61 protein-coding genes and 1 riboswitch (2 of these 62 only partly in view) are annotated in these 56,527 nt (G+C 48.8%); of the genes, 48 read left to right on the forward strand and 13 right to left on the reverse strand.

From position 1 onward, the window contains the following. Nucleotides 1-333, reverse strand: the 5' end (the start) of a protein-coding gene (locus HPY27_RS15255) for a YpjP family protein (RefSeq protein ID WP_174225364.1). 546 nt of this gene lie to the left of the window's left edge; 333 of the gene's 879 nt are visible here — the first part of the coding sequence; the start codon lies at nt 331-333; its stop codon lies beyond the left edge, outside the window. Between the two features lie 190 nt (nt 334-523). Between HPY27_RS15255 and HPY27_RS15260 the strand changes: the two genes are divergently transcribed. The 12 genes from HPY27_RS15260 to HPY27_RS15315 all read left to right on the forward strand — a co-directional run bounded on the left by HPY27_RS15260 (nt 524) and on the right by HPY27_RS15315 (nt 10,861). Further along, nucleotides 524-1,093, forward strand: coding sequence for an FAD-dependent oxidoreductase (locus HPY27_RS15260; RefSeq protein ID WP_007722324.1), 570 nt, complete (start codon nt 524-526; stop codon nt 1,091-1,093). A gap of 228 nt (nt 1,094-1,321) precedes the next feature. After that, nucleotides 1,322-3,091 (forward strand): BlaR1 family beta-lactam sensor/signal transducer, encoded by a 1,770-nt coding sequence (locus HPY27_RS15265; RefSeq protein ID WP_174225365.1) that lies wholly within the window; start codon nt 1,322-1,324, stop codon nt 3,089-3,091. A gap of 42 nt (nt 3,092-3,133) precedes the next feature. Then, nucleotides 3,134-3,532 (forward strand): penicillinase repressor BlaI, encoded by a 399-nt coding sequence (gene blaI / locus HPY27_RS15270; RefSeq protein WP_017247434.1) that lies wholly within the window; start codon nt 3,134-3,136, stop codon nt 3,530-3,532. Nucleotides 3,533-3,772: 240 nt separating this feature from the next. After that, the gene (gene blaBBI / locus HPY27_RS15275; protein WP_174225366.1) at nt 3,773-4,687 is read left to right on the forward strand and encodes a BBI family class A beta-lactamase; all 915 of its coding nucleotides are present in this window, start codon (nt 3,773-3,775) and stop codon (nt 4,685-4,687) included. 27 nt (nt 4,688-4,714) lie between these two features. Then, nucleotides 4,715-5,398, forward strand: a complete 684-nt coding sequence (locus HPY27_RS15280; RefSeq protein WP_017247432.1) for an FHA domain-containing protein — start codon at nt 4,715-4,717, stop codon at nt 5,396-5,398. Between the two features lie 42 nt (nt 5,399-5,440). Continuing rightward, entirely contained in the window at nt 5,441-6,277 is an 837-nt protein-coding gene (gene bla, locus HPY27_RS15285; protein WP_174225367.1) for a subclass B1 metallo-beta-lactamase, read from the forward strand. A gap of 116 nt (nt 6,278-6,393) precedes the next feature. Continuing rightward, nucleotides 6,394-7,047, forward strand: coding sequence for a hypothetical protein (locus HPY27_RS15290; protein WP_174225368.1), 654 nt, complete (start codon nt 6,394-6,396; stop codon nt 7,045-7,047). 111 nt (nt 7,048-7,158) lie between these two features. After that, entirely contained in the window at nt 7,159-8,676 is a 1,518-nt protein-coding gene (locus HPY27_RS15295) for an MDR family MFS transporter (protein ID WP_173623190.1), read from the forward strand. A 12-nt stretch (nt 8,677-8,688) separates the two neighbouring features. Next, complete coding sequence (locus tag HPY27_RS15300) at nt 8,689-9,216, forward strand: PadR family transcriptional regulator (protein WP_173623189.1); 528 nt, start codon at nt 8,689-8,691, stop codon at nt 9,214-9,216. 96 nt (nt 9,217-9,312) lie between these two features. Then, nucleotides 9,313-9,603, forward strand: coding sequence for a DUF3817 domain-containing protein (locus tag HPY27_RS15305; protein ID WP_017247427.1), 291 nt, complete (start codon nt 9,313-9,315; stop codon nt 9,601-9,603). A gap of 96 nt (nt 9,604-9,699) precedes the next feature. After that, on the forward strand, nt 9,700-9,897 hold the full coding sequence (locus HPY27_RS15310) for a hypothetical protein (RefSeq protein ID WP_238144675.1): 198 nt from the start codon (nt 9,700-9,702) through the stop codon (nt 9,895-9,897). 37 nt (nt 9,898-9,934) lie between these two features. After that, nucleotides 9,935-10,861 carry an ADP-ribosylglycohydrolase family protein gene (locus tag HPY27_RS15315; RefSeq protein WP_017247425.1) on the forward strand — a complete coding sequence of 309 codons (927 nt, stop codon included), beginning with the start codon at nt 9,935-9,937 and terminating at the stop codon, nt 10,859-10,861. A 66-nt stretch (nt 10,862-10,927) separates the two neighbouring features. Here HPY27_RS15315 and HPY27_RS15320 read toward each other — a convergent pair whose 3' ends face one another. Further along, entirely contained in the window at nt 10,928-11,446 is a 519-nt protein-coding gene (locus HPY27_RS15320; RefSeq protein ID WP_017247424.1) for a DUF3231 family protein, read from the reverse strand. 122 nt (nt 11,447-11,568) lie between these two features. Further along, nucleotides 11,569-11,925 (reverse strand): DUF2512 family protein, encoded by a 357-nt coding sequence (locus HPY27_RS15325; RefSeq protein WP_173623187.1) that lies wholly within the window; start codon nt 11,923-11,925, stop codon nt 11,569-11,571. A gap of 285 nt (nt 11,926-12,210) precedes the next feature. On the opposite strand from HPY27_RS15325, the gene HPY27_RS15330 reads away from it, so the two are divergent. Then, nucleotides 12,211-12,729, forward strand: coding sequence for a DUF2179 domain-containing protein (locus tag HPY27_RS15330; protein ID WP_017247422.1), 519 nt, complete (start codon nt 12,211-12,213; stop codon nt 12,727-12,729). A 78-nt stretch (nt 12,730-12,807) separates the two neighbouring features. Here the strand turns inward: HPY27_RS15330 and HPY27_RS15335 are convergent, their stop codons facing one another. Together HPY27_RS15335 and HPY27_RS15340 are read right to left on the reverse strand one after the other, a co-directional pair. Next, complete coding sequence (locus HPY27_RS15335) at nt 12,808-13,794, reverse strand: hypothetical protein (protein ID WP_174225369.1); 987 nt, start codon at nt 13,792-13,794, stop codon at nt 12,808-12,810. Continuing rightward, nucleotides 13,784-14,362 (reverse strand): sigma-70 family RNA polymerase sigma factor, encoded by a 579-nt coding sequence (locus HPY27_RS15340; protein ID WP_173623185.1) that lies wholly within the window; start codon nt 14,360-14,362, stop codon nt 13,784-13,786. The genes HPY27_RS15335 and HPY27_RS15340 overlap by 11 nt, the downstream gene beginning before the upstream one ends. A gap of 187 nt (nt 14,363-14,549) precedes the next feature. Here HPY27_RS15340 and HPY27_RS15345 point away from each other — a divergent pair, with 187 nt between their 5' ends. From HPY27_RS15345 to HPY27_RS15370, 6 genes are all read left to right on the forward strand, one after another. Continuing rightward, nucleotides 14,550-15,278: an amino acid ABC transporter ATP-binding protein gene (locus tag HPY27_RS15345; protein WP_017247419.1), complete on the forward strand. Its 729-nt coding sequence runs from the start codon at nt 14,550-14,552 to the stop codon at nt 15,276-15,278. Nucleotides 15,279-15,311: 33 nt separating this feature from the next. Further along, nucleotides 15,312-16,154, forward strand: a complete 843-nt coding sequence (locus HPY27_RS15350) for a transporter substrate-binding domain-containing protein (protein ID WP_174225370.1) — start codon at nt 15,312-15,314, stop codon at nt 16,152-16,154. A gap of 96 nt (nt 16,155-16,250) precedes the next feature. Next, nucleotides 16,251-16,904: an amino acid ABC transporter permease gene (locus HPY27_RS15355; protein ID WP_017247417.1), complete on the forward strand. Its 654-nt coding sequence runs from the start codon at nt 16,251-16,253 to the stop codon at nt 16,902-16,904. 15 nt (nt 16,905-16,919) lie between these two features. Beyond that, the gene (locus tag HPY27_RS15360) at nt 16,920-17,570 is read left to right on the forward strand and encodes an amino acid ABC transporter permease (protein WP_017247416.1); all 651 of its coding nucleotides are present in this window, start codon (nt 16,920-16,922) and stop codon (nt 17,568-17,570) included. Nucleotides 17,571-17,646: 76 nt separating this feature from the next. Next, nucleotides 17,647-18,915, forward strand: a complete 1,269-nt coding sequence (locus HPY27_RS15365) for a sensor histidine kinase (RefSeq protein WP_174225371.1) — start codon at nt 17,647-17,649, stop codon at nt 18,913-18,915. Between the two features lie 3 nt (nt 18,916-18,918). Then, nucleotides 18,919-19,836, forward strand: coding sequence for a response regulator (locus tag HPY27_RS15370; RefSeq protein ID WP_069846339.1), 918 nt, complete (start codon nt 18,919-18,921; stop codon nt 19,834-19,836). Nucleotides 19,837-19,889: 53 nt separating this feature from the next. On the opposite strand, the gene HPY27_RS15375 is transcribed toward HPY27_RS15370, so the two are convergent. The 4 genes from HPY27_RS15375 to HPY27_RS15390 are packed head-to-tail and all read right to left on the reverse strand — an operon-like array spanning nt 19,890 to nt 23,314. Continuing rightward, the gene (locus tag HPY27_RS15375) at nt 19,890-20,615 is read right to left on the reverse strand and encodes an ABC transporter ATP-binding protein (protein ID WP_106836424.1); all 726 of its coding nucleotides are present in this window, start codon (nt 20,613-20,615) and stop codon (nt 19,890-19,892) included. Nucleotides 20,616-20,619: 4 nt separating this feature from the next. Continuing rightward, nucleotides 20,620-21,426 carry an ABC transporter permease gene (locus HPY27_RS15380; RefSeq protein WP_017247412.1) on the reverse strand — a complete coding sequence of 269 codons (807 nt, stop codon included), beginning with the start codon at nt 21,424-21,426 and terminating at the stop codon, nt 20,620-20,622. A gap of 17 nt (nt 21,427-21,443) precedes the next feature. Then, nucleotides 21,444-22,025: a nitrous oxide reductase accessory protein NosL gene (locus HPY27_RS15385; protein ID WP_017247411.1), complete on the reverse strand. Its 582-nt coding sequence runs from the start codon at nt 22,023-22,025 to the stop codon at nt 21,444-21,446. Continuing rightward, entirely contained in the window at nt 22,022-23,314 is a 1,293-nt protein-coding gene (locus tag HPY27_RS15390; protein ID WP_173623253.1) for a right-handed parallel beta-helix repeat-containing protein, read from the reverse strand. Before HPY27_RS15390 ends, HPY27_RS15385 begins: the two co-directional genes overlap by 4 nt. Before the next feature lie 370 nt (nt 23,315-23,684). Here HPY27_RS15390 and HPY27_RS15395 point away from each other — a divergent pair, with 370 nt between their 5' ends. Both HPY27_RS15395 and HPY27_RS15400 read left to right on the forward strand, forming a co-directional pair. Beyond that, the gene (locus tag HPY27_RS15395) at nt 23,685-23,996 is read left to right on the forward strand and encodes a hypothetical protein (protein WP_017247409.1); all 312 of its coding nucleotides are present in this window, start codon (nt 23,685-23,687) and stop codon (nt 23,994-23,996) included. Between the two features lie 73 nt (nt 23,997-24,069). Next, the gene (locus HPY27_RS15400) at nt 24,070-25,644 is read left to right on the forward strand and encodes an FMN-binding glutamate synthase family protein (RefSeq protein ID WP_017247408.1); all 1,575 of its coding nucleotides are present in this window, start codon (nt 24,070-24,072) and stop codon (nt 25,642-25,644) included. 180 nt (nt 25,645-25,824) lie between these two features. On the opposite strand, the gene HPY27_RS15405 is transcribed toward HPY27_RS15400, so the two are convergent. Together HPY27_RS15405 and HPY27_RS15410 are read right to left on the reverse strand one after the other, a co-directional pair. After that, nucleotides 25,825-26,355: a peroxiredoxin gene (locus HPY27_RS15405; RefSeq protein ID WP_017247407.1), complete on the reverse strand. Its 531-nt coding sequence runs from the start codon at nt 26,353-26,355 to the stop codon at nt 25,825-25,827. Between the two features lie 75 nt (nt 26,356-26,430). Further along, entirely contained in the window at nt 26,431-27,315 is an 885-nt protein-coding gene (locus tag HPY27_RS15410) for a hypothetical protein (protein ID WP_174225372.1), read from the reverse strand. A gap of 280 nt (nt 27,316-27,595) precedes the next feature. Between HPY27_RS15410 and HPY27_RS15415 the strand changes: the two genes are divergently transcribed. The 6 genes from HPY27_RS15415 (at nt 27,596) to HPY27_RS15440 (ending at nt 34,670) form a co-directional block, all read left to right on the forward strand. Next, complete coding sequence (locus HPY27_RS15415; RefSeq protein ID WP_174225373.1) at nt 27,596-29,686, forward strand: TerD family protein; 2,091 nt, start codon at nt 27,596-27,598, stop codon at nt 29,684-29,686. A 214-nt stretch (nt 29,687-29,900) separates the two neighbouring features. Next, nucleotides 29,901-30,749, forward strand: a complete 849-nt coding sequence (locus HPY27_RS15420; RefSeq protein ID WP_174225374.1) for a HesA/MoeB/ThiF family protein — start codon at nt 29,901-29,903, stop codon at nt 30,747-30,749. Between the two features lie 30 nt (nt 30,750-30,779). Further along, nucleotides 30,780-31,640 carry a HesA/MoeB/ThiF family protein gene (locus HPY27_RS15425; protein ID WP_173623181.1) on the forward strand — a complete coding sequence of 287 codons (861 nt, stop codon included), beginning with the start codon at nt 30,780-30,782 and terminating at the stop codon, nt 31,638-31,640. Nucleotides 31,641-31,648: 8 nt separating this feature from the next. Next, nucleotides 31,649-32,098 carry a DUF441 domain-containing protein gene (locus tag HPY27_RS15430; RefSeq protein ID WP_017247402.1) on the forward strand — a complete coding sequence of 150 codons (450 nt, stop codon included), beginning with the start codon at nt 31,649-31,651 and terminating at the stop codon, nt 32,096-32,098. 36 nt (nt 32,099-32,134) lie between these two features. After that, the gene (locus HPY27_RS15435) at nt 32,135-33,238 is read left to right on the forward strand and encodes an alpha/beta hydrolase (RefSeq protein WP_174225375.1); all 1,104 of its coding nucleotides are present in this window, start codon (nt 32,135-32,137) and stop codon (nt 33,236-33,238) included. A gap of 13 nt (nt 33,239-33,251) precedes the next feature. Beyond that, nucleotides 33,252-34,670, forward strand: a complete 1,419-nt coding sequence (locus tag HPY27_RS15440) for a LeuA family protein (RefSeq protein ID WP_174225376.1) — start codon at nt 33,252-33,254, stop codon at nt 34,668-34,670. A gap of 94 nt (nt 34,671-34,764) precedes the next feature. Here HPY27_RS15440 and HPY27_RS15445 read toward each other — a convergent pair whose 3' ends face one another. Further along, nucleotides 34,765-35,457: a M15 family metallopeptidase gene (locus HPY27_RS15445; RefSeq protein WP_173623178.1), complete on the reverse strand. Its 693-nt coding sequence runs from the start codon at nt 35,455-35,457 to the stop codon at nt 34,765-34,767. Between the two features lie 183 nt (nt 35,458-35,640). After that, a riboswitch (cobalamin riboswitch) is annotated at nt 35,641-35,856 on the forward strand. A gap of 164 nt (nt 35,857-36,020) precedes the next feature. Here HPY27_RS15445 and cobO point away from each other — a divergent pair. The 20 genes from cobO to HPY27_RS15545 are packed head-to-tail and all read left to right on the forward strand — an operon-like array spanning nt 36,021 to nt 55,082. Next, nucleotides 36,021-36,569, forward strand: coding sequence for a cob(I)yrinic acid a,c-diamide adenosyltransferase (cobO, locus tag HPY27_RS15450; RefSeq protein ID WP_017247397.1), 549 nt, complete (start codon nt 36,021-36,023; stop codon nt 36,567-36,569). Beyond that, nucleotides 36,566-37,681, forward strand: a complete 1,116-nt coding sequence (gene cobD, locus HPY27_RS15455) for a threonine-phosphate decarboxylase CobD (RefSeq protein WP_174225377.1) — start codon at nt 36,566-36,568, stop codon at nt 37,679-37,681. Before cobO ends, cobD begins: the two co-directional genes overlap by 4 nt. Further along, nucleotides 37,678-38,217: a bifunctional adenosylcobinamide kinase/adenosylcobinamide-phosphate guanylyltransferase gene (gene cobU / locus HPY27_RS15460; RefSeq protein ID WP_174225378.1), complete on the forward strand. Its 540-nt coding sequence runs from the start codon at nt 37,678-37,680 to the stop codon at nt 38,215-38,217. Before cobD ends, cobU begins: the two co-directional genes overlap by 4 nt. Then, a complete protein-coding gene (gene cobS, locus HPY27_RS15465; RefSeq protein ID WP_017247394.1) occupies nt 38,214-38,954 on the forward strand; it encodes an adenosylcobinamide-GDP ribazoletransferase in 741 nt (246 codons plus the stop codon). The genes cobU and cobS overlap by 4 nt, the downstream gene beginning before the upstream one ends. Further along, on the forward strand, nt 38,951-39,583 hold the full coding sequence (locus HPY27_RS15470) for a histidine phosphatase family protein (protein ID WP_174225379.1): 633 nt from the start codon (nt 38,951-38,953) through the stop codon (nt 39,581-39,583). The genes cobS and HPY27_RS15470 overlap by 4 nt, the downstream gene beginning before the upstream one ends. Next, nucleotides 39,580-40,530, forward strand: a complete 951-nt coding sequence (gene cbiB / locus HPY27_RS15475; protein ID WP_174225380.1) for an adenosylcobinamide-phosphate synthase CbiB — start codon at nt 39,580-39,582, stop codon at nt 40,528-40,530. The genes HPY27_RS15470 and cbiB overlap by 4 nt, the downstream gene beginning before the upstream one ends. Nucleotides 40,531-40,557: 27 nt before the next feature. Continuing rightward, on the forward strand, nt 40,558-42,318 hold the full coding sequence (gene cobJ / locus HPY27_RS15480; RefSeq protein WP_174225381.1) for a precorrin-3B C(17)-methyltransferase: 1,761 nt from the start codon (nt 40,558-40,560) through the stop codon (nt 42,316-42,318). A gap of 37 nt (nt 42,319-42,355) precedes the next feature. Beyond that, a complete protein-coding gene (locus HPY27_RS15485; RefSeq protein WP_173623173.1) occupies nt 42,356-43,309 on the forward strand; it encodes a sirohydrochlorin chelatase in 954 nt (317 codons plus the stop codon). 12 nt (nt 43,310-43,321) lie between these two features. Then, a complete protein-coding gene (gene cobK / locus HPY27_RS15490; protein WP_017247389.1) occupies nt 43,322-44,095 on the forward strand; it encodes a precorrin-6A reductase in 774 nt (257 codons plus the stop codon). A gap of 2 nt (nt 44,096-44,097) precedes the next feature. Then, on the forward strand, nt 44,098-44,748 hold the full coding sequence (locus HPY27_RS15495; protein ID WP_017247388.1) for a precorrin-8X methylmutase: 651 nt from the start codon (nt 44,098-44,100) through the stop codon (nt 44,746-44,748). A 4-nt stretch (nt 44,749-44,752) separates the two neighbouring features. Further along, the gene (locus HPY27_RS15500) at nt 44,753-45,889 is read left to right on the forward strand and encodes a cobalt-precorrin-5B (C(1))-methyltransferase (RefSeq protein ID WP_173623252.1); all 1,137 of its coding nucleotides are present in this window, start codon (nt 44,753-44,755) and stop codon (nt 45,887-45,889) included. Further along, nucleotides 45,852-47,081: a precorrin-6y C5,15-methyltransferase (decarboxylating) subunit CbiE gene (cbiE, locus tag HPY27_RS15505; protein ID WP_017247386.1), complete on the forward strand. Its 1,230-nt coding sequence runs from the start codon at nt 45,852-45,854 to the stop codon at nt 47,079-47,081. Before HPY27_RS15500 ends, cbiE begins: the two co-directional genes overlap by 38 nt. Then, a complete protein-coding gene (cobI, locus tag HPY27_RS15510; protein ID WP_017247385.1) occupies nt 47,078-47,788 on the forward strand; it encodes a precorrin-2 C(20)-methyltransferase in 711 nt (236 codons plus the stop codon). The genes cbiE and cobI overlap by 4 nt, the downstream gene beginning before the upstream one ends. Next, on the forward strand, nt 47,788-48,567 hold the full coding sequence (gene cobM / locus HPY27_RS15515) for a precorrin-4 C(11)-methyltransferase (RefSeq protein WP_069846293.1): 780 nt from the start codon (nt 47,788-47,790) through the stop codon (nt 48,565-48,567). The genes cobI and cobM overlap by 1 nt, the downstream gene beginning before the upstream one ends. Continuing rightward, the gene (locus tag HPY27_RS15520) at nt 48,567-49,712 is read left to right on the forward strand and encodes a cobalt-precorrin 5A hydrolase (RefSeq protein WP_174225382.1); all 1,146 of its coding nucleotides are present in this window, start codon (nt 48,567-48,569) and stop codon (nt 49,710-49,712) included. The genes cobM and HPY27_RS15520 overlap by 1 nt, the downstream gene beginning before the upstream one ends. Continuing rightward, on the forward strand, nt 49,709-51,085 hold the full coding sequence (locus HPY27_RS15525; protein WP_017247382.1) for a cobyrinic acid a,c-diamide synthase CobB: 1,377 nt from the start codon (nt 49,709-49,711) through the stop codon (nt 51,083-51,085). Before HPY27_RS15520 ends, HPY27_RS15525 begins: the two co-directional genes overlap by 4 nt. Further along, nucleotides 51,078-52,595 (forward strand): cobyric acid synthase, encoded by a 1,518-nt coding sequence (locus tag HPY27_RS15530; protein ID WP_017247381.1) that lies wholly within the window; start codon nt 51,078-51,080, stop codon nt 52,593-52,595. The genes HPY27_RS15525 and HPY27_RS15530 overlap by 8 nt, the downstream gene beginning before the upstream one ends. Then, nucleotides 52,595-53,635, forward strand: a complete 1,041-nt coding sequence (gene cobT, locus HPY27_RS15535; protein ID WP_174225383.1) for a nicotinate-nucleotide--dimethylbenzimidazole phosphoribosyltransferase — start codon at nt 52,595-52,597, stop codon at nt 53,633-53,635. The genes HPY27_RS15530 and cobT overlap by 1 nt, the downstream gene beginning before the upstream one ends. Further along, a complete protein-coding gene (cobA, locus tag HPY27_RS15540; RefSeq protein ID WP_174225384.1) occupies nt 53,632-54,417 on the forward strand; it encodes a uroporphyrinogen-III C-methyltransferase in 786 nt (261 codons plus the stop codon). Before cobT ends, cobA begins: the two co-directional genes overlap by 4 nt. Nucleotides 54,418-54,440: 23 nt before the next feature. Continuing rightward, nucleotides 54,441-55,082, forward strand: coding sequence for a precorrin-2 dehydrogenase/sirohydrochlorin ferrochelatase family protein (locus tag HPY27_RS15545; protein WP_174225385.1), 642 nt, complete (start codon nt 54,441-54,443; stop codon nt 55,080-55,082). A 41-nt stretch (nt 55,083-55,123) separates the two neighbouring features. Here the strand turns inward: HPY27_RS15545 and HPY27_RS15550 are convergent, their stop codons facing one another. Continuing rightward, on the reverse strand, nt 55,124-55,903 hold the full coding sequence (locus HPY27_RS15550; protein ID WP_017247377.1) for a GNAT family N-acetyltransferase: 780 nt from the start codon (nt 55,901-55,903) through the stop codon (nt 55,124-55,126). Between the two features lie 90 nt (nt 55,904-55,993). Here HPY27_RS15550 and HPY27_RS15555 point away from each other — a divergent pair, with 90 nt between their 5' ends. Next, on the forward strand, nt 55,994-56,527 hold the 5' portion of the coding sequence (locus tag HPY27_RS15555) for a hypothetical protein (RefSeq protein ID WP_017247376.1). 162 nt of this gene lie beyond the right edge of the window; the window shows 534 of its 696 coding nt (coding positions 1-534); its start codon is at nt 55,994-55,996; its stop codon lies beyond the right edge, outside the window.

Consider the following 56,527-nt stretch of genomic DNA (forward strand, 5'->3'; position numbering starts at 1 on the left):
ATTAGCGGAAAAATACTCCTCCAAATCTCTTTTCACATCATCTTCAAGTGAAGTATTTTCTAAAAATGCTTCTTGAAGATTCCTATCGGATTTCATACCTTTTAGAACAAGGTCCAGGTTGTCGAAAGTATCGGTAAGTGATTTTTCAAGATCATCTATGTCTACTGACATGACTTCACTTGAAAATTCGTATTGAAGCATTTCATTCACGGATGATTTGGATAATGCATCAGTCTCTGCAGCAAAACTAGATGTCAGAACAGTGCTGAATAGCATCATGGAGGCAAGAGAGGTTAAAAACAACTTTTTTCCTTTTTTAATAAAATCGATCATTTTAATCCTCCTATTTCAAATATTTACCAATTAATAAGAAAATATAAGTTTATGGTTATATCAATTGTTTTTTTAATAATTTGTTCGAAGCTAAAAATCACTGGATAAACTAGTTAAAAGATATTGCTACCTTTATCATACTTAGTATATAATTATGTTGTGAAAGTTATTTTGGAAGGGAGAGATTTCTTTGTTTGATATCGTAATTATTGGAGCAGGCCCGGCAGGAGGAAGTGCAGCGTTGTTTGCTGCAAAAGCAGGTAAGAAGACGTTACTGATTGATAATGACAAAAGCATGACCAAGCGCGCGTGGATGGAAAATCACTACGGCATCATGGAAATCTCAGGCCCAGACCTCATTGAGATCGGTAAAAAGCAAGCAGCGAAATTCGGTGCGGAGCTGGTAGCCGACCAAGTAAGCAACATTACCAAAACAGAGCAAGGCTTACTCGTAGAGACAGCGGAAAAAGGCAGCTTCGAGGCTAAGCATGTGATTCTTGCAACGGGAGCACTCGTGACTTTGGCAGAAGCGATTGGGGTAAAAACCAAAGAAGGTACAGAGCCACGGATTAAAACCGTTGTCGATGTCGATGCACAAGGGAAGACGAACATCGAAGGAATATGGGCAGCAGGTACGTGCGCGGGAGTAAGCGTACATACGATTATTACATCTGGTGATGGCGCCAAGGTTGCAATCAATGTCATCAGCGAACTGAATGGCGAGCGTTATGTCGATCACGATGTTTTGAAAACAAACTAAAGCAGGTTCGAAACACCTTCTTACCATTTGGAAGAAGGTGTTTTCTTTTTTCTTCCAATCGACGATAGCTTGTATCGTGATCTCGTTTTTGACATAATGAAGCTAATTGTGCTAATTGACGTGAAGAATCCTGTCAGGTTGAAGAGCGTTCCTGTTGCTCTGGAAAATTGATACGGATTCTATTTTTATCTAGATTGCCCTATGTAAGAAGGGAGGGAGACAGGTAGCATGTTCGTCAATCATGTGGTGATTAGCTTGATCGTTTCTTCCTGTACGATCGCACTTATTTTCTTGATTCGAAAAGTATTTCGCTCACAGATGTCGGCTAGATGGCAGTACAATTTGTGGTTTCTCTTGCTGGTCGCTTTGACGCCAGTTTTTATTCCGAATTACTTTTTTGATTTTGGAAATGTTTTTGTTTCAGGGATGAATCAGCGCAATGAAGCTGGCAGCTCGATGCTCGCTGCGAAAGCTCCTGTGTTTGAAAATGCGAATTGGGTACAGGATTTAACGTTGTCCGTAAATCGCTATACACCCGACTCCTTTCCTACGATTCTCGTCGGCATATGGGTAGTCGGCATGATCATTTGTGCTGCTATCACGTTATCAGCCTGGTTAAAAATCCAGCAGATCAAGCGGACAGCATCTGTGATCACCAATCAAGAAATCATCGAGTTGTTTGAACAATGCAAGAAGGATGTAAAAATAACGCGGAATATCGTGTTAGCAGAATCCAAGCACGTCAAATCTCCGATGACGTTTGGCGTTTTTACGACGTATGTTGTTCTTCCCAGTCATTTTGATGAATGGCTGTCGATCAATGAAATGAAGTATATCTTTTTGCATGAGCTCATGCACAAAAAAAACAATGATATCGTCATGAACTACGTGACTGTCGTGTATCAGCTTTTGTATTGGTTCCATCCATTGGTCTGGCTGGCTTTTCGGGAAATGAGAGTAGACCGTGAAATTGCTTGTGATGTAGCTGTATTGAACTTTTTAGACAAGCGAAATTATCCGGAATATGGTCATACCATCATTAAGTTTTTGGATAAAGAAAGTCGAGCCGGAAATGTCGTTTTGGCCAATCAGTTAAACGGTTCCAAGAAAGCAGTGAAAAAGCGCATCGAGAAAATCGCATCCCACAAGGCCGAATCAATGCTGTTACAGTTGAAAAGTACAGTCATTTTTTCCATGATGGTCATCTTGGTTGCCAGTCAGGTTCTTGTTGGTTCCGCTTTAGCAGACGATCGCAGTCGCTATCATTTTCAAGATGATCGAACGATTTACGAGGATTTAGACAACTATTTCCGTGGTTATGAAGGTAGTTTTGTCTTATATGATTGGAAAGCCGACCAGTATCGGATTTACAACAAGGCAGGAAGTACACAACGAATTTCACCGAACTCCACCTACAAGATTTTTCTCACCTTGTTTGGATTGGAGACCGATGTGATTTCGAGGGAAAGCTCCCTGTTAAAATGGGATGGAATCCGTTATCCGTATGAGCAGTGGAATCACGATCAAGATCTATTTACCGCGATGCGATACTCCACGAACTGGTACTTTAAAGAGTTGGATAAGAGCATTTCTCCGGATACATTGCAAGCTTTTCTGGAACAATTGAACTACGGAAATTACAATACATCTGGTGGAATCGGCGAATATTGGATAGAATCTTCCTTGAAGATTTCTCCGGTGGAGCAGGTACAAATATTAAAAGCGTTCTATACGAACCAGTTTGGTTTTCAAGAAAACAATATCCAGACGGTGAAAGATTCCATCCGGTTATCGGAAAAGGCGGGTTCGATTCTTTCCGGGAAAACAGGTACGGGCGCCGTCAATCAAAAAGATGTGAACGGTTGGTTTGTTGGATATGTAGAGAACGAGGAAGGCACCTACTTCTTTGCTACAAATATACAAAGCGAAGATGACGCGAATGGATCTGCAGCAGCAGAAATCACCTTGTCTATTTTGAAAGCGAAAGGTATTTTCTAGCCTTTGTTGTTTCAGTCATGAATATCGAAAGGGGGAGACTTCATGTCTACATCCATGCCAAGTATTTCAGAAGCGGAATGGCGAGTGATGAATGTGCTATGGGAAAGGTCACCGCTGACAGCCAACGAAATTATTTCCTCCTTGGAAGGTCAAACGGATTGGAACCCAAAAACAGTACGTACTCTTTTGAATCGTTTGGTTCAAAAAAATGCCGTTGGAGTCAATCAAAACCAAAGAGTCTATACGTTTTATCCGTTGTACTCACAAAATGAATGCCAGCACGCCGAGGCACAGTCCTTTCTGGAGCGGATTTACAGCGGAGCTCTAAAATCGATGTTAGTTCAGTTCATCCAGAAGGAATCCTTATCGGACGAGGAGATTCAGGAGCTGCGTTCCATATTGGATGCGAAACAAACATCGACTGATCCTCCTAAAAAATAAAGCACGCCCTTTCAAGCTGACTTGGAGAAACCATTTACGGTTATCCAGTTTTCTTGAAAGGGCGTCTTTTTTATTTTTTAGAAAGAATGGATGTAGCTCTGTTCCTTAGCAAGAAAAAGGAGATTGACACTAGTGGATTACGCGTGTAATATAATCGTGAAATCAGTTGATTACAAACGTAATACGGTATTGCGAGAGTAATCTATCGTTGTTATCTTCCTAGAAAGAGGTACGTCATCCATGAAAGTTCACCAATCTAAACGGATCGGATTCACAGTGAAAACGATTATTCTCACACTTCTTACGCTCACTGGTTGCTCTTCTCCAGAAGCACCTGTCGTTAAAACGGAAACGCCAGCATCTGCCATGGATCAAAAGTTCGCTGCGCTGGAAAACAAGTTTGATGTAAGACTCGGCGTATATGCGATCGACACCGAAACCGATGTGGTAGTTGCTTATCGCGAAGATGAACGATTCGCTTTTGCCTCTACGTACAAGGCTTTAGCCGCAGCTGCAGTCTTGCATCAGAAACCGTTGGAAGAGCTCGACAAAGTCATCACCTACACGAAGGACGATCTCGTTACTTATTCACCCATCACAGAAAAACACGTAGCGACCGGGATGACTCTTCGTGAAGTTGCAGACGCCGCGGTTCGCTATAGTGACAACACGGCGGGAAATCTGTTGTTCAAAGAATTGGGTGGACCGAAAGGCTTTGAATCAGCCCTTAGACAGATTGGCGATAGTGTAACGACGTCTGAGCGCTATGAGACAGAATTGAATGAGGCTAAACCAGAAGATATTCGCGATACAAGCACACCGAAAGCACTTGCAACGAGCCTGAGAGCCTATACGGTAGGGGATGTGCTGTCGTCGGACAAGCAGACGATTCTTATCGAGTGGCTGAAAGGCAACACAACGGGAGACAAGCTGATTCGGGCGGGCGTCCCTAAAGACTGGAAGGTCGGAGATAAGACGGGAGCCGCAAGCTACGGAACACGAAACGATATCGGTATCATATGGCCACCGAATAAAAAGCCCATTGTCATTGCAGTGCTGTCTAGCAGAGATAAGCAGGACGCCACTTATGATGATGCGCTCATTGCTGAAGCTACCAAGGTTGCTGTTGAAGCACTGACGGCTGTAAAACCGTAATAGATCAACAAGTGAGGTGATCACCAGATGATAGACAACGGTGCATACTTACTCGTAAAAAAAGGGGATCCCAACCTATTTACCACACGCAAATATCTCACCAAGGATCGCTGTACAATCGGGCGGAGGGGAACTGGTTTTCAACTGGACATTACATTTTCCAGTCCGTACATTTCGAGAATGCATGCAGCCTTTCAAAGGATCGGGAATGATTACAAGATTATCGATCTGGAAAGCAAGCATGGCACAGAGGTAAACGGGACGCCCCTTCATTATTCCTCTCACATTCTGCGCCACGGGGATCAAATAAGCTTGTCAAAAGGGGTAGCAGAGCTCGTCTTTTTACGAGAGGCCAATAGACTGGATGATACAGTGGAGCTCCCTTTCACGCAGTCAAAGAACACGTCGCTTTTGCCAGGATTGGAGTTTCATTTGGAGAGAAGAGAAGTTCGTCTCGATGGGACTAGACTGCATTTGACCGGAAAAGATATGGATTTGCTGAAGCTTCTCTACCAAAAGGCGAACAGCGCCGTTAGTTTTGAAGAAATCATGCTGACAGTATGGCCAGAGCGAATGCTGCATGAGGGCAATGTCCCGGATGTCGGACGAGTGGAAGTCAATGCGCTCGTCTATCGATTAAGGAAAAAGCTTCGGCGCTACGGGCAGCAAATCACGACGATTCCGCGATATGGATATCGCTTAGATGTTTGAAACAGGGAAAAGCAAAATCCATGCTTGAAAGGTGAGATTCATTTGAAGATTCATAAAGGATGGATAAGGAAAGCTGTATGTAGTTTGTTCCTGACAGTCGCCGTTGCTCTGACATCTTTTTCTCATCAAACGATTGCCCAATCTGTAACAGCATCTCCCACTCAGATTACCAATCCAGAGAAGAGCATTGTATTAACAAAATTGAATGACAAAGTATGGTTACATACAACCTATAATGAATGGAATGGCACAACCTATGACCACAATGGCTTAATCGTTTCTACGTCCAAAGGGATCGTCCTGATTGATACAGCATGGGGGGACACCCAAAAAACGGAAGAGCTATTACAGCTGATTAAGAAGCATTGGAAGAAAGACGTTGTGTTGGCACTGATTACACATGCACATGATGACAGCATTTCAGGTATCCGTGCGTTACTCCATCAAAAAATAGATGTACGCAGTACACGTTTGACGGCAAAATTAGCGAAAGAATATGGATATCCTTCGCCCAATCCGACACTCGATGAAAAGCCCGTAATAAAGGTAGGCGACACGATCTTAGAAGCCTATTATCCTGGGGAAGGGCATTCGAGTGATAACATTACCGTTTGGCTTCCCCAATCCAAAATATTATTTGGTGGATGCTTCGTCAAAGCATTAGATGCCAAGGATCTCGGAAATCTTTCAGATGCCAATGTAGAACAATGGGATGACTCCGTTCAGAAGGTAATCGAAAAATATCCACAGGTCGAAACCGTTGTACCTGGACATGGAAACACGGGAGGCAAAAATTTGCTTGATCACACCATTGAGCTAATCAAACAATATTCCCAGAAGCAAGCAGCTAAAACAAACTCCTTCTCAAGACCAACATGAGAAGGAGTTTATTTATGTAAGGTGTTTTCTTTTTTCTTCCAATCGTCTAAACTTTTGATATAGGCCAGAAGTCATTGCTCTATTACCACAATGATTCAGTCATAGGAGTCCTCATTATGAAAAAAATCGTAGGTATTGCCTTGATGGTCGCTTTACTAGGCTTCAACGCCTATTTGTGGCCGACCCTGATTCACGCGGTAAAAACAGATGGACGAACGGATGCGAAAACAGCATCTGTCTCGCAAAAAGCAGGTACGGCAAAGCCCGCTATGGATTTGGCGAATCAAGGTCCGCGCGCCGCAAACGTTTCTGCCTATCCGGTTGAAAAGCCTGTGGCTGTGTCAGCACCTGTACCAGCGTCAGCGCAGAAACAAAGCGAAGGAAAGCCAAAAACAAAAGCGGTAGCAGCTGCTAAAACGAACACACCGAAGAAGAAAACACAAAAGACGAAAACCGCAACAAAACCAGTCAAAAAACAGACGGCACGTCCTCCGGTAAATAAGGTGCCAACGTATCCGGCCTGGGATGATAACGGCCTCTATGTCGTAGACGATGGAGGACCAGGAAGCAATTGGGTGAGGCTGTCGGATGGTTCTTTGCTGCGTAAGAGCGACGGGACACGGACATTTAACCTGCCCTATGATAAGAATCCATTCACTGGAGAGATTAAGCCGACAGTGGAGCCCATGTCAGAAGCGGCGTATAAAATGTGGAAGGGCAATCAAGCCCAGCAGCCATCGCCATTTAGCCCGTCACCGTTCGGGCGATAATGAGTCGCGAAAAATTGCTCCGAGAAAAGGAGCAGTTTTTTTCGATAAGTAGTCAAATTTGAATATAATAATGTATAGTACTTTGATTTGACCACTCAGGAGGGTGAAGCAATGATTGCAAGAGAAAGTAAAGTGAATAGGGTGTTGGCGGGGCTTCTGCTTGGTCTCCTGATGGCTTCCATGGACAATACGATTGTCGCGACGGCGATGGCTACGATTGTCGGTGAGATGGGCGGCATGGATAAGTTTGTTTGGGTGACATCAGCGTACATGGTCGCTACGATGGCGGGGATGCCGATTTTCGGTAAACTCTCCGATATGTATGGGCGAAAACGTTTTTACGTATTTGGTCTCATTGTATTTTTGTTAGGGTCCATTTTATGCGGGACGGCAAACAGCATCGTTGAGTTGAGCATTTATCGGGCGATTCAAGGGATTGGCGGCGGAGCGCTGATGCCTATTGCCTTCACGATTATTTTTGACGTATTCCCGCCGGAGAAGCGTGGAAAGATGACGGGACTTTTCGGAGCTGTATTCGGTACGTCCAGCGTATTTGGACCTTTGCTGGGGGCGTATATTACCGAATATGTCAGCTGGCATTGGATCTTTTACATCAATGTACCGATTGGTGCTGTGTCCCTCTGGTTGATCTCCATGTATTACAAGGAGTCACTGGAATATCGCAAGCAGAGCATTGACTGGTGGGGAGCGATTACGCTGGTCGGAGCTGTAGTGAGTCTGATGTTTGCACTGGAGCTGGGCGGCAATCAATACGCGTGGGATTCGATGCAGATTATTGGATTGTTCTCTTCCTTTTTCTTGTTGTTTGTGATTTTTCTATTTGTCGAGAAGCGGGCGTCTGATCCGATTATTTCGTTCTCCATGTTCAAGAAGCGGTTATTTGCCACGACAAATGCGATTGCACTGTTGTATGGAGCTGCTTTCATTATCGCTACGGTGTACCTGCCGATTTTTATCCAAGGGGTATATGGCGGGTCAGCGACGAATGCCGGATTGCTATTGACACCGATGATGCTCGGTTCGGTTGCTGGAAGCCAGCTAGGCGGATTTTTGACGACGAAGACCAGCTTCCGCAATATTATGCTTCTGTCCGCAGTCTTTTTCATACCAGGTATTTTCCTTTTGAGTACACTGACGCCTGATATTCCTCGTTCAATCGTTACACTTTATATGGTGATTGCAGGGTTTGGTGTGGGCTTTTCTTTCTCCACCTTGGGAATTTCAGCGATTCATGGCTTTGATATGCGTCAAAGAGGATCGGCCAGTTCGACGAACTCTTTTTCCCGTTCATTGGGGATGACATTGGGGATCACGGTGTTTGGTATCTTGCAACGCAACTCGTTTGAAAACGGCATGTTCTCTGCCTTCGGGGGACAAGAGATGACGAATGCCATTACGGATCCGCGAGCGATTTTGACACCAGAAGCGCGCGAATCCATTCCGGGTCCTGTTTTGGATCAAATGATCGATATTCTCGCGTCATCGATTGCGAATACGTTTACGTGGGCGCTCGTTCCTGCTGTTCTTGCTCTCGTGTGCATTTTGCTAATGGGAAATGATCGGGCGCTGGCGAAATCGCCTTCCGCACCGAAACCGGAACGCGGGTAGAGGAGAATCGTCATGAGTCTAAAATTGCTTGTTCTGGGATTGCTGATGGAAGGGGAGAAGCATCCCTACGAGGTTCAGCAGCAGGTGAAGGCTAGGGGAATGGATTGTTACATGAAATACGCCAAAGGCTCCCTCTACTATGCCTTCGACCAACTGGAAAAGAGCGGGATGATCGAGGTCAAAGAAATCATTCGTGAGACTAACCGCCCAGATAAGACGATGTATGGGATCACGGAAAAAGGCGAAGAGCAATTTCAACAGCTTCTCTTGGAAGAATTGCAAAAACCGATGCAGCTGACCCATCCGATCTACGCGGCTCTTACTTTTGCTTCGTACGGTGATCCACAGAAAATGGATGAGGCCTTGGAAGTGAACATCCAGGAGGTAAGACGGTTAGCTGGATTATTGGAATCGATCCAGGAGGAAAAAAGAGAGAGGCTTAGCTGGGGAGCACGAACGATTCTGATCGGTGCCATTGAGCATTTGCACGCAGAGATGCGCTGGATGGAACGTATCCGGGAAGAAGCTTGGGGCCGTTGATTTTGAATATATTATGAACATTGGACTATTTTCATCATTATGATAGTTTTTCGTTTATAATAGTGTTAATTTCAATGGCAAGGATGGTACCCGCACATGATGAAATCTGCCCTCGGACGTTTCCGTCTCATCGGCCTGATCGAAGGTATCTCGTATTTGGTACTTCTCGGAATTGCTATGCCGCTTAAGTATTTTTGGGATTATCCAGCCGCAGTAAAAATTGCCGGCTCGCTTCATGGATTGTTTTTTGTCCTGTATATTTTGGCGTTGGCACATGTTACAATGACCAATAAGTGGTCCTTTTTGAAAGTGATCGGGGCATTTATTGCTTCATTACTGCCATTCGGCAACTTTGTTCTGGATGCACGCCTGAAAAAAGAGCAGTAAGTATACAAATTACACATTATGTAAGGCATTAGAAGGCGGGTCATTGTACCCGTCTTTCGTACATATTCAAAAGAGAAAAAAATGGAGGGGATCTGTGTGGAGACCAGAATTTTAGCAGGAATTCTTTTGTGGGACGAAGAGGAACAGTACGTTCTTGAAACCGTGATGGAGGACCGTTTCAAGCTGGTTCTGCCGCAGATTATCACGCTTGCAAGCACAGAAGAAAAGGTAGCGACGGATGAATTGAACGAACAATACTTCGGTCAAAATGTCATTGCCAGATGCTTTGTTTGATATGAACAGATAATTCAGAAAAAAGGTGTGGATAGGTGTGGAACTGCGTGACCGCTATGCTGGAAGTTTGCTAGGGTTGGCCGTTGGAGATGCACTCGGCACAACTTTAGAATTTCGTAAACCGGGTACCTTCGAGCCGCTTACAGAAATGATCGGGGGAGGACCATTCGATTTAAGGCCAGGAGAATGGACGGATGATACGTCGATGGCCCTGTGCCTGGCTGAGAGCTTGATTACGAAAAATGGCTTCGATCCGGTTGATCAGATGAACCGATACGTAGCTTGGTTTCGAGAGGGTTATATGAGCTGCAAGGATCATTGCTTCGATATCGGGAATATCACCAAAGAAGCACTGTGGCGTTTTGAGCAGACGAAAAATCCATACAGCGGATCGGATCACCCGATGTCGGCAGGGAATGGCTCCATTATGAGGCTAGCACCAGTCGCACTCTATTATGCCAATCAGCCGGAGCTCGCCATCGATTACTGCGCGCAAAGTTCTCGAACTACACACGCAACGGCAAAGGCAGTAGACGGCTGTCGTTTTTTCGGGGCATTGCTCCTGGGGGCTCTACAGGGTATTTCCAAAGAGGAGTTGCTTGCTGATTCGTTCTCTCCTGTAGGCGATCTATGGGAAAAGCAACCGCTTGATCCTGATATCGCCCGTGTCGCGAATGGCTCCTACAAAGAGAAAACTAGAAAAGAGATCAAAGGATCTGGATATGTCGTCGATTCGCTTGAAGCGGCGCTTTGGGCATTTCATTCCAGTCGTTCTTTTGAAGAAGGCCTTTTCCTAGCGGTAAACCTCGGTGATGATGCAGATACGACAGGAGCTGTCTACGGTCAATTGGCAGGTGCTTATTACGGAGTAGAAGGCTTGCCTCAACGGATGCTTGCGCTGTTGGCCAAGCGGGAGTTGATGGAGGAGTTCGCGCGGAAATTGTACGAGCACGCTAACCACTAACCGACAAAATGGAAAATAGGTGAAAAACGATAAGCACTACCAATCAGGCAGTGCTTATCCTCAAGTTTAGGCATGGACAAGTTCTGGCGCTTGCATATGAAGTGGAGGCGGAACCAACCAGCCTTTTTCTTTTAAAATCCGTAGCAATCTGAGACCAAATTGAGCTTTTGCAACATGGTACTGACCAAAGAGCATTCCGATATCTTCTCGAATGGATTGAGCCATTATTTGACTGCAAGTAAGCATGCCGGCTGCAATATCTCTTGAAACACCGGTAGCGATCTCAGGGTCATTAAGACGGGCACCGGCCGGAATGCTTTCCAGATTCGCTACCGGGCGATCGGGTGGTGTAGGAGGCAGTCCAATCCCATTTACTTTGAGCAATTCCTCCAGTTGTTCCACCTCTTGTTTCATGCCTCGCGTAATGTCTTCGAGGAAGCTTTTCAGATCATGATCACCAGTTTGGTTGAGTGCTGTTTGATAAGCAGCAATCAATCCCTTTGTTGTTGCAAGATACATCCATACTCCAAAAACCTCGCCATAATGCATAGGTTCATTTTGCGGATTGCCTGATAAAATCCCCATTAACGTCCTCCCAGTACTCAGTAGAGTTTTGATATCCATTCGGGTTCTCCTAACTTTGTGATGTAACCCAAAGATAAGATTTACAAGGGGGACAGGATATATTCCCAAAGGGAAGAGGAGAATTATTTTCCGGGTTCTTTCTTGATACGATTATGATCGTATATCCCCAGAAAGCGATGGTACACAAGTTCTGCTACACCTAAAAGGGTTACCGTAATGATTAACTCGCCAAAACTGAGTGGCCAATCCAGCCATCTGGCAACTGCCCATAAGTAAATAGCAGCGATCACTGCATCTGCAATCGTAGCCGTAACATTATTGGTAGCTCGTAATATCAATTGATCGCCAATCAGATATGCTATGACGGTCAAACCGAGTGCCGTTAAAATAGCGGATGTCCAGGATGCATTTGCAAACCACCATAAACAAGCGACAACAATAATGCCGTTAACAGCAGTCTTGATTAAAAATCGATTCATTTTTTTACTCTCCTCTACTACAGTCGGAAACAAAGTGATTTTCAGCCAGCTTTCCTATAGGAAAATAAGTGTTCTCCATGCTTACTGTTTTACAAAACAACAAGGTTTATGCGGATGCTGTTTGGCCTAATCAAACACCCTTATCATAGAAAGGATGTTTGAATTTATAGGAAAAAATTCTTTGAAAGCCGAATTTTACCGCTGTTATAAAAATACCTTCAATTATATGATTATCACGATTACAAAATCATCATAATACCCGGTCTGGGTGGGGGTAGGAGAGCAATGGGCTTGGCGTTTGTTTTGATCATCATCGGGATCAACATTTTGTACGTTTCGTTTTTTACGCTGCGACTACTGATGGTGATCAAGGGCTATCGGGTGTTGGCATCCCTATTAGCGATGGTGGAAGTTTTCGTGTATTTGAAAGGGTTGGAGATTGTTCTGGACAACCTGGACAATCCGATCAATCTCGCAGCCTACTGTATCGGTTGGGGAATGGGTGTATTCATCGGCAGCAAGATCGAGGAGTATTTGGCCTTGGGCTATGTCACGCTGCAAGTCGTTGTGGATTCCGTTGACTTGGAGGTTCCTGTGAAGCTGCGTGAACACGGCTTTGGCGTTACTTCCTGGATAGCAGAGGGACGCGACGGACATCGTCTCATGATGCAAGTGTTGACGAAGCGCAGCAACGAGAAAAAACTGTGGAATCTCATTCATGAGATTGCGCCAAAAGCATTCGTGATCTCTTTTGAGCCGAAACATTTGAAGGGCGGCTTCTGGGTGAACCGCCTACGGGGATAATCCCTTGTGACGAAAACAAAAAATCAGCCAGTCCTCTTTTGCAGATACAAAGCAAGAGAGGGCTGGCTTTTCGTATGGTTACTGCTGGCTTGCTTTAGCGGCCCGGAGCAGCATTTCTTTGGAAACTGTTGGCGAATCGGTAGCTACACGATACATAATCGGTTGCTCTCCATCTTGATCCAACCAAGCCAGCTCTTGATACTGACCGGATTCACTAAACAAGAACTGATCGTTTTTTGTGTAATGCGCTTTTTTTCCGCTAACAGTTACTGCGTCGTATTTCGTTGTTTCTGGCGTGCTCAATTGTACATCTAGCTGTTCCTTCGGGAATTTCTCAACCGTGACAAAGATGCGTTCTTTTTGCTTGTTCTCATACAGGCTCGTATACGCTTCGATAGGTGAAGTCGCTTGTGGAACGACTTTCCATACGACACTTTTACCTGTTTCCTTGCTTTCTTCTTGAAGTTCATGCAGCCACTGCTGTCCTTCTTGACCCATCATGACACCGTAGGGGGTGCCTTGTTTGCCCTCAAGGAATGAAAAGCTGTCAGGAAGCTGGTATGGCAAGGCATGTGAGAGAGAGGCTTCTTCACTGAGGACGGCAGTCCATGCTTTCCAATCTTTCACGATATCTGGCTTTTCTATGCCGATCGTGGGGTTTTGTTGAAAGAGAGGGTGCTTCTCTTTTTCCAGCGCTGCGAAATAGACGAGGGCGGTTTCGCCTGTTGCCAGTTTGTTCTCTACGTTTGCCAATCCCAGCCGTATTTCTTTAGGGGTTATTTGCGTCAATGTAAAATCCTTGTGAGCTTGAACTTCCATACGGACAGAGCCTTCATCAACTTTGTACAACAAGCTGTGTGTCGCATAACCAAAACCAGTGAGCAGGGCGAACGCTGCTGCAACATGTACCAGCTTTGGACGAAAGCGCATCCCTTTGTGCAAACGCCACTTGCCAGCCAACTCCATTTTGGCTACTCGTTCGATTTTGCTGTCCAATGCAGGATCAATGTGTAGCTTCCCTGCTGCGTATTCATACTCATTTCTCACCTTTTTTTCAATGAACATGAAAAGATGCCTCCTCACGATTGATTCGATGCTCAAAATGCTCTCTCAATTTTTTCATCGCCAAGTGGTGTCTCGATTTTACCGTTCCGAGCGGGATTTGTAGAATCGCTGCAATTTCCTCCAAGGAACAGTTTTGATAGTAACGCAGTACGACGATTTCCTTGAGCTTGAAGGATAATTTCTCTACGGCGGGAATGACCTCCAGCTCATCACTGATTGCCCCCAGCTTATCCTCCATACCTGCGACAGGTGCTTCGTAGCCTTTTTCCTTAACCCGCTCCAACAGGCGGAATCTTCGCCAAATGCTTCGATTCCAGTTGCGAACCTGCCGCACAATCAATCCGTTGAACCATGGGATAAAGGGTTGCTCCACATCGTACCTGTCGATGCTTCGAATCAACTCCACGTACACTTCACTCATCATGTCGTCTACATCTTGTTTGTGCGGCGCCAGAAAATAGATCAGGTTGTAGGCGTACGTGCGAGTTGCTCGATAGACTTCTTGAAAAGCTTCTTCCTCTCCTCGGCGCATCCGGATGAGCCAAGGCTTTACGTTTTCCTCTTTCATAGGCCGGCCTCCATTCAGGTGTTACATGATATATTGGCTCCCATTCAACTGGTAGGTTCACTTAATTTTTTTATTGCTCGTTATTAGAAAATTTTAAACAAAAAAACTTTTCTTTGTCTTTTTCAGTAGTTTTGAGTAGTTCGACATTAGTATACAAAATAAGACATAGAGCAAGGGGGATTTAAGGTTGATTAGTTTTCATCAAGTAAATAAACATTACGGAAGCTTTCACGTCCTCAAGAACATCAACCTGCACATCAACCAGGGAGAAGTCGTCGTGGTCATTGGCCCGTCAGGATCGGGTAAAAGCACGATGGTTCGTTGCATCAACAGATTGGAAACGGTTACAAGCGGAGAACTGGTGGTAGACGGGGTGAAAGTGAACGATAAAAACACCGATATCAACAAGCTGCGTCGGGACATCGGTATGGTGTTCCAGCACTTCAATCTATACCCGCACAAGACCGTACTGCAAAACATTACGCTGGCACCAACCAAGGTTCTGGGCGTATCGCAGAAAGAAGCCGAAGAAACGGCTCTCTACTATTTGGAAAAGGTAGGGATTCCGGAAAAGGCGGAAATGTTCCCAACGCAACTATCTGGCGGTCAACAGCAACGCGTGGCGATCGCACGCGGACTGGCTTTGCGACCAAAAATCATGTTGTTTGACGAACCGACCTCTGCGCTTGATCCCGAGACGATCGGCGAAGTGCTCGACGTCATGAAGAAGCTGGCAAAGGAAGGCATGACGATGGTGGTCGTGACGCATGAAATGGGCTTTGCCCGCGAGGTGGCAGATCGCATCGTGTTTATGGATCAGGGCACGATTCTCGAAGATTCTACACCAGAAGAGTTTTTCGCAAGTCCGCGTGAAGAGCGTGCGCGTTTGTTCTTGAGTCGGATTTTGAATCACTAAATATATAAAACGATAGAGAAAAGGGGTATTCAGATGAAAGCAAACAAGCTGTGGAAAAAAGTAGCAGGTATGGGTCTCGTTCTGATGTTGAGCGCAACTGCGTTGGCAGGCTGTGGTGGAGGTAGTAAAACAGAAGGCGGCGCACAAGGCACACCAGCCGCAGGAACATTGGCAAAAATCAAAGAAAGAGACAAATTAGTAGTCGGAGTTAAGTACGACCTGAACCTGTTTGGCTTGAAAGACCCGGCAACCGGAAATGTAGAAGGCTTCGATATCGATATTGCAAAAGCAATTGCGAAGAAAGTACTCGGGGACGAAAACAAAATCGAGTTGAAGGAAGTAACCTCCAAAACGCGTATCCCGATGCTGAAAAACGGAGAAATTGACGCGATCATCGCAACGATGACCATTACAGAAGACCGTAAAAAAGAAGTAGACTTCTCTGACGTGTACTTCCTGGCAGGTCAATCTTTCTTGGTGAAAAAGGACAGCTCCATCAACGGTCTGAAAGACATGCAAAAAGGCATGAAAATCGTGACCGCGAAAGGCTCTACTTCTGCGAAAAACATCAGAGCGAGTGCTCCTGATGTAGAAGTACTTGAATTTGAAAACTACGCGGAAGCCTTCACAGCACTCAAAGCTGGTCAAGGTGACGCGCTGACAACTGATAACGCTCTCCTGTACGGCATGGCGAAGCAAGATCCAAACTACCGTGTAACAGAAGAGACCTTCACGGAAGAGCCATACGGTATTGCAATCAGCAAAGGTGACGCTGAATTCGTGAAAACCGTGAACGATTTGCTAAAAGAAATGAAAGAAAACGGCGAATACGACAAGATTTATGAAAAATGGATCGGAACAAAACCTAAAAAATAATGCGGTTCGACTCCATAAAGAATGAGCGGTTTACTCTGCCGCTCATTCCCTTATATTCCTAACAGAATTTTGCACACAAGGGGGATCGCATAAGAGATGATCGATTTTTCTATCTTGTTTGATCACATGGATATGTATCTCGAAGGCTTTTGGAACACCTTGCAGGCGAGCCTGCTTGCTCTCGTCGGGAGCTTTGCACTGGGGACGCTCTTTGCGATCTTTCGGATTTCTCCGATTCGACCACTCAAGTGGATCGCTACCGTTTACGTCGAGTTTGTACGTAATATCCCGCTGATTCTCGTCGTTTTCCTCTTTTTTGTGGGCTTGCCGGCAATTGGTATCGTACTGGAGCCCTTTATTGCAGGTACGCTTGGCTTGACCGTGTATACGGCAGCATTTATCGCGGAGACGATCCGCGCAGGCATTTTGGCGATTCCAAAAGGACAGACAGAAGCCGCTCGCTCCTCGGGATTGACGTACGGACAAACGATGCGCTATATCATTTTGCCGCAAGCGATCAAGGTCGTGATCCCGCCTATGGGCAACCAGTTTATCAATCTCGTTAAAAACTCCTCGGTATTAGGTGTGATTGCAGGTCTTGACCTGATGTATTTTGGAGACCTGATCGCGGCTGATACGTTTGTTACCTTTGATGTGTACATTTTTGTAGCTGTTTTCTATTTGATTCTGACCCTTCCGTTGAGCGCGTTCGTCAGTTATTTGGAGCGACGCTTGGCTGGAAGCCGCTAAGAAGGAGGGGACATCATGGACTTTATCGGAGCCTATACGCCCAGTCATTTGACCTTCCTGCTCGAAGGCTTTTGGGTCACCTTGCAGGTCGCTTTCTTGTCTATTGTCTTCAGCTTTTCCATTGCGATTGTCGTAGGGGTTTTGCGTTACGCAAAAATTCCTGGAGTTTCACAAGTTCTCGGGACAATCGTAGAGCTGATTCGCAATTTGCCGCTCTTGTTGATTATTTTCTTTACGTATTTTGCTCTTCCGGAAGTGGGAATCAAGATGGACAAGTTTTGGGCCGCTGTTCTGGCGTTGGTTATTTTCGAAGCAGCAATGCTATCGGAAATCGTGCGAAGCGGTTTAAATTCGGTCGAAAAAGGACAAATTGAAGCTGCACGTTCTTCTGGTCTGAATTATGTCCAGACACTGTGGCATGTTGTTCTGCCACAGGCTCTCAGAAGAATGGTCCCTCCGATTGTGAGCCAATTTATTTCGCTCTTGAAGGATACGTCGCTGGCAGTCGTAATCGCTTTGCCAGAGCTGATGAACCATGCGCAAATCATCAACGGACGCAATGTCAATTACGTCATCCCGACCTTCCTGATGGTGGCAGTGATGTACTTTGTCGTCAACTACGCGTTGTCAGTCGTCTCCAAGCGACTGGAAAACAAGCACGCTTAATCGTTCTATCTTTGCAGATCTCCGATTCTTAGTAAAATAAGAATAGGAGATCTTTTTCCGTAGGAAAGGAGCAGCTATGCGAGAACGCCTTTTGATCCTGTTTATTATCATGCTGGCAACTGCTTTTTTTGGAGAGATGAAGGTAAACCCCGTAGGCGGGTCATTTCGTTTTTCCTTGGGCATCGCTGCTTTCTTTTTCGGGTTGCTGTGGTTTTCGTCTGTACCTGTATTGTTGACGGGATTTTTTACAGGGACGTTTATCTTCGGATTTCGCGTCGGAATGGATGTCTTTTTTGCATACCGTCCGTACATGGAGAGTGTGGCTGCCCATCTTCCCTCAGCCTTTTACTATTTCACTTTTACCGTCCTGTTTTATTTGCTCCGAGCACGTAGCTATCGTGAGTTCCCCCTGTGGCTGGGGTTGATAGGTGCATCCATTGATTTCGTCTCCAATGTGGTAGAGATCCAGGTGCGACAGTATTTCACTGATTTTCCGCCGATCACTTGGCAGAGCTTTTTGATGCTTCTCTTCTTTGGAGTCTTGCGCAGCTTTTTTGCTGTCGGCTTGTACAACAGTTTTTCGATCAGGCAGTTGCGGGCAGTGGGAGAGGTGCGTCAGCAAGAGTTGGAGCGTCTGCGGATGATTAATACGGAGCTGTATGAAGAAGCCTTTTACTTGCGCAAATCGATGACGCATTTGGAAGAAATCACGCGCGAGAGCTACCAGCTCTACAGACGTCTGCTCACCTCGGATCATGCGGAATCCCCGACAGCTTTGGCGATTGCGGAGAATGTGCATGAGGTGAAAAAAGATTCGCAGCGGATGCTGGCGGGCATTTCCAAGCTGATTAATCAGGAGGGGCTAGCACCACAGCTGCCGATCAAAGAGCTGTGTGAGTTGGTTGCCCGCGCGAATCAGAAATACGCAGAGATGTTGGGAAAAGATATACGAATTGAGTGGAGCTGTAACATTAACCTGTCGACCAGCCAAATCTATGCACTGCTCTCCGTGCTAAACAACCTGGTAGCCAATGCGGTAGAAGCGATTCCCACGTCGGGACGGATTGAGCTGAATGCGAAGCTGATTCATCGTCATCTGGTGTTAAGTGTACTTGACAGCGGTCCGGGAATTCCGCTAGAAGAGCAGGAATGGGTGTTTCAGCCAGGGTATACGACCAAATACGATGAACAGGGAAATGCATCTACCGGAATTGGTCTGACGCATGCCCGTGGAATTGTCCAAAGCCTACATGGAAGCTTGCGTATTTTACCGGATCAGAAGCAAATGACGCACTTAGAAGTACAAATTCCGACCGACCAATTACTCGGAAAGGAGGGAGTGTAAGCCATGATACGTTTCTTTTTAATTGAAGATGATGCTGTAGTGCGCCGCATGCTCGAACGGATTATTCAAGACAGCGGGTTGGGCGAAATTGTAGGGCAAGCCAGCGATGGTAGTCACGTATCGATTGATCAACTGTATGGAGTCGATGTCATTTTGATCGACTTGCTAATGCCGGGGCTCGATGGCATCCAAACGATCAAAAAGCTGCAGGCAGATGGCTTCGCGGGCCGCTTCATCATGGTGTCACAGGTGGAAAACAAAGAAATGATCGGGGAGGCTTATTTGCAGGGGATTGATACCTTTATTCAAAAACCGATCAACCGCTTGGAAGTCATGGCTGTGCTGAAGCGGGTATCGGATTACTTGTCGCTGGAAGCATCTCTGCAAACTATCCGCAAATCATTGCAAATCCTGGATGTCAAAGCAAAAGAACCGCATACCAGTGGCTTGAAAAGTCAGTCTTCCGATCAGGACAACCTGGCACAAAAAGCGAGAAAACTGCTGTTGCAGCTAGGGATCGCGAGTGAAGCCGGGGCTCCCGATCTACTATTGATCATGGAATGGCTCGTACAGGATGAGCGACAGGGAGACAAGCTGCACGAATTGCAGCTCAAGGAACTGTATACACAAATTCTACTGAAGGTGCATGCCAGTCTGGACGAGCATGGGATTACTAAAGAGGTGCGTGCTATGGAGCAACGGATTCGCCGGATGGTCCTGCAAGCCTTTACGCATCTTTCCTCATTAGGGTTGACCGACTATGCCAACCCGACCTTTGAACACTTTGCACCACGACTGTTTGACTTTCAAGAAATTCGCCAGCGGATGCAAGAGCTGGAGGCGGGCGAAAAAACGACGAAGTGCCGGATTAGCGTGAAAAAGTTTTTATCTGTTTTTTATATGGAAGCAAAGACGTTATAAATAAAAAACGCGGGAGCCGATCATAAGGATCAAATCTCTCGCGTTTTTCTTATTTATGCCTTTGCCTGATGAACAAGCTCGGAAAAGGCACCATACAAACCAATTGCTCCATACTGTTGTTGGTACTCCTCTATCGACCCATCACGCACGATTTTTCCGTTCATCAGAAAAATCGCCCGATCGGCTACCGCATCTGCCACCTGCAACTGGTGAGTCGTAAAGAGAACGGATTGACCCGCGAGCTTTACTTCCCGCACGAGATCGACGAAGGCATCCATCCAATACGGATCGAGTCCATTGGTCGGTTCATCGAGGACGACGAGTGCAGGCTTTGCCAATATCGCTTGGGCAAACAAGAGGCGCTGCTGCATACCTTTGGAGAACTGAGACACCCGTTTGTTTCTCACATCATGCAGTCCCACCATTTTCAGCAGTCGATCCGCTTCTTCTGGGGTGCGATTGCGCAGGGAAGCGTAAAATTCGAGCGTTTCTTTCGCGGTAAGTCCGGCAGAAAACGTAAAGTGATCCGGCATATAACCGATTTCTTGAAGATACTCCACGCGATTATCGTTCCAGTTCAACCCGTTTAGCTGAATGGTTCCCGAAGAAGGTGGGAGAATACCGACCAGCATCCGCAGGATCGTACTTTTCCCTGCACCGTTACCGCCGCATAAGGCGACGACCTGACCGGGTGCAATGTTCATACTGAATGGGTGAACGATTGTTTTCCCATTGATTTCCTTGGTAACCTGGTCGATGGTAAGTCCTGACATATTCATCTTATTACCTTCTTTCCCATACCCGGATGGCTATGAACAAGGTCGCACTGATCCAGAGTAGACTGAGTGCGACAAAGATGAGATCACCAAGCGGAGAATCAGCCCAGTACACCCATTTGTAGTATTCAGGTCCAAAGATCGAGCCACCGCCTAATCTGGCAACGGAAAAGATTCGTACAAACTCCGCTGGGTTGAGAAATGTTGCGAGCTGAAGCAGAGGCTTGATCCATGTATAAGGGACGAAGCTGAGCACAGAGATGAGTAGAGTAGGCCATGCCAGAATATAGAAGAACCAGATGCTGACCCCCATTGTCAAAGCCTGCCAACGGTTTTTACTGATGGCGCCAATCAGCATGGCAATTCCCAAAAATAACAGAATGAGACAGATGGAAAAGGCAAGCAAAAACAAGAGAGTCGAAAATGCAAAGCTTTTTCCTAACAGCATGCCAGCTACACCAGACAACCCATACCCGAAGCTGACGATCGCGACTAATACGAGTGCTTGTCCCAAGTATTTCCCCACCAAGAAGGAGAAGGTTGTCATAGCGTAGGTAGAGAGGAGCTGCCAGCTACCCTCTTCTTTTTCCGCCGTCAAAGAAAAAGAAGAGAGAAGCATCGTCATTAGTGGCAGCAAATACAAAATCAGATTCAGCATGGTACCTGTCGTATACGTATAACCCTTCATGTAGGACTGCGATTGGATGATCAAGAGTCCCAAACTAAACAGGGAGAACAGAGCCATAAACGAGTAGGACCATGGATTGCGAAAGCCTACCTTCACTTCTCGTTTGGCAATCAGATTGATGTGCAAAGACTCCACTCCCTCTGTTAGTTGTGTGTGGTTGGGGTAGTACTGTTGCTTCCGTGATCAGCTGGTTTGCTTTCGTGACCGCCATTGTGTTGACCTTCGGAAGACTGACCGTCTTTGTTCATGTGCTTGCTCATGCCGTTTTCCCAGCTATGATTTTTCAATTCCGCTGCACTCATGACAATGCCTTTCTTTTGCTCTTGAACAAAGCTGTCTGCAGCAGACTTTTCTTTGAAGGAATAGATGCCATACGTCATTGGCGTTTTGAAGTCTTTGTCGTAAGCGTAGGTAGCTTGCTCTGCTTTTGTCCATTCTGCTGTGTAGTAATCGCGGACAAATTGTACAGCTACGTTATCGGTTCCATTTTCTTTCGTCCAGTTGTGTAGGCAGCCGAGATCATCGAACTTCAGGGCTTTTCCATCTTTTAAGACGATTTCAGTAGCATTGTGATCGTTAGGGACATGCATTTTGCAAAGGTCGCATTTGTCTACGCCTTCCGCGATATCTACTGGTTTTGGCTCTTCGCTTCCGCAGCCGACCATTAGCAGGCTGATACCGATAATTGCTCCAACTGTTGTGCACCATTTTTTCATTTTGTTCATGATTTTTTCACTCCTATATAAATGATAGAACAGCTTCCTATTAACAAGATAAGTCCAAGAATGCCAGCACCCCAACCGCTCGTTTCCCCGGATTCAATGAGCATGGTGTCCGAGGGTTGCATTAAAGGAGATGCGTCCTTGATTGCTGAGCCGGCTCCACTTGTAAACAAGCCTTCCAGAAACACGAATCCCGGGGCTTGGAAAAACAGCTGGTAGGCAGGAACCGCATCGGTCAAACCCAGATAAAAAGGATTCATCTCGTACGGCAAATCACTGCGGGAATCTCCGTTCACATCAAGTCCTTGCAAATTGTCCCAGTAGTTTTTATTTAAGTTGTTGTTCTGACTATCCTGAGCTTGTGCTTGGATGACGTTGGAGACAAATTGGTTATCGGTTAATACGTTGTCAGAAGAGGACAAAAACTGCATGCCGATAAAGTTGAGACTGAGTAAATTGTTTTTAACCGTAATTCCGGATGATTGCTCTAAATACAGTCCAACGCGGTTCCCCTCAATCGTGTTGTTTGCAACCAGCGTATCCTGTACGGTAATGAGAAGAATTCCTTGCGAACCGGGATTTTTTTGCTGCTTCAAAAATTGATTCCCAGTAACCGTCAATTTGCGCGACTCCATAAGCTGGGAGCCCGTCACATTTTCCATTCCAATGTTGTTGATGACCGTCGTATCAGAGGTGCCCATGAAGTGATAGCCGTACCGCGAATTCGTCACCAGATTTTGTTCCAGATGGTTTCGATCGCTATTTTCGACGTAAAAGCCATCCTCGACATTCGTTACCTGATTTTTAATGAAACGGTTATGATGCGATTCACGCACGTCAATTCCGTTTCCTCGTTTCGCTTTTTCCGTTTGCTTTGGCTTTACTTCAGGCTGTGCTCCGTGATTATGTCCAGTACTGGTCGTTGGACTGCCATCGCCTTTGATTTTTCCGATGACTTGAACGTTGTGCAGCGTGTTGTAGTCTGCTTGCCGTAATTGAATACCGATCCCTTTCGTTTCAACGATGACATTCTCGAGAAAGTTTTGATCACCACGGATGACAAGAGCGGCTACGTCACTGTTGATTCGCTTGTCCACGATATGGATTCCTTGTAAGCTCACATTGTCGCTTTCAATCGTGAGCGTTGCCTCCTCCTCGGTCGGATTGATGATCTTCACTGGATCATTGGCCACCAATTGAATCGGCTTGGTAATGCGGATAGGACCTTTGTACAATCCATACGGGATGGTAACAGTATCGTTAGGGCGTGCTTGATCAATCATCGCCTGCAAGGAGTCAGAATCTGCAGGCGTCGCCTTGGCTGTGATAGGCAGCTGTAGGGCAACGATACAAATGACGGAGACGAAAAGTAGCGGGAGAGATAATTTTCGATTGTTCCATCGCAATGACAGGGTGCATCCTCCCCTATTCCACTAGAGAGCTCTCTCGTTTATTGCCGGATAGTCGGCTGCTAGCTACATTTAGGATAACAGCCTCTTTTCATTTTCGTATGACTCAACCGGGCTATAAAACGTGTCAAAAAACGCAACGATTTTTAAAAAATAGAAGGTTGCGAGCGGCTTGCACCTGAGGTGGCATTGTGAAATCAAAGCGGTCATACTAAAGGGAAGAGAAGGAAGAGGCGAAAAGGAGAGACGATAAATGGATACAAACATAGAGAAAGCACTGCGCACGACACTGGAATATTGGGATCGGATGAAAAAGAGCCACGAGGACGACGCGGAGGATGATGCGAATCAGTTTGAGGCTTCGTTTTACCGCATGATGGAGCAAATCCGCGAGTGGTACGATCAACTGGAGACGAAGCCTGATACGATAGAGGATGCACTGCTTCTGCCGGACATGGCAGAGGTTGCGGAGCAGTTACCTGTAGAGATCATGCTGAATTTTGAAACGGAGCTGGAATTAATCGTAGATGGGCAAATACGGGAGGATGATGAGAAATACGATTAAAAACAGAGAACTTGTTGCATCCTATCCTTGACATGATTTACTAGAATATGGTGTTTGGGGAGGGTAAGCACAAGTGGTACCTACTCTGTTGTGCGTCATTATCTTCATCATTCTTTTACCACCCATTGTATTTTTCGGTTACATGTATGCCTTGTCTAAACAGCCAAAGCACTCCATTATTCGGTCCCATCCATTTTTGGGGTGGATGCGTTATTTGCTGGAAAAGCTCGGGCCAGAGCTTCGCCAGTATTGGTTTGACGATGATACAGACGGTAGACCGTTTTCCAGAGCAGACTTCGTGGGCCTCATGTATGCGTCAAAATACCGGACGGACCTGATCTCGTTCGGAAGTAAACGTGATTATGAGAAGCCCGGCTTCTATTTGTCCAATGCGATGTTCCCGAAGCTGACGAGTGAACTGCGTATGGATAATGAAAAAGTCGTCCCCGGCAGAAAATACGAGATTACCCACGAAGGGCTGTTCACGAGAAGGGAAAAATTTATCGAGGAACAAGAGGTAAAGCCGTGGTTGCTACATGATGAGGACGTCATTGTCGTGGGAGAAAACAGAAGGCAGCCTTGGCGGCTGAAAGGGATGTTTGGTGCTTCGGCTACCTCCTTTGGAGCAGTGGGAGAGAACTATATCATGTCCACAGGGTATGGGGCACGTATGGCAGGCGGCTCTTGGATCAATACAGGAGAGGGTGGCGTCGCAGAAGTTCACCTCTCGACAGGCGCGGATATCATTTCGCAAATCGGGCCGGGGATGTTCGGCTTCCGTGATGACAAGGGCAAGTTTTCGATCGAAGAATTCAAGAACAAGGCTAACATTTCTAACATCAAGGCGTTTGAGCTGAAGTTCCATCAAGGGGCCAAAATACGCGGAGGTCACCTCGAGGGCTCCAAGGTCACGGAAAAAGTCGCGGCAGCAAGGCTGGTACCAGTGGGACAAACGGTCAATTCACCGAACCGCTTCGAGTTTCTCACCAATCCTGAGGAAGCCTTGCGATTCATCGGCAGTTTGCAGGAGGCGGGGGGTAAGCCTGTCGGTGTGAAAATCGTCGTCGGCGATCCGAAGCGATTGGAGCCGTTTTTTGAGAAGATGGTGGAGCTGTCGATTTATCCGGATTTCATCACGGTAGATGGCTCTGAGGGCGGGTCGGGTGCGATGTATAAGGCAATGGCAGATGGCATGGGCTTGCCGCTTTTCGCCGCGCTTATCATTCTCGATGATACGATGAGGAAGTTCGGCGTACGGGACCGCATCAGAATTTTTGCTTCCGGCAAGCTCGTTACTCCTGACAAAGTAGCGATCGCCATGGCATTGGGAGCGGATTGCGTCAACTCCGCGCGCGGCTTCATGATTGCAACTGGCTGCATCATGGCGATGCAATGTCATACGGGTAAATGTCCCACAGGGGTCACTACGACGGATTCCAAGTACCAGGAGGCGTTGGTTCCGGCAGAAAAGCAGTGGCGTGTCATGAACTATATTTTGCAGTTGAGGGAAGGCTTGTTCTCCCTGGCGGCAGCATGTGGCTTGGAGAGTCCGACTGAGCTGAGAAGAGAGCATGTCGTGTTTACCAATGAAAGCGGGGAGACCATGCGTGTCGTTGACTTGTTTCCGTACCCGGTCGTGTCCAGATAAGTATTTACAAAGAAGATAAATAATGGTATGGTGAATCAATCAGGCTATAGTACACCTTCCTTCTAACCCAATCCGATATTAGGGGTACTGCTTTCCTGATTTTTTTATGCCTATTATTAAAATGAAAAGGCCGTATGATCCTGTGTAAGCGATCATGCGGCCTTTATTTATGTCTATCGATTAGGATATCGTGTTTTGCCCAGGCTTCCAGTCCATTGGGCACAATCCGCCTGATTGCAGAGCTTCGATCACACGGAGCGTCTCATCTACGCTTCTGCCAACCTTGGAGTTGGAGATGACTGCGTATTGCAGGATACCTTCTGGATCGATGATGAAACTGCCGCGCAGCGGAGCTTTGGTTGCTTCGTCCAGCACACCGTATGCAATGGTCGCTTCTTTGCTGTAATCAGAAGCGAGCGGGAAGGAGAGCGGCCCGATGCCTTCACTCGATCTCATCCATGCTTTGTGTGTATGTATGCTGTCGCCGCTAATGCCAAGCACCTCGACATTTAAATCCGCGAACTCCTTGATCCGGCGGTTGAGGCTGAGGATTTCCGTCGGGCATACTTTCGAAAAGTCAAAAGGGTAAAAGAACAAAAGAAGCCATTTTCCACGATAATCTACCAAGCTCTTTGGCAGGGGAAATCCGTTGTCAAACGTTACGGTGTCCATCGTAAAATCAGGTGCAGGAAGTCCAATACGCGCTGTCATAGATCGATCTCCTCGTTTCTGATACCGTATGTCGGGTACTGGTATCAAAGTATCACGAAAGATCGAGACAATCAATTAGTTCTGAATATCAGAAGTATGGTGGAGGTTTTTTGCATTGTTCTTTTGTTGAAGGAAGAAAACGATTGGAAAGAAGGCAACCAAGAAACAACAGGCGGCGAGAATCGGAAATACGGATATTTCCAAAACAGCACGACCGAGATAGGTTTGCCAGCCGATTGCACCTAAACCGAGCAAGTAGGCGATACCTGCGAGATGGATGAAGCCAGTACGAGCAGTGGACACATGCTTTTTACGTTCAGCTAACCAAGCGACAAAAGGTACTGCTTGCAGAGCATGAAAGCCAATACCATGGAGCCAAATGATATTCCCTTGTTGCCCGACCACTCGACCATCATTGAATGAAATCCAGAGACCTGCCGCAAACGATAGCATAACCGCAATCATTGCATAGCGGATGCCAACTGCCAGCTCTGGGTGTAGGGAATAAGCTTTTCTGCGGAAAAACTGAATGGCAATGAATACATAAAAGAGGACCAAGAGAAGAGCCACAAAAGTAAAAATGGAACCGACAGTGACGTCAAAGGATGTGCCATTTTTGACGAACCTCGGGTCTACGCCGCGGAAGTTTTGTACGGTTTCCGCTCCGTACGAATAGAAAGCAAGCAGGATATAAGACCAGCGAAAGAAAGCTCTACTACGCGTGCCCAGGGCAGATAACGGAATGATGGCAGCTGTCGATAATAAAAATATTCCGAGTGCGGCATTAAAGGAAAACGCTTTCGAGACATCGCCATTAGGAGCGACGGGTCCTCCGTAAAGCATGACCCAGAGTGCGCATATGGCAGCCAGTAAGAAGCCAAGCAAGCCGGTATACACTAACCATTTCTCTCCTTGAAAGAAAGGGGGGGCTGTATGATTTTTCATAACAGATTGATTCATGAATCGAGTTCTCCCTCCTGTAAAGTTTTGGTACTCTGGTATTCACTTTACAGGGATGAAGAATAGGGAATAACGGGCAGCGGATTGAAATCGAATTAGGTCCGGGGACGGATTTATTTCTCGTTCCTCCCGGAAAGCTTTACCATCTGGCAAAATTGAAGTAAGATGGTGAAAAATTACAAAAAGGAATAAAAAATCAGGCTATTGTACACCTTCCTTCTGAGCTAAAGGTTTGGTTCACCATTAGGGGTACTGCTTTCCTGATTTTTTCGTGATGCCAATGAAAAATCAAATCTACCTTCGCCGGAAAAATAAAATCATCGTACATCAGGGGCAGCAACATGAACTGCCTACCTCTTATTTAGCTGCGGCTTTACGTAATATTGAGAGCTTGGGCTATACCTTTTCACTGGAATTGCTAGAAAGAATCCGGACGCTGTCGGAAGGAGAGTTTTTTGCGCTCTATTCGGACGTGGTAGCTGTGCTCAAGGTAAAGATCGGGGCATCCCGACAGTACAAGCCGATGTATCCGAATTTTCCTAAGCAAGTCATGGAGGCCGGCGAGGGTGAGCTGTTTGTAAATGCGATCATTCACTATTTGACGTTGGACCTTCCTGTGCACGAAGTGAAAAAACGTTTGCCTTTGCTGCGAGAATCTCGCCTGAAGTTGATACATCTGGGCACAGACGAAGAGCTGCTACAGATAGGAATGAACTTGCTCCGCTCCAATAGCTCGCTCTCTGCTACTGACAGGGAAGACTTGGAGGGCTTGATTCAGGCCTATGAAGGAATGGCAGAAGCTCTCCCAGCCGAGATTCCCCAAAAGGAAAACGTGGCGATTGCTGCTAGCCTGTTGCTCAAATATGACAAGCTTCCTGCTACTTTTTTTGCCCACTATTGCAAGACAGCGACAGATGTACTACGTCTGGCAGTGGCGCTGTCTGACGGGGATGTGAGCTTGGCGGAGCCTGCGAAGTTTCGCAAGTTTAAGCGCGGCGAAAGAAGACTGCTCCTCGGCCTGCTGGAAGCCAGCTCGAATATCGTAGAAGACATGAATCGATACAAAAACAGATGGATTCGTCTCGGGGAAATCTTGCATCCGTTTGAATATAAGGATCGCTATCCAAAAGCGGCAGAAGCATTCGATATTTTGCGCAACAATCACAAGGTCGAGACGTTCAATAGCCAAGTAGAGCAGGCGTTGGTACGTGCGGATGTGAATATGGCGATAAAGCTGCTCGAACAGCGTCCAGGGGAATTTGCCCGTCGTCTGGATCATTTGTTGCGTTTGACGGAGCAGGGGAGTTCAGTCCTTTCTGCCTTCGAGAAAATTGCGCACGGTGTATCGACTCCAGTTCTTTTGCAAGTCATGAATCACTTCGACAAACGGGATAGCTACGGGGAATGGCGGACCTTTTTTCCGAAAGGGCAAGTGGCGAAAGTACAGGCAATTGAAAACCGAGTGCCAGGACTGCAAGAGGACATTAGACAGAAGGCAGCGGATATTTGCCGGACATCGTTGTTGAACCGTTTTGCCCAATTGCCGTCGCTGGGTAACATCTATATCGACCCGCGGCTACAGGAGCATCTCGTTCCGTTTTCGATGCGATCCGCCAGCAAAGCACTACGCACGATTGCACGCGGCTCCCGGTTATCGATCCCGGATGGAGGGACCATTCGCTTTTTCCTGTGGTGGAGGGAAGGGATCGTCAACGATGTCCCTACAGGCAGAGTCGATATCGATTTGTCTGCCGTGCTTTATAACGATAACTGGAAATACATGGAGCATATTTCCTATACCAATCTGCGTTCCGACAAGTATCAAGCGTGCCATAGCGGGGATATTGTGGAGGCTCCCAATGGCGCGTGCGAATTCATCGACATCGACATTGATTCTGTCATCCGCTATGGCGGTCGATATGTCGTCATGAACCTGTATTCGTTTACGAGTCAGCCTTATTGCGATTTGCCCGAATGCTTCGCAGGCTGGATGATTCGTTCGGCGCCACAGACAGGGGAGATTTTCGAGCCACAGACGGTACAGGACAAGGTTGATCTCGCCGCAAACACGCGGATTTGTATCCCGGTTATTCTGGATCTCGTGGAGAGAAAAGTGATTTGGACGGATATCGCCCTGAATTCCGATCCGCGGTTTGCCAACAATGTGGAGTCCAATGCGGGAGGGGTGGAGCTGATGGGAAGAGCGCTCACCTCGTTGGTGAAGCCTACCCTGCATGAGTTGTTCATGCTTCATGCGCAGGCGAGGGGGAAGCTGACTGATCAAGCGGAAGAGGCAGATACAGTATTTTCCTTGGAGGAGGGAATTACGCCCTTTGATACGGAGATCATTATGGCGGATTTCTTACAGTAAGATTAGGGGAGTGTAAGGCTTGGGTTCGGTATTGTACCGGACTCAAGCCTTTTCATTTTGTCTATTCTAGCTAAAAATATTTCTCTTTTGTTCATGAAAATTTCAAATAAAACCCAATTAATAGTCAGAACGAGCTATTTTTTTGCTAGTAACTGGAACTCTATAATGGCAAATGTAATTGGTCAATTGAAATTGGAAAGAGGAGGAAGAAGAATTGGAAATGGATTCGTTTTATTGGGAAATGGTCAAGAAAAATATTGGCGTGTATACCACTGAGGAACAAAACCGCTTAAAGGAAGGAAGGGTCATCATATTTGGACTCGGCGGGGTTGGGGGGATGGAAGCGATTCTTTGCGCCCGCATGGGGATCGGGCAGGTCACTGGAGTAGACCCTGATGAATTCGAAGTTTCTAACATCAATCGTCAAATGCTGGCAACGGTACATTCATTGGGTAAATCAAAAGCGGCGACGGCTGAAGAAGCTCTTCAGTCCATCAACCCATACATATCTGTTCGATGCGTCCAAGCAAATGTTGATGAAGACAATGTGCTTGAACTGATGAAAGGGCACGATCTGGTGATTGAAGCAGTGGACGATATACCCTCCCGCGTCATCATCCACCGGACCGCTCGTGAGCTGGGCATACCAAGCGTGGGCATGTCAGGGAGCCCCCCAACCCGCGGGTTTGTCTCTTCCTTTTTTCCAGACGGCATCTCGTACGAAACAGCATTGAACATTCCAGGAGCAGGGGAAAAGTTGACCAATGAGGCGTTACGCCAAGAGATTGCTGACATAAAAAAAGCCAGGGCTTGGCACTCTGTCAAAGAAGGAGCTCCAAAGGAATGGGCAGAGGATTTTTGTGAGGGAAAGGCTGGCTGGATTATTACACCAGTTCGTGCCCATCTCATAGCGCTTTTCAGCTTTCATGAAGCTGTGCAAATCTTGACGGGCAGAGAACCGTTGGCACGTGCACCCAAAGGAGTTCTCATTAATCTAGATACGGACACACCGGTAAAAGTGACAACTCCCCCTGATGGAACGTGGAACTATGCAACACTATAACGATTTTGAAAGAACGAAGGAGATGATTGTATGTCATTGATAGAAAATAACGAATTATATAACAACAGTTTTACCCGCAATTTCGGAATCATTACGAGTGAGGAGCAAGCCAAACTGCGAAATGCTAGAGTAACGGTGGTAGGTGCAGGCGGCGTGGGAGGAATCACATTGATTCAACTCGCCCGGATGGGTGTAGGGAAGCTACATGTCATCGATCAAGACTCGTTTGAGGAAAGTAATCTCAACCGCCAAATGCTCAGCTTTGTCAGCAAAATCAACTCTCCCAAGGCGGAAGTAGCGAAGGAAATACTTCACGATATCAATCCAGAGCTGGAAGTAAAGGTAACAAGGGAGTTTGTTACCGAAGAAAATGCACATGATCTGCTGGGTGATACAGATGTGATTGTAGATGCTACGGATAATCTGGTTGCACGGGTAATCATCCATAGAACAGCAGCCGATATGGGTATTCCCTCCATCTGGATTGCGGTAACACCACCTTTCCGCGGAGGAGTCATGTGCATGACACCCGACTCCTTGCCCTATGAGGTCGCCATGAGACACCCTTCCTATCAACAGCCTCTCACGCCAGAGATGCGTGAAAAAATTAATCAGATCAAAGACGAGCGTGCAAAGTATTCCGTATCGCAAGGCGCTTTACCTGAATGGGCAGATGCCTATGTAAAGAGAGAGGCTCCATGGGCAGTGCTTGCTCCGGTAGCGAATATCGTCGGCGTATTGGCTAGCTTTGAGGCATTCAAACTAATCATTCAGAGACCAGACCTATTGCCAGCCGTTGCTCCCAATCTAGTCAAAGTCAATTTAGCTTCCGTCCAAATGGTACAGGTGGAAGCCCCGGCAGAGGGAAGCTGGGATAACACGCTACTATAAGGACTCCTATGTTGCATACCACCATTATCTTACTGGTAATCGCCCTCTTGTCATTAGTGGCAAAGGATCTGGTTCTCGTCTACGCTTCCCTCTTGCTGCTCGGATTATCTTTGCTAAAAGCAGTGCCTGTCATGGATGCAATCCAAAAACCAATTTTCCATGTGGGTCTGTTTTGTCTAATGGTATTCTTGTTGATTCCGATTGCCAAAGGAAAATATGATTTCATCTCCCTTGGCAAGGAAATGGTCAGTTGGAAAGCAACGATAGCCATTTTAGCAGGTTTTATCATCTCTTATGTCGGGGGAAAAGGCTTAAGTATTTTGCCAGATCAACCGGTTGTTTTCATAGGCGTAACACTTGGAACACTTTTGGCAGTGCTACTGACAAATGGGTTGCCTGCAGGCTTAATCATTGCAGCAGGATGCATTGCGTTGCTGTCAAGAATCTTCAATTTCTAGCACCCTCTAAATCTACTTTGAAAGAAGTGCCAAACTATGAATCTCAATCATCAAATGAAAAATCATTTTCTTATGCTAGTCATATCTTTAGGGCTGCTTGTTCAAGGGTGTTCAACTCCTGATTCCCCCAATCAAAATAGTACAACACAAGCTCAATCCGTAGTGGAATCAACCGGTGAGATCGTAACGGATGAGCTGAAAGTGCCAAGCATCGATCAGGACGTCTCCTTATATGTGAGGCATATGAGTGCCAAAAACAAGGAAAAGTTCACCAATAATGAGGTTGTATTGTTTCTTGAACCGTTTAGCGTACCTACCGCCCAAGCATTTGATGTTCCGGGATACTCCTGGATGGAAGAATACGCAAAGCAAGGTTACGACACATGGGCGATGGACTTCCGAGGGTTTGGGCATTCTACCCGACCAGTTGAGATGGATCGACCACCTGTAAAGAATGCTCCTGTCGTCCGTGCTACTGAGGCGGTAAAAGATCTGGAGGCTGTCGTCCAGCACATAAAGAAAACGCGACAAGTAGATAAAATCAGTATCGTAGGATGGTCTTGGGGTGGAGTTGTTGCGGGGATGTACGCGACTGAACATTCCGATGATATTGAAAAACTCGTGCTTTATGGTGTTATGCATGGTTTTTCTTTGCCTTTGATGGCAACTCCATTTGAAGCAAAAGGGAAGCCAGGTGAAATCAATCCCCAATTACCAGCGTACCAGGTTGTCCAGTTTGACAAGGCCATGCACCATTGGCACATGATGCTAGATAAACGTGATCTGGTTTCCGGTGAGGCAATGAATGCTGTATCCAAGGTCTTCGTAAACTCTGATCCTAACAGCAACAAGCAACCTGAACAATCCATCCGCCGTCCAATGGGACCTTTGGTAGATCTGTATTACATCTGGACAGACAGACCCATTTTTGATGCAGCGAAAATTACGACGCCAGTGTTGATCATTCGAGGAGATCTGGACTTTTTTGCCGATAAGTCCCTCTTCCATAAGCTGACCCATGCATCTGCAAAACAAGAAGTGGTTATCAAAGATGCAACACATTGGGTGTTGTATGAAAAAAATCGTGATCAACTCTTGCGTGAAACAGACGAATTCCTGAAAAAGGAAGTAAACCCGTAAGGATGTGCTGGAAATGAAGCCGTTTCAAATTTTAGATGCAACACTGCGAGAAGGAGAGCAGCAATCAGGCGTGCGCTTCACATGCGAAGACAAGATTCGCATCCTGCATCTCTTGGAAAGCTATCAGATAGACCTCATAGAAGTGGGCCATCCTGGAATTTCTGCCGTGGATGAAGAAATCTGCCGAAAAGTGGCTCAATCGGCAAGACGAGCGCAAATATTAATGCATGCGAGAGCTACTGTTGAAGAAGTACATGCAGTAAAGCGCGCCAAAGCAGACTGGGTGGGGATTTGGGCTTCCATTAATGATTTGTCTATCCAAACCAAATTCAGTCATCACCAGGAAAGCTATATACAAGAGAAAGTCCAACAAGCTGTTATCGAAGCAAAAAAGCTTGGCTTACAGGTTAGATTCACGATTGAAGACGCTTCACGGACAGAGTGGGAAAAGATATCCAGCTTAGGTCATGTTGCTTTGCAGGCAGGCGCAGATCGCATTAGTTTGGCAGATACTGTCGGGATATGGGAGCCTGATACATGCAAAAGAATTGTAACTCGTGCCATTGAGGAATTTGGATGCGAAATTGAAGTTCATCTGCATAATGATCTTGGTCTTGCTCAAGCGAATGCGCTGGCGGCTATTGATGCAGGCGCTTCTGTCATTGATGCGACAATTTTAGGAATCGGCGAAAGAGCTGGTATTACTGACTTGATCCAGCTTACTGTTGCGTTGCAAAAGCTTCGAAATGATCATCGTTATTCTTTGGATAGAATTCCCGAGCTTGTACAAGCGATCCGTATGACGACAGGGTATAGACCGGACGAACTGCGCCCTATCGCTGGGCAAAATGCTTTTACGCATACATCGGCTTACCATGTCCAAGCCGTCAAGAGGAATTCCAAAGCGTATGAGCCATTTCCTCCCGAAACAATTGGAAGAACACGGCTTCTCGAAGAAAAGCGTCCTCCACTAGGAAGCCCAAAGCTGCCTGTTTCCTTACAGGTAGGAAAGCCGTTTCCAAAAGGTGCTTCAGAGCTACAGTATCATCGTGACGGTCCAGGGATACGCTGGGTTATGATGGATTCGCGTGTTGATGAGCGAGCCTCATTCTATGTGATCCAGAGGATATTTGGATTATGCGATTTGTCCGGTATTCCTGAAAAACATGTAGACAGACATGCGCATCATTGTGACAGTGCCTTCCTCTTTTGGGGAGATGCATCTGATGGCACTGGTCTGGTGTGTCATGTTCAACTCGGTGAAGAAGAGAAGACTGTTGAGAGTCCAGCAGCTATTTTTATCCCAGCAGGCGTCGAGCATTCCTATCACTATGTGTCAGGTCGCGGAACTTATACAAATATTGTATTGTCGCCTGAATACAACAAAAGCCTTTTGGTTTCAGCAGCATCTTCTGAAATACCAGTGACCTAAGAGGTACAGGAATTTGTTGAGTTTGAAGAGTGGGCGGCCATCTGGGCATGAGTACGGTATCGACCGGGCTCATGCCTTGCTCGATTATTTGTGGTTACATCGACAAAACCCCGCCATAAATCGGCTCTTTCTGCGTTTTTTGTCCCCAAGTGCGCGTTCCGTATTCGAAATGCCACCATTCTTTCGGATAGTTGACGAATCCGGCAGCCGTCATCAAATGATAAAGCAGTCGGCGATTGTCTCGAATTTCGATGTCTTTTTGCTTAGACTGTGCCAGCTCTTCATAATAGCGAGTGGAAGCCAGTTCACTGAAATCATCGAAGACGGTCCCCATCTCCAGCCAGCCATCAGGCCCTGCGATAGTTAGATCCACTGCACCGCCGGATAGGTGAGGGGACGGTTTGGAGAGGTCTGTTGTTGGATAAGCGACGAATTTGCTCAATTCTTCCGTGAGGGCGGGTCCTTCCTGCCAGCCTTGTAATAGCAAGGCTTCACGGAAACGATCATACAAGGATGCCTGTACCTCAAATGAGCGCCAGCCGTCCAACACGACGAGCTTGTAGCCAACAGGCAGTTGCGCGGCTGCCGTGGCGAGCTTGTGTGCTGCCCCTTCTCGCAAAAAGGCTTCTGGCTGTGTTCCGGCATAGCCCTTGTGGTAGTAGGCTGGATAGACTGTGATTTGAGCTGAAAGGGAAGAGAGGGGGATCATCGGTTCGCCGCATTCCTTGATCGGCAGTGGGCTGGGCAGGACCATGTCTGGTATTTTTGGAATCGGAGGAAATAGCATGACTGCACACCACTTTCGATTGTTTTGCCAATAGGGTAACGAAAAACATCAGGCATGTAAACGGTCATTATCTTAAATTTTCTGCTAATAGTCACCAGCGACGAATCAGCAGCTTTTGCTTGAATCCTCGGTAGCTTTTGCTATTATTAAAGCAAGTGCTTGTCAACGAAACGAACGACATTTACATATGGAAGAGAAACAGGTCCTTGTTTTTGCGAAACCGATTCGCAGGAGCAAGGTTAAAAGGGAAGTTTGGTGAAAAGCCAACGCGGTCCCGCCACTGTAAGAGAGTAGCTGTTCTTCAAGGCATCATGCCATCCACTGCCCATTCGGGAGCGGGAAGGAGAAGAAGAGCGATGATCCTCGAGCCAGGAGACCTGCCTGTTTTTATGTTTACACTGATTTCCTTCGGGTCAAAGGAAGAGGTGAGGATTGTTGCTTTTCAGCTATCCGCGCTTTGTTTTTCCTTACGTACTGGGGGAAACAGAGCGCTTTTTTTATGCTTCGGAAAGTATTTGGAGGAAACAGCGGAGTAAAATACGTCACTTTTTGAGGTGGTCACGATGGAGAAAAACGATAAGAAGCGAGGATTGACCCTCGTTTACACAGGAGACGGCAAAGGAAAAACGACAGCAGCAGTCGGGTTGGCTGTGCGGGCGACAGGGCGCGGGAAAAAGGTGCTGATGGTTCAATTCATCAAGTCGCCAGAGCGTACATACGGAGAAAAGATTATTTTCGATAAATTGGGCATTGAAATTGTGCAAATGGGCGTCGGCTTCACATGGACGAAAACACCGGAGGAGCATCGTCAGGCATTGAAAGAAGCTTGGGCGTTTGCGAGCGAAAAGCTTTCTTCCGGAGCGTACGATGTCGTCATTTTGGATGAGCTAAATAATGCATTGGCGATTGACCGCTTCCCGATTGATGATGTGTTGCCATTGTCCGATGTGTTGGAAGCGATTCAAAATAGGCCAAGTCATATTCACCTCGTGATTACGGGACGGGCCGCAAAGCAGGAGATTTTGGACATCGCAGATTTGGTGACAGAGATGAAGCCAATCAAGCATTACTACGATGAAGGGATTCCAGCTGTGCTGGGGGTAGAGTTTTGACAAGCGCAGGTGTAATAGAGAAGTACGGTCATGGCGGAGACTTGCTGACCGCAGCGCAGCGCTTTGGTCGAGAGCCCGGGCAGTTTCTGGATTACAGTGCCAATATTAATCCGCTGGGGATGCCAGCAAGCGTTCGTGAGATGCTGCTGGATTCGCTGGCTGCTGTAGCCCATTACCCAGACCCTGGACATCGTGTGTTTCGGCGTGCGCTGGCGAAGCGGCTGCAAGTGCCGGAGGAATGGTTGCTGCCTGCCAATGGTGCAGCGGAGGCGATGGCACTGGCCATTCTCGGTCTTTCGCCGCAAACGGTTGGTGTGGTATATCCTTGCTTTTCGGAATACGCGCAACTTTCCGAGCAGTATGGTGCCCGTGTCATTGGCTGCTACGGGAAGGAAGCGAACGGGTACAAGCCCGATCCTATAGAGCTGCACACTCTTTTTACGCAGTCTGATCTCGTATTTGTCGGGTCGCCAAACAATCCGACGGGAATCATGTATCAACCGGATGAGCTTCGCCAAATGGCGGAATGGACGAGTAAGACCAACACGTGGCTCATCGTGGATGAGGCTTTCCTCGATTTTGTGGAGGAAGATCGGCAATATACATTGGCGACGCAGCTCGAGCGCTTTCCCCGTGTGATCTTGATGCGCTCGATGACGAAAATGTACGCGATCCCGGGATTGCGCCTGGGTTATGCGATTGCGCATCCAGATGTCATTGCGCGGATGCGCCAGAAGCAAGTGAGCTGGAGCGTGAATGCACTGGCCCTTTTAGCTGGAGAACTGTGCTTGCAGGAGCAGGCATATGAGGAACAGACGCGCAGGCTCATAAAAGCAGAACGTGCGTATTTGATCGATTGCATCAGCGGTGAGTTGGGCTGGCAGGTATGGCCGGGGGAGGCAAACTTTTTGCTGCTGCGCTCACCAGAAGGATTGCCAGCGGAACAATTGCAGGCACGGCTCGGCGAAAAAGGCGTTCTGATCCGCAACTGTGCGATGTATCCCGGTCTGACGGCACATGATGTGAGAATCGCAGTGCGTGGACGAGAGGAAAATGAAAGACTTCTGGCAGCGCTCCGCGAGGTCCATGCGGAAGGAAGTGAACAGCGATGAGCTTGGTGCTGGTAACAGGCGGTGTCCGTTCAGGAAAAAGCCGCTACGCGGAAGAGCTTGCGATGAAGTTGGGCAGTCGAGTCCTGTACGTGGCGACAGGCAAGGCCTGGGATGATGAAATGAAGCAGAGAATCGAGCTGCATCAGGCACGTCGTCCGCTGGAATGGGGCTGTGTGGAGGTAGGAGAGCGATTAACCGATTACCACGCATTCAGTGAGCAGTATGATGTGGTTTTAATCGATTGTCTGTCCACCTGGGTGAGTAATCGATTGATGAGTGTGGATGAGTCTGAATGGAGAAGTCCTTCACACACGCAATCCCTGCTGCAGGAGGCAGAGGCATGGCTGTCCCTCGTTCATAATTCCCCGCAAAAAGTCATTGCCGTCACAAGCGAGGTCGGATTGGGCGGTGTAGCCTTGAGTCGTTTGGGCAGATGGTTCGCGGATGTGCTGGGCGATGTCAATCAGAGAAGTGCGCGACAAGCGGACGCCGTCTACGCGGTTTTGTCGGGGATACCGTGGAGGATCAAAGGATGAATGCATTTTTACACGCGATCTCGTTTTTTACGCGTATACCGGTTCCGTGGCTTCGTCCTTCAGAGGAGGCGTGGAGAAAAAGCGTCAACTGGTATCCCGCAGTTGGTTTGGTCATCGGTTTATTGCTATGGGGTGTATATCAGGCAGGACTGGTGCTGTTTAGTCCATGGATCGCCGCTATTTTGACGCTGGTCGCATGGGTCTACGTGACCGGTGGTCTTCATATGGATGGGTGGATGGATCTCGCGGACGGTCTTGGCAGCAGCAGACCGAGAGAGCAAATCCTTTCGATTATGAAGGACAGCCGCGTAGGAGCGATGGGCGTTCTTGCTGCGATTATGCTGTTGCTGATCAAGGCGGGTGCAGTCGCAGAGCTCGCACATCCGGGATGGGGCAGCTTTTTGATCGTAGCACCAGTAGCAGCGCGGACACATGTGCTTTTGTCGATTAAGCTCTGGCCGTATCTTTCGGCAGATAAAGGGATCGGAAAAGGCATCAGTGCTGGGCTTTCCGTTTCCTCTATCATCGTGAGCTACATCATCGTGTTTGCCGCAGGTTGGTATCTTGGGGGCTTGCAGGTCATCACAGCCATTTTCCTGTCACTGTTGTTCGCTCTATTGTTTTCACGCTCGGTTTCAAAAAAATTGGGTGGACTAAATGGAGACTGCTACGGGGCTGTTATCGAAAGCAGTGAAGCAGTCGTTCTCTTGGTGTTAGTCGGGAGCTGGTGGTTATGAAGCTAGTTTGGATACGTCACGGGGAGACAGACAGCAATCGTGAGCATCGATATTTGGGGCATAGTGACGTTCCTTTGAATGAACGCGGGTATCTGCACGCGAGTGAGTTGGCAAAGGAATTACCTGTGCTCATCGGGCAACCTGCTGTGATCTATTCCAGTGATCTGCTCAGATGCATCCAGACTGCCGAACCGCTCGCAGCTGCTTGGGGATTATCAGTTATTACGGAACCAGCACTGCGAGAGCTGTCTTTTGGTGAGTGGGAGCTGATGACCTACGATGAGCTGATGCAGTCGGACCCTGTGCGAGCCACGAGGTGGTACGACGATCCTTTTCGAAATCGACCTCCACAAGGGGAGAGTCTGGAAGAGCTGGGGATGCGCGTGGATGGTTGGCTACGGTCCTTGTTGGAGAGAGTGGGCAAGGAGGAGGCATCCGATACAGTCGTCATCGTCACACATGGCGGCGTGATCCGCTGGTTTCAGGCCGCGTGGCTCGAAAACAATCCTGACCGATATTGGCAGGTCGATGGCATTAAGCATGGGGAGGCTCTAGTAGCGGAATGCTTGGATGCGGAAGGACAGAGCTGGATGCGACAACCCCTGAAGAGTAAGAGAGGGACAACATGACAGAAGTATGGATTTTATGCGCGGCCTACTTGATTGATCGAGTTGTAGGAGACCCCCGGAGCCTGCCACATCCAGTGATCATCATGGGCTGGTGGATTACACGATTGGAGCGGGTTATTCGTTCTCTCGTCAAAGAGGAGTCGCATTTGAAGCTGGCAGGAGTCCTGTTCCCGCTCGTGATCGTAGGCGGCAGCTACGCTGTTGTTTGGCTGCTTTTGTGGGGAGTCACGTTCATCCATCCGGTGCTTGCCTGGATCTTGGGTGCCTGGTTGATATCCACGACGATTGCAACAAAAGGCTTGGCTGATGCCGGGATGGAGATTGCCCGTCATCTCGTGGCTGGGGATATGGAAGCGGCGAGACGGTCCTTGTCCATGGTAGTCGGACGCGATACAGAGCGGTTAGATGAACCGGAAGTATGTCGGGGAGCGGTAGAAACCGTGGCGGAAAACATCGTCGATGCGATCGTCTCTCCGCTGATTTTCGCAGCGATTGGGGGAGCGCCGTTGGCAATGGCGTATCGTGCCGCCAACACTCTCGACTCCATGGTTGGTTATAAAAACGAGAAGTATAGGAATCTCGGCTGGGCATCCGCCCGCTTTGACGATGTACTGAACTACATACCCGCCCGTTTGACAGCTTTGTTGCTCGTTGCCGCAAGCTGGCTGCAGCGATTGGATTGGAAGCAGTGCTGGGCAATGATTAGAAGAGATGCACACTTGCATCCGAGTCCTAACAGTGGTTTGCCAGAAGCCGGAGTCGCTGGTTCATTAGGCGTGCAGCTCGGGGGACTGAATTATTACCAAGGTGTTGCATCGAATCGGGCAAAAATGGGAGATGCGAAACGACCATTGCAGGCAAGTGATATTGTCGCGACGATTCGTTTGATGTATCTCGTTTCGCTCTTATGTCTGCTCGTTAGCGTGATGATATCAATTTTATTATAAATAGGAAGCGAAAAGGGGAGGGGCCTTATGAGCGGCAAGTTGTTTGTGATCGGATTTGGTCCAGGAAGTTTTGAGCATATCACCAAGCGGGCGCGGGAAGCCCTGCAGGAGTCCGATATCATTATCGGCTATTCCACTTACGTAGATTTGATCCGCGGACTTTTGACGAATCAGCAAATCGTCAGCACAGGGATGACGGAAGAAGTGACGCGTGCACGGGAAGCCGTGCGTCAGGCGGAAGAGGAAGGCAAAAAGGTAGCGGTCATTTCCAGTGGAGACTCAGGTGTTTACGGGATGGCAGGTCTCGTATATGAGGTGTTGGTGGAAAAAGGCTGGACAGAAGCAACCGGTGTACCAATCGAAATCGTGCCGGGCATCTCGGCGATCAATTCCTGTGGGGCAATTCTCGGTGCGCCTATCATGCACGACGCATGCACGATCAGTCTGAGTGATCACTTGACGCCTTGGGAACTGATTGCCAAACGGATTGACGCAGCAGGGATGGCTGACTTTGTAATCGCGTTGTACAACCCGCGCAGCGGACGACGTACCCGCCAGATTGTGGAAGCGCAACGCATTCTTTTGCAGTACCGCTCACCAGATACGCCAGTCGGCATTGTAAAAAGTGCTTATCGCGACCGGGAAACGGTTGTCGTGACGACCCTGGCGCAAATGCTGGAGCATGATATCGGCATGTTGACCACCGTGATTATTGGAAATACATCGACGTTTGTATACGACGGCAAAATGATTACGCCGCGCGGCTACCAGCGCAAATACACGCTGTCTGCCGATGAGCAGCCACTGAAGCCGCATCAGCGTCTGCGTGTAGAAAATGAGCCGTGGTCGCTCGAGGCCTCCGAGGAGAGCAGCCTTGCGTCAGCTCCGGAAGCACCAGCGACACCGAAGGCAGAAAGACCAGTAGCCGTTACCGAGGACAGAGTAACTGCTACAGAACCAGCAAATTATGCTGCAACAAGCACGGCCGTACTGGAAGCGCTGCCTGCAACAGAGGTAGAGGCACCAAAAGCTCCTTTCGCATGGGCGATGGAGGCGTTGACTGCTATCAATGCGGCGAAAGGCATTGAAACCAAGTCCGCTTCCGGCCAAGTCCATCGTCCGGTATCTACCTTTACGCCAGAGATGATTTTCGAATGCGCGATAAGTCCGGGTGTTGCTAACAAAAAAATCACGCCGCTGCAAATGATGGCGATTGCCGAAGTGGCTGGAGAAAAAGGCGAGATCGAATACACCCCACACCACCAGATGATTTTGCGCGTGCCGACGGCCAATCCTGCCAGCATCACTAGCCGCTTGCGAGAGCTTGGACTGATTCTCAGCCCGATCGGAGACGTTTTGCAGGTAAAAGCTTGCGATTTCTGCGACGGTGAGAAAAAAGACAGCATTCCTTATGCCGACGAGCTGCACCAAAAGTTGGGCGGAAAAGAAATGCCGAAGGAACTGAAGATCGGCTTCAACGGCTGCGGGATGGCGTGCTACGGCGCGGTTCAAGAGGATATCGGGATCGTATTTCGCAAAGGAAAGTTCGATTTATTCCTGGGAGCAAAAACGGTGGGGCGCAATGCACACTCCGGTATTCCGGTAGCAGAAGGCATCGAAAAAGAAGAGATTGTTCCACTCGTGGAGCGAATCGTGAACCGATTCAAAAAAGAAGCATTTCCGAACGAGCGGTTCCACAAGTTTTTCCAACGTGTAGGTGAGCTGGAGGGCTACGCATGGTACGAGCCAGCAAAAGCTGAAATCGAGAATGCTGCCTGCGGAGATTAATGCAAGAACACTGAATAAAAAACGAGGGGGACATAAAATGGACGCAGTATTATTTGTAGGTCATGGAAGCAAGGACCCGGAAGGTAATGAAGAGATTCGCCAGTTTGTGGCGACACTAACGCCTGACTTGGATGTTCCGATTATCGAGACGTGCTTTCTGGAGTTTGCCCGTCCTGACATGCTGCAAGGATTGAATACATGCGTGGCACGGGGGGCAACCCGAGTGGCGGTGATTCCAATCATTCTGTTCTCTGCCGGACATGCAAAAATTCATATTCCAGCTGCCATCGACGAGGCAAAGGAGCTGCACCCACACGTTCAGTTCATCTACGGACGCCCGATCGGCATTCACGACGAAGTGATCAATATTTTGACCGCGCGTATGGAAGGGGCAGGCTTTGCCTCCGGGGAAGACCATGATGACCTGGCTGTACTCGTAATCGGACGCGGCAGCAGCGATGCAGATGCCAACAGCGATATTTACAAAATGTCCCGACTGTTCTGGGAGCGCTACAAAGCCAAGTGGGTAGAGACTGCCTTCATGGGCGTGACGTATCCGCTGTACGACGAGGGCGTTGAGCGGTGCCTGAGGCTGGGTGCGAAGCGCATTGTTCTCTTGCCGTACTTCTTGTTCACGGGTGTGTTGATCAAACGGATGAGCGATCAACTGGAGAAGTTCCGTGAGCAATATCCAGAAGCCCAGTTCGAAATGGCCGAGTATTTTGGCTTCCATCCGTTGTTGAAAGAAGTGCTCAAGGATCGTGTGGTGGAAGCGTTGCACGGGGAAGTGAAGCTGAACTGTGATACTTGTCAGTACAGGCTGGCAGCGATGGAACACATCGACCATCACCATCACCACCACGATGACGAGGATGGACATCATCACCACCATGGTCACCACCACCACCATCATCATCACGACCATGATCACGATCACGACCACGATCATGACCACAAGCATGATCACAAGCACGACCACGTTACCAAATAGGAGGGAGACAGCATGATTCTGGTACTGGCTGGAACGAGCGACGCGCGCGAGTTGGCTTTGCAAATCAAGGATAAGGGCTACGAGCTGTTGACGACGGTCGTCACTGACAATGCTGCGAAAAGCATGGAGGAGGCAGGCGTGCCTGTTCAGGTCGGACGCCTGACCGCCGAAGATATTCAGCAGCTGATTCAAGAGAGAGCCGTGCAATGCGTGGTCGACGCGAGTCATCCCTTCGCAGAGGAAGCCTCCAAAAACGCCATGGCAGGAGCACAGGGCGCGGGAGTCCCCTACATTCGCTACGAGCGTGAAAGCCTCTCCTCACCGGGCAGCGAGAAGCTGATTGTAGTAGAAGACTACGTACAAGCGGCTGAGTTGGCGGCAGAAAAGCGTGGCATCATCATGCTGACGACAGGAAGCAAGACGCTGAAAACGTTCACGGATCGTCTGTTGGGCCTACCGGATACTACGGTGGTCGCCCGAATGCTGCCGCGTCTTGACAATATGCAGAAATGCGAAGAGCTCGGTGTCGAGCAAAAAAACATCGTCGCGATGCAAGGTCCTTTTTCCAAGGAGCTGAACAAAGCGCTCTACGATCATTATGGTGTTACGCTGATGATCACCAAGGAGAGTGGCAAGGTAGGCGCTTTTGACGAAAAGGTGGAAGCGGCACTGGAAATGGGCATCGAAACAATCGTCATCGGTCGTCCGAAGATCGATTATGGAACGAAGTTTTCCGATTACGCAAGCGTGCTGGGCGAACTTAAACAAGCGACTGGAGGAAACTAACCATGGATTTCAAAACGGAATTTAAACCAATGACCGTACAACCGCAAGAGATTGAGGAATTGAGCTTTCAAATCATTACAGATGAGCTGGGTGAGCATTCTTTTACGGAAGAACAATATCCGGTAGTACAACGCGTCATCCACGCATCCGCAGACTTTGACCTTGGACGCAGCCTTGTTTTCCACCCGAACGCAGTAAAATCGGGAATCGAAGCAATCCGCAGCGGCAAAATCGTCGTAGCAGACGTACAAATGGTGCAAGTCGGCATCAGCAAAAACCGCATTGAAAAATTCGGCGGAGAAGTAAAGGTGTACATCTCTGACCGCGATGTGATGGAAGAGGCGAAGCGTCTGAATACGACCCGCGCGATCATTTCCATGCGCAAAGCGATCAAGGAAGCAGATGGCGGAATCTTTTGCATCGGAAACGCACCTACAGCACTCCTGGAGCTGATCCGTATGGTAAAGGAAGGCGAAGCAAAGCCAGGACTCGTCATCGGGATGCCAGTTGGCTTCGTATCTGCGGCAGAATCCAAGGAAGAGCTGGCGAAGCTCGATATCCCATTCATCACGAACATGGGACGTAAAGGCGGAAGCCCAGTAACCGTAGCAGCATTGAATGCCATTTCGATTATGGCGGAACGGTTGGGCTAAGCAGATGGCAGCCAAAGCAGCAACGGACGAAAAAGAGGCAAAACCCCTCCGCCACGGATATACGACTGGATCATGTGCAACGGCGACGACCAAGGCTGCTTTGATCGCGCTGATTACTCAGGAAGAGCAAAGCCAAGCGACGATTCGCCTACCAATCGGCGAGGACGTCACCTTTCAGATGGAGAGCTGTGAATTTTCATGGGAGAGGGCGACAGTAGGCACGATCAAGGATGGAGGAGACGACCCTGACGCGACACACGGTGCCCTTATCCTTTCTACCGTAGAATGGTCGGATGAGCCCGGCATTATTTTGGATGGCGGACTCGGTGTGGGACGGGTGACCAAGCCAGGTTTGCCCGTTCCGATTGGCGAGGCAGCGATCAATCCCGTCCCGCGCAAAATGATCAGGGAAACCGCGCAGGCTGTTCTGGATGAGTACGGGACGAAACGCGGGATCAAAATCGTCATCTCCGTGCCTGCGGGCGAGGAAATCGCCAAAAAAACATTGAATGGACGACTCGGCATACTCGGCGGCATCTCCATTTTGGGGACGCGTGGAATCGTGGTGCCGTTTTCCACTTCTGCCTACAAGGCAAGCGTGGCGCAAGCGGTCAACGTCGCCAAGGAAGCCGGCTGCGATCATATTGTGCTGTCGACGGGTGGAAAGAGTGAATCCTACGGGGTCGCTACTTATCCAGAGCTGTCGGAAGAAGCATTCGTGGAAATGGGCGATTTCGTCGGCTTTTCCCTCAAGCAGTGCAAAAACAAAAAGATGCGCAAAGTGACCTTGGTCGGGATGATGGGCAAGTTTTCCAAGGTAGCGCAGGGCGTCATGATGGTTCATTCCAAAAGCGCACCCGTCGATTTCGGCTTCCTCGCCCAAATGGCAGCAGATGCGGGAGCTTCGCAGGAGCGTATTGACGAAATTTTGGGAGCCAACACCGCTTCACAGGTAGGCGATATGATGGTGGACACGCCCGCCTTTTTCGAGATCATGTGCGAAAACTGCTGTCGTGCTGCACTAAAGGAAGTGGGCGGCGGCATCGAGGTTGAAACCATCATCATCACAATGAAAGGGTCCCTGTTGGGAAGGGTGACGATCAATGACACAGGCGATGAAAGTAATTGGAATCGGGGATGATGGACAGCAGAGCCTGCTGCCGTTGTACCGGACATGGATAGAAGAAAGTGAACTGTTGGTTGGAGGAGAGCGACACCTCAGCTTTTTCCCGGAGTATACAGGGGAAAAGCGTGTGCTGAAGGGCGGTCTGACTGCCATGGTGGAGGAGCTGCGCACAGAAACGCGCAAGACGGTCATTCTGGCGTCAGGTGACCCGCTCTTTTACGGCATCGGCAGCTTGCTTGCCAAAAAACTGAACGTGGAGATTTACCCGCACCTCAGCTCCATTCAGCTCGCTTTTGCCAAAATGGGTGAAGCATGGCAGGATGCGACACTTGCCAGTGTACACGGGCGTAGTATCAAAGGTCTGGCACAGCGGATCGACGGAAAGGAAAAGGTCGCGCTGTTGACGGATCGGGAGAACTCGCCAGCAGCGATTGCCAAGTACCTCCTTTCGTTTCAGATGACTGAGTACGATGCGTTTGTGGCGGAGAATCTGGGCAGTGCCGAAGAGCGGACGGGCTGGTATTCCCTTGAGGAAATGGCGGACGGTGTCTTCTCTGATCTGAATGTCGTGATTTTGAAAAAACGCCGTCCAAGCCCAGTATGGCCGTTCGGAATCGCAGACGAGGAGTTCTCTCAGCGCAAGCCGGACAAGGGACTCATTACGAAAAAAGAAGTGCGTATATTAAGCATTGCCCAGCTGCAATTGCATGCCAAAAGCATCGTCTGGGACATCGGCACCTGCACAGGCTCTGTCGCCATTGAAGCGGCACGAATTGCGCGTGAGGGTGAAGTGTACGGCGTAGAGAAGAACGCGGACGATCTGGAAAACTGCCGCCAGAACATGGCGAAGTTTCGCACGGATTTGACAGTGGTCAATGCACGCGCCCCACATGGCCTCGATCAATTCCCAGACCCGGACGCTGTATTCATCGGAGGTAGCGGTGGAGAATTGCGTGAGCTGTTGAATATCTGCTGCACACGACTGCGCCCGAATGGCCGGATTGTGGTGAACGCAGCGACCATTGAGACATTGTACGAAGCGACACAAGCATTCGCGCAGGAAGGATTCGAGACATCGGTGACACTGGCGCAGCTATCGCGCAGCAAGCCGATTTTGTCCCTGACACGCTTTGAAGCATTGAATCCGATCTACATCATTACGGCTTGGGCCAAGCAGGCAGAAGAACAAGGAGGAGACATCAAGTGACTAAGATCGGAACATTGTACGGACTGGGCGTAGGTCCCGGCGACCCTGAATTGATTACCGTCAAGGCATTTCGTCTATTACAGCAATCGCCAGTGATTGCGTACCCGAAAAAACGGATGGGCAGCAAAAGCTACGCGCATCAAATCGCGGAGCTGTATGTGCAGTCCCCAGACAAGGAAATGCTCGGACTCGTATTCCCGATGACGCGGGACAAAGAAATTTTGGAGCGCGAGTGGAACAACACGGTGGAGATCGTCTGGGAGCGTTTGTCTGAAGGCAAGGACGTCGCTTTTGTAACGGAAGGCGATCCGATGTTTTACAGCACGTTTATCCACATGATGCGCGTCATGCATGAGGAGCATCCGGAAGTGCCAGTCGTGTCGGTGCCAGGTGTGTCTTCGTTTTTGGGAGCAGCTTCCCGCTTCAATCTGCCACTGGCGGATGGCGACGAGCAGATCGGAATCATCCCGGCAACAGAAGACAAGGAAGCCATGCGCAAAGCGCTTGAGAACCACGATACCGTCGTGTTCCTGAAGGTAGCAAAAGTACTGCCAATGATCATTGGCTTGCTGAAAGAAATGGGGCTGGCTGAAAAGGCAGCGGTAGCAACCAAGGTTACTTCCTCCGAGGAAATGGTTTGGACCGATATGCGTGAACTGGAGCGGGCAGAGCTTAGCTATCTTACACTGATGGTGGTGAAAAAGTAATGAAACTGTACATAGTAGGAGCGGGTCCCGGCGACCCTGATTTGATTACGGTAAAAGGCTTGAAGCTGCTGCAAAAGGCAGACGTCATTATGTATACAGACTCTCTCGTGAATGAGGAATTGGTAGCAATGGGCAACCCCGAAGCAGAAGTACTGCAAAGCTCGGGTATGGCATTGGAAGAAATGGTAGAGCAGTTGGTAGACCGGATTAGCAGTGGAAAAACAGTCGTACGCTTGCATACGGGCGATCCATCGATTTATGGCGCCATCATGGAACAAATCGCACTGTTAAAGGAAAAAGGCATCGAGGTAGAAATCGTACCGGGTGTGAGTTCCGTATTTGCGGCAGCGGCAGCAGTAGGAGCCGAGTTGACGATTCCTGATCTGACACAGACGATCATCCTCACCCGCGCGGAAGGTCGCACACCAGTGCCTGAAAGAGAAAAACTGCGTGCACTCGCTGAGCATCATTGCACGTTGGCTCTATACCTTAGCGCGACTTTGACGAAAAAAGTAGTCCGCGAGCTGGTCGAAGCTGGCTGGAGCGAGGACACACCTGTCGCAGTCGTACAACGTGCGAGCTGGCCGGATCAATTGATCGTTCGCACGACGTTGAAAAACTTGGACGAAGACATGGGGAAAAACGGCATTCGCAAACACGCAATGATTTTGGCTGGCTGGGCATTGGACCCGAACATCCACGACAAGAGCGAGCAGTACCGTTCCAAGCTGTACGACAAAACCTTTACGCACGGGTTCAGAAAAGGTGTGAAGGAATAATGAAGATCATCGAACTGATCGAGGGAGAAATCCCTCCTATCGAGCAGCGCGGAGACTATGCCATTGTCGCGATCACAAAGCACGGAGTAGAGATGGCGCGTGATTTGGCGCAAAAATTTCCTGGAACAGATCTGTACTACATGAGCAAGTTCGAGCGGGGAGACGAGGAAGCGCGCGGCATCCAGCTTTTTTCAAACAGCGTGCGGATGCTGTTTCCAGCTCTCTGGCCTGCGTATAAAGGTTTAATTATCATTATTTCTCTGGGTGCGGTTATTCGGATGATCGCACCTTTGCTTGAAGATAAAAAGAAAGATCCGGGTGTCGTCGTCGTCGATGACCGTGGGGAGAATGTCATCAGTGTGCTGTCCGGTCATTTGGGCGGTGCCAATGAGCTGGCTCGTGAGGTAGCGGCAGTCATGGGTGCTCGTCCGATTATCACGACAGCATCTGACGTACAAAAGACGATTCCGGTCGATCTATTCGGTAGACGTTTCGGCTGGGAGTGGGATTCCGCTGAAAAGCTGACCCCTGTCAGTGCTTCTGTCGTAAATGAGGAGCGCGTAGCTGTCATCAATGAATCCGGTGAACGCGACTGGTGGATGCATGACACACCGATGCCACCATCCATCAAGGAATACGCGACAATCGCTGAGGCAAAAGCCGATCAGCCGCAAGCTGCTCTAGTCGTTTCTCATCGCTTGCTCACACTGGAGGAACAATCGATTTTGGACAACGGTGTCCTTTATCGTCCGAAGGTCATCGTGCTCGGGATGGGCTGCAACCGTGGAACCTCTGCAGAGGAGATCGAGGCAGTCATCAAGGAAACGCTGGATGAACTGCAATTTTCAATCAAAAGTGTAAAAGCATTGGCGACCATCGAGCTGAAAAAGGATGAAGCGGGTCTGATCGCCGTTTGCGAAAAATACGGCTGGCCATTCGTCTGGTATTCGCCTGAAGAGTTGAATCAGGTAGAAATCAGCGATCCGTCTGATACCGTCTTCAAATTCACCGGAGCGTACGGAGTGAGCGAGCCCGCCGTGAAGCTGTATACTGGCGCAGACGAACTCGTTTTGACCAAGAAGAAGTCGGGCAACACCACCATTTCGGTCGGATTGATGCCCTATCATGAGGAGGAGCGCGCATGACGGACAGCCGCCGTATTGTGATTGCCGGAACAGGCAGCGGAGCGGGTAAGACAACCGTTACCATCGGACTGATGGCTGCTCTGAAAAGAAAAGGGCATACCGTACAGGGCTTCAAGTGCGGACCTGACTACATCGATCCCACGTATCATACGGCTGTAACGGGGAGAGCTTCGCGCAATCTGGACAGCTTTATGTTGGAGCACGAGATCGTGAAAGAGATTTTTGTCCGTGGCAGCGAGGGTGCAGACATCTCGATTATCGAGGGCGTTATGGGCATGTACGATGGCAAGGAAGCGACCAGCGATAAAGGCAGCACGGCCGAAATCAGCATCCTGACTGGCACCCCGGTTCTGTTGGTGGTCAATTGTCAGAGCATGGCTCGCAGTGCGGCTGCGATTGTCAAAGGCTTTCAACTGCTCAATCCACAGGCGAGAATCGTCGGTGTCATCGCGAACAAGGTCGGCAGTGAAGGCCATCACAAAATCGTGAAGGCAGCGATCGAGCAGGAGTGCGGGATTCCGGTCGTGGGCTACCTGAAACGGGAGAACGAGCTGGAAATACCGGAACGTCATCTCGGATTGGTGCCATCTGTTGAGCGTGGAGAGCTGACACCGCTGTTTGAAAAGCTGGCTGATCTGATTGCGGAGACAGTCGATTTGGAGCAAATCTGGGAGCTGGCAAAGGCAGAGCCGCTGCAAGCAGAACCTACGTTGTTTGCTCCGCGAAAAGCATCTGCCGATGTCACCATTGCTGTTGCGAAGGACCCTGCTTTTCATTTTTACTATCCGGAAAATTTGGAGCTGCTCGAAGCATATGGCGCGAAGCTCGCGTTCTTTTCTCCGCTGGCCGGAGAGGGAGTGCCTGAGGACGCGGATGGCTTGTACATTGGGGGAGGCTTCCCGGAGGAATTTGCAGCAGAGCTATCGCAAAATGAAGCGGTGAAACTATCGATCCGATCTGCGATCACAAAAGGCTTGCCTACCTTGGCTGAGTGCGGCGGCTACATGTTTTTGACAGAGGCAATCGTGACGACCGAGGGCGACAGTTATCCGATGGTGGGGCTCATCCCAGGCAAGGTGACCATGCAAAAAAAGCTCGCAGCGCTTGGCTATCGGGAAGTGCGCGGCATGGAAGGCAATTTCTTGCTCGGCACCGAAGAACAGGCAAAAGGGCATGAATTCCATTACTCGACGTATGCTTCGGATCAACAATTACCAACAGCATACGAAACAAAAGGACTTCGCGGTACGAAGCCGGAGGGCTATGCCCAGGGGAATCTGGTCGCAGGCTATACTCACTTGCATTTTGGCTCCAATCCCGAACTGGTTGAGCGTTGGTTGAACCGTTGCGCGGAGGTGGCCGCTCGTGCCTAAAACCCTCCCGTTGATGGTGCAAGGTACTAGCTCGGATGCAGGAAAAAGTGCGATTGCTACAGCGCTGTGCCGGATTTTTGCCCAAGATGGCTACAAGACAGCTCCGTTCAAATCGCAAAATATGGCGTTGAATTCCTACGTGACGTTGGATGGAAAAGAAATCGGCCGGGCACAGGGCGTTCAGGCAGAAGCAGCAGGAATTCTGGCGACGACCGACATGAACCCCATTTTGATCAAGCCGACACGAGATTCCGAATCGCAAATTGTCGTCAACGGCGAGCCATATGGCAACATGAAAGCTTTTGCCTATCGCACGGAATTTTATCACGAGGGCTTGCGGATCATTGAGGAAGCGTATCAACGACTCGCCAGCTCCTATGAGCGGGTCGTCATTGAAGGGGCTGGCAGTCCGGCAGAGGTTAATCTGAATGACCGCGAGCTCGTCAATATGCGGGTCGCTCGTCTCACGAACGCGCCCGTCATTTTGGTGGCAGACATCGAGCGTGGGGGTGTGTTTGCTAGCTTGGTCGGTACCCTCCAGCTGCTCGAACCCGAAGATCGGGACCGCGTGATCGGAGTCATCATCAATCGTTTTCGCGGTGATTTGACACTTTTGCAGCCGGGGCTGGACTGGTTCGAGGAATACACAGGCAAGCCTGTCCTTGGAGTCGTGCCATTTATTCCAGACTTGTGGATCGATGCGGAGGATTCGCTGATTTTGCACCGTTATCAAGGTCAGCGTGAGACACCGCGAGAGATTGACATTGCTGTTTTGCGTTACCCGCGAATTTCCAACTTTACAGACGTGGACCCGTTTTTTGTAGAGCCGGATTGCCGGATGCGCTTTGTGACACGTTTGGAAGAGTTGGGTGAGCCCGACCTGATTGTCTTGCCGGGCAGCAAGAATACACTTGAGGATTTGCAATTTCTGCGAGAGACAGGTCTTGCCGCGGCGGTCAAAGACCTTCATCATAAAGGGAAGACGTATATCGTCGGTTTGTGCGGCGGCTATCAAATGCTGGGAGATTCTATTCACGATCCTGCTGGGGTCGAGTCTCCGTTGCAGCAGCTTGATGGGCTGGGTCTCATCCCGATGATCACGACGATGGAGCAGAAGAAAACGACAGTTTTGTCCCGCGGTGAAGCAGTATTTGCGAAGGAAAAACTGACGGTGGAAGGCTACGAGATTCACATGGGGCAATCTGCTTATTCGAGCAATGAGTTTCCTTTTATCCAGATGGAGGGGCGTACGGAGGGCTATTGTCAGGAGGAGCGTCAGATGATCGGCACGTATTTTCATGGGCTGTTTCACAATGACCACTTCCGCACTCTGTTGCTGAATACCATCCGTGAGAAAAAAGGTCTCCCACCCATCACGGAGCGCCCATCCTTTGTCGCTCTGAGAGAGCAGGGATACGATCTGTTGGCGGATACCGTTCGTCGCCATGTGAAGTTGGATACGATCGAAGAGTACATGAAGGCTTTTCAAGAAAAAGAGGTGCAGGTGTAATGTCAGTCATTTATCCGGCGATTGAGCCACGAAATCAGGAAGCAAGTGAGCAAACGAGACAGCATGTGGATCAGTTGACCAAGCCGCTTGGCAGCCTTGGTCGCTTGGAGCAATTGGCTATTGAGCTGGCTGGGATGACAGGTGAGACGATGCCTGTTGTGACACCGCCGGGCGTGCTTGTTTTTGCGGCCGATCACGGTGTGGCACGGGAAGGTGTCTCTGCCTATCCGCAGGAAGTGACAGCGCAAATGGTGCTGAATATGGTTCATGGCGGAGCTGGAGTCAACGTCTTCGCCAGACAAATCGGAGCCATCCAAAAAATCGTAGATGTCGGTGTATCGGTCGAGGTCGAAGCACCGGGTGTTTACAACAAACGAATCAGAGCAGGCTCGGGCAATATGCTGAAAGAAGCAGCGATGACAGCAGACGAAGCGCAGCGCTCCATCGCAGTTGGCCTTGAAATGGCAGAAGCGATTATCGGGGAAGGCGCCAAAGTCCTGATCGTCGGTGAAGTGGGGATTGGCAACACGACAGCTAGCAGTGCGATTCTGTCAGCCTTAACCGGAGCTGATCCTGAGCAAATCGTCGGACGAGGAACAGGACTGGATGACGCAGGCTGGCAGCGTAAAAAGGCAGTTGTTCGTGATGTGCTTGCGCTGCATCGCCCGGATGCAACCAATCCATTGGACGTTTTGGCAAAAGTCGGCGGACTGGAAATCGGAGCAATGGCAGGGGCGATCATGGGAGCAGCTTCTCGCCGTGTCCCTGTGCTGCTGGACGGCTTTATCGCTACCGTAGCGGCTTTGCTGGCTGTTCGCATGGAGCCACTCGTTGCTGATTACTTGATCGCGGGTCACCGTTCTGAAGAGCCGGGGCATGACTTTGTCCTACAAGCATTAGGCAAGGAGCCATTACTCAGCCTGAATTTGCGACTGGGCGAAGGAAGCGGAGCAATATTGGCGTTTCCAATCGTGGAAGCAGCGACACGGATGGTTCGTGAGATGGCGACATTTTCATCAGCAGGAGTAAGTGACCGATGAGCGGCGCGGGCAAAGTCTATCTCGTAGGAGCTGGCCCTGGTGATCCAAAGCTGATTACTGTAAAAGGAATGGAATGCCTACAAAAGGCAGAGGTGGTTGTGTATGATCGTCTCGCAAATCCAGCTCTGCTGGAGTACGCGCCACAGACGGCAGAACGCATCTACTGCGGCAAGCTGCCGGATCATCACACGATGAGACAGGAATCCATTAACGAGCTGTTAGCGGAAAAGGCGCTGGAAGGAAAAGTTGTCGTTCGGTTAAAAGGTGGCGATCCTTGCGTGTTTGGTCGTGCGGGAGAAGAAGCGCAGCATTTGGCTGAGCGAGGAATTGCCTTTGAAATCGTCCCGGGAGTAACAGCTGGAATTGCAGCCTCGGCGTACGCGGGTATTCCCGTGACACACCGCGATCACGGCTCGTCATTCGCTGTCGTGACGGGACATTTGCGAGAAGACAAGCCGGAGTTGGCTGTAGAGAAATGGCGTGCTCTCGCGAATGGCATCGACACCGTTGCCTTTTACATGGGGGTAGCCAATCTGCCGTTGATCCGCACCCAGTTAATCAAGCACGGACGCGATCCGCATACGCCAGTAGCTGTCATCTCTTGGGGAACACTCCCGCAGCAAGCGGTGGTCACGGGTACCTTGGCTGATATTGAGGAACGTTTGGCCCAAAACAGTCACATCACGAATCCAGCTATCATTTTGGTCGGTGATGTCGTGAAGATGCGTGAGAAAATCAACTGGTTTGAAGCTACGCTTGGAATGGAGCGAGTGCAACAATAGGAAGCCGAGGGGTGGGAACGCTGGTGACGAACTATGCCATGATGGTCAATCTACAAAACAAGCGTTGCTTGGTGGTCGGTGGCGGGCAGGTAGCCGAGCGGAAAATCGGCAGTCTGCTTGCTGCTGGTGCGGATGTCACCGTTGTGAGTCCCTCCTGTACGGCAACCATCCTTGAATGGGCACACGCTAAGAAGCTGATGGTAGCACTGCGACCCTTTACCCCACAGGACGTAGAGGAGGCAGTGCTCATTATCGCGGCGACGAGTGATCCCGCCGTCAATCTGGCTGTATACGAAGCGTGCCGTCCGCAGCAGTGGATCAATATCGTTGATCGCCCAGACCTCTGTTCTTTTACCGTTCCATCCGTCGTTGCACGTGGAGACTTGCAGATTGCTATCTCTACGGGTGGGAACAACCCGGGTCTGGCGAAGAAAATGCGCCGCCAGCTCGAAGAGTGGGTGGGACCAGAATACGAGGACTACACGCTTTTTCTCGGCAGCATGAGAAGACAAGTACTCTCGCTGGCGGTGAGCGAAGCGGACAAACGGGCAATCTTGGCAGAGCTTTTGGACGACCGATTTTTACAATGGACCAAAAACGGCGAAACCGACCGAAGGGATCGGGAGGCAGAAGCGCTGCTAAACAAAAGACTAGATCAACGCTGAAAATAGGATGGCTCTCACTAAGCTACTTGGTGGGAGCTTTTTTAGTTCTTTAGCCAGATCATTTCCAAATGCCTCACGACCTCTTGAAAGCCGAGCTTGCTGTACATTTCTTGCGGCGTATCATCTGCATAGGTCGTCAAGTACATATGGGTGGCGCCGAGTTTTTTGGCGTCCTGCATCATGACCCGAATGATTTCCGTGCCGAATCCTCTACGCTGCCAGTCATCCAGTATAAAAAATTCCTCCATTCGAACAAGCTCCTTGTAAAGATGCCATTCACATGCACCGACTGGCTCTTGATCGACAAAGCATACATACGGTATGATCTCGCCGCTTTCATAAATCTCTCTTTTCCGGTTCGCTTTTCGGACAGCAAAATCAGGATTGATCGTGACGGAATCACTAGCAGTAAGACAGCGAATGCCTGCTTCCATGACTTCGAGTGAATCCCCACGTAAAACGGAGCATTGTGGATTCGGCGCCAGTTTATCGGCAACATCCAACGGTGCAAGCATGTACAGCATCGTATTTACTTCAAACCCAAGCTGAGTGGCAAAAGACACGAACTCTTCTGAAAAAGGTAGCGACGGGTGCAGTTCCAGCTTCAAGTGGCCGAGCTGCTGGTCTTTGGCATGTCGTAGCTCTTGCTCAATGTAAGCTCGTAACCAGTCTTGCGTGGGGATCGACATAATTTCTGTATAATTATGGCTATACATGTCTGGAACCGATTCATCGCAATATACGCGCACTTGTGGATGCTCCGTTCGCGTAGAAAAAGCAAGGGCATAGCGCTCCTGCAAAGTAAAAATATTCGTGAGCATTCCTTTATTCCCCATTTCCTGATATGGTGATAATTGTTTAGATACTTGTCTTCCTTAATGTAAGACATTTTCTTGAAGGAGGAAACGAAAATGTCCGATGCTTTTCAAATGGGTCCCTTTTTGTTGAAAATGAGCATGCTGGCGGTCATTGTTTCGCTTTCGCTCGGCTTTGTGGCCATTTCCGCTCAGCTTACACATAACCGAAAAATGAAATCAGCCATTATTGAGCTGTTGAGTAATGCGCTGGTGCTGGCATTTCTCGTTTGGAAGTTCAGCTACGTCCTGTTTCATTTTTCAAAAGTGGTGGAAAATCCCTCGTCCATTCTTTATTTTTCAGGGGGAGAAAACGGAGCCATGCTGGCAGTCGTGGCAGTTGTCATCTACCTCACCAAGACGGTACGCAAAAAAGCGATTCCTGTTCATTTCGTCGCCTTGGGGATGGCGACAGGTTTTCTTACTGCAACTGGTGTTTACCAGCTGCTCACGGTCGTGTTAGAACAGAGCAGCATGTGGTATCACGTACAACAGGTCGCGATATGCGCCTTCTTTCTTTGGTGGCTGCATCGGGCAAAGGAAGGACTCATTCATCTTGTGGCTTGGCTTGCACCCGTGATGTGGTTTGCC

Source organism: Brevibacillus sp. HB1.1 (assembly GCF_013332445.1).
Classification (GTDB): domain Bacteria; phylum Bacillota; class Bacilli; order Brevibacillales; family Brevibacillaceae; genus Brevibacillus; species Brevibacillus porteri.

What these genes read in the sequence shown, in the direction of transcription:
- cobK (WP_017247389.1), top strand. Translation starts at nt 43,322, where the DNA reads ATGATTCTGGTACTGGCTGGAACGAGCGACGCGCGCGAGTTGGCTTTG.
- HPY27_RS15415 (WP_174225373.1), top strand. Translation starts at nt 27,596, where the DNA reads ATGAAAAATCAAATCTACCTTCGCCGGAAAAATAAAATCATCGTACAT.
- HPY27_RS15485 (WP_173623173.1), top strand. Translation starts at nt 42,356, where the DNA reads ATGGACGCAGTATTATTTGTAGGTCATGGAAGCAAGGACCCGGAAGGT.
- HPY27_RS15365 (WP_174225371.1), top strand. Translation starts at nt 17,647, where the DNA reads ATGCGAGAACGCCTTTTGATCCTGTTTATTATCATGCTGGCAACTGCT.
- HPY27_RS15495 (WP_017247388.1), top strand. Translation starts at nt 44,098, where the DNA reads ATGGATTTCAAAACGGAATTTAAACCAATGACCGTACAACCGCAAGAG.
- cbiE (WP_017247386.1), top strand. Translation starts at nt 45,852, where the DNA reads ATGACACAGGCGATGAAAGTAATTGGAATCGGGGATGATGGACAGCAG.
- HPY27_RS15265 (WP_174225365.1), top strand. Translation starts at nt 1,322, where the DNA reads ATGTTCGTCAATCATGTGGTGATTAGCTTGATCGTTTCTTCCTGTACG.
- HPY27_RS15430 (WP_017247402.1), top strand. Translation starts at nt 31,649, where the DNA reads ATGTTGCATACCACCATTATCTTACTGGTAATCGCCCTCTTGTCATTA.
- HPY27_RS15330 (WP_017247422.1), top strand. Translation starts at nt 12,211, where the DNA reads ATGGGCTTGGCGTTTGTTTTGATCATCATCGGGATCAACATTTTGTAC.
- cobJ (WP_174225381.1), top strand. Translation starts at nt 40,558, where the DNA reads ATGAGCGGCAAGTTGTTTGTGATCGGATTTGGTCCAGGAAGTTTTGAG.
- HPY27_RS15370 (WP_069846339.1), top strand. Translation starts at nt 18,919, where the DNA reads ATGATACGTTTCTTTTTAATTGAAGATGATGCTGTAGTGCGCCGCATG.
- cobS (WP_017247394.1), top strand. Translation starts at nt 38,214, where the DNA reads ATGAATGCATTTTTACACGCGATCTCGTTTTTTACGCGTATACCGGTT.
- HPY27_RS15550 (WP_017247377.1), bottom strand. Translation starts at nt 55,903, where the DNA reads ATGCTCACGAATATTTTTACTTTGCAGGAGCGCTATGCCCTTGCTTTT.
- HPY27_RS15280 (WP_017247432.1), top strand. Translation starts at nt 4,715, where the DNA reads ATGATAGACAACGGTGCATACTTACTCGTAAAAAAAGGGGATCCCAAC.
- HPY27_RS15445 (WP_173623178.1), bottom strand. Translation starts at nt 35,457, where the DNA reads ATGCTATTTCCTCCGATTCCAAAAATACCAGACATGGTCCTGCCCAGC.
- HPY27_RS15320 (WP_017247424.1), bottom strand. Translation starts at nt 11,446, where the DNA reads ATGGGGATTTTATCAGGCAATCCGCAAAATGAACCTATGCATTATGGC.
- HPY27_RS15375 (WP_106836424.1), bottom strand. Translation starts at nt 20,615, where the DNA reads ATGAATATGTCAGGACTTACCATCGACCAGGTTACCAAGGAAATCAAT.
- HPY27_RS15470 (WP_174225379.1), top strand. Translation starts at nt 38,951, where the DNA reads ATGAAGCTAGTTTGGATACGTCACGGGGAGACAGACAGCAATCGTGAG.
- cobU (WP_174225378.1), top strand. Translation starts at nt 37,678, where the DNA reads ATGAGCTTGGTGCTGGTAACAGGCGGTGTCCGTTCAGGAAAAAGCCGC.
- HPY27_RS15295 (WP_173623190.1), top strand. Translation starts at nt 7,159, where the DNA reads ATGATTGCAAGAGAAAGTAAAGTGAATAGGGTGTTGGCGGGGCTTCTG.
- HPY27_RS15335 (WP_174225369.1), bottom strand. Translation starts at nt 13,794, where the DNA reads ATGTTCATTGAAAAAAAGGTGAGAAATGAGTATGAATACGCAGCAGGG.
- blaI (WP_017247434.1), top strand. Translation starts at nt 3,134, where the DNA reads ATGTCTACATCCATGCCAAGTATTTCAGAAGCGGAATGGCGAGTGATG.
- blaBBI (WP_174225366.1), top strand. Translation starts at nt 3,773, where the DNA reads ATGAAAGTTCACCAATCTAAACGGATCGGATTCACAGTGAAAACGATT.
- HPY27_RS15290 (WP_174225368.1), top strand. Translation starts at nt 6,394, where the DNA reads ATGAAAAAAATCGTAGGTATTGCCTTGATGGTCGCTTTACTAGGCTTC.
- cbiB (WP_174225380.1), top strand. Translation starts at nt 39,580, where the DNA reads ATGACAGAAGTATGGATTTTATGCGCGGCCTACTTGATTGATCGAGTT.
- HPY27_RS15325 (WP_173623187.1), bottom strand. Translation starts at nt 11,925, where the DNA reads ATGAATCGATTTTTAATCAAGACTGCTGTTAACGGCATTATTGTTGTC.
- HPY27_RS15340 (WP_173623185.1), bottom strand. Translation starts at nt 14,362, where the DNA reads ATGAAAGAGGAAAACGTAAAGCCTTGGCTCATCCGGATGCGCCGAGGA.
- HPY27_RS15385 (WP_017247411.1), bottom strand. Translation starts at nt 22,025, where the DNA reads ATGAACAAAATGAAAAAATGGTGCACAACAGTTGGAGCAATTATCGGT.
- HPY27_RS15500 (WP_173623252.1), top strand. Translation starts at nt 44,753, where the DNA reads ATGGCAGCCAAAGCAGCAACGGACGAAAAAGAGGCAAAACCCCTCCGC.
- cobO (WP_017247397.1), top strand. Translation starts at nt 36,021, where the DNA reads ATGGAGAAAAACGATAAGAAGCGAGGATTGACCCTCGTTTACACAGGA.
- HPY27_RS15440 (WP_174225376.1), top strand. Translation starts at nt 33,252, where the DNA reads ATGAAGCCGTTTCAAATTTTAGATGCAACACTGCGAGAAGGAGAGCAG.
- HPY27_RS15360 (WP_017247416.1), top strand. Translation starts at nt 16,920, where the DNA reads ATGGACTTTATCGGAGCCTATACGCCCAGTCATTTGACCTTCCTGCTC.
- HPY27_RS15435 (WP_174225375.1), top strand. Translation starts at nt 32,135, where the DNA reads ATGAATCTCAATCATCAAATGAAAAATCATTTTCTTATGCTAGTCATA.
- HPY27_RS15355 (WP_017247417.1), top strand. Translation starts at nt 16,251, where the DNA reads ATGATCGATTTTTCTATCTTGTTTGATCACATGGATATGTATCTCGAA.
- HPY27_RS15405 (WP_017247407.1), bottom strand. Translation starts at nt 26,355, where the DNA reads ATGACAGCGCGTATTGGACTTCCTGCACCTGATTTTACGATGGACACC.
- HPY27_RS15305 (WP_017247427.1), top strand. Translation starts at nt 9,313, where the DNA reads ATGATGAAATCTGCCCTCGGACGTTTCCGTCTCATCGGCCTGATCGAA.
- HPY27_RS15410 (WP_174225372.1), bottom strand. Translation starts at nt 27,315, where the DNA reads ATGAATCAATCTGTTATGAAAAATCATACAGCCCCCCCTTTCTTTCAA.
- cobM (WP_069846293.1), top strand. Translation starts at nt 47,788, where the DNA reads ATGAAACTGTACATAGTAGGAGCGGGTCCCGGCGACCCTGATTTGATT.
- HPY27_RS15395 (WP_017247409.1), top strand. Translation starts at nt 23,685, where the DNA reads ATGGATACAAACATAGAGAAAGCACTGCGCACGACACTGGAATATTGG.
- cobA (WP_174225384.1), top strand. Translation starts at nt 53,632, where the DNA reads ATGAGCGGCGCGGGCAAAGTCTATCTCGTAGGAGCTGGCCCTGGTGAT.
- cobT (WP_174225383.1), top strand. Translation starts at nt 52,595, where the DNA reads ATGTCAGTCATTTATCCGGCGATTGAGCCACGAAATCAGGAAGCAAGT.
- HPY27_RS15425 (WP_173623181.1), top strand. Translation starts at nt 30,780, where the DNA reads ATGTCATTGATAGAAAATAACGAATTATATAACAACAGTTTTACCCGC.
- HPY27_RS15525 (WP_017247382.1), top strand. Translation starts at nt 49,709, where the DNA reads ATGACGGACAGCCGCCGTATTGTGATTGCCGGAACAGGCAGCGGAGCG.
- HPY27_RS15520 (WP_174225382.1), top strand. Translation starts at nt 48,567, where the DNA reads ATGAAGATCATCGAACTGATCGAGGGAGAAATCCCTCCTATCGAGCAG.
- HPY27_RS15350 (WP_174225370.1), top strand. Translation starts at nt 15,312, where the DNA reads ATGAAAGCAAACAAGCTGTGGAAAAAAGTAGCAGGTATGGGTCTCGTT.
- HPY27_RS15300 (WP_173623189.1), top strand. Translation starts at nt 8,689, where the DNA reads ATGAGTCTAAAATTGCTTGTTCTGGGATTGCTGATGGAAGGGGAGAAG.